The organism is Streptomyces sp. NPDC016851, from assembly GCF_055562795.1.
In genome coordinates this window covers 239,449-295,089 of the sequence record NZ_JBVHEP010000003.1, presented here as the reverse complement: position 1 = coordinate 295,089, position 55,641 = coordinate 239,449, and the positions used below count along the sequence as shown (strand labels likewise).

General features: G+C 69.5%; 56 protein-coding genes and 4 tRNA genes (1 of these 60 only partly in view). 44 read left to right on the top strand and 16 right to left on the bottom strand.

What is annotated here, in order from left to right; genetic code table 11:
• From ACZ3I3_RS06735 to ACZ3I3_RS06700, 8 genes are all read left to right on the top strand, one after another.
• On the top strand, positions 1–317 hold the end of the coding sequence (locus ACZ3I3_RS06735; RefSeq protein ID WP_467363081.1) for a NuoI/complex I 23 kDa subunit family protein. Its footprint begins 397 nt before the window's first position; only the last 317 of its 714 coding nucleotides appear in the window; the start codon falls outside the window, past its left edge; it ends in the stop codon at positions 315–317.
• Entirely contained in the window at positions 314–1,000 is a 687-nt protein-coding gene (locus ACZ3I3_RS06730) for an NADH-quinone oxidoreductase subunit J family protein (protein WP_467363079.1), read from the top strand. The genes ACZ3I3_RS06735 and ACZ3I3_RS06730 overlap by 4 nt, the downstream gene beginning before the upstream one ends.
• Positions 1,000–1,398, top strand: coding sequence for an NADH-quinone oxidoreductase subunit NuoK (gene nuoK / locus ACZ3I3_RS06725; protein ID WP_020275039.1), 399 nt, complete (start codon positions 1,000–1,002; stop codon positions 1,396–1,398). Before ACZ3I3_RS06730 ends, nuoK begins: the two co-directional genes overlap by 1 nt.
• Positions 1,395–3,389, top strand: coding sequence for an NADH-quinone oxidoreductase subunit 5 family protein (locus tag ACZ3I3_RS06720; protein WP_467363077.1), 1,995 nt, complete (start codon positions 1,395–1,397; stop codon positions 3,387–3,389). The genes nuoK and ACZ3I3_RS06720 overlap by 4 nt, the downstream gene beginning before the upstream one ends.
• Before the next feature lie 6 nt (positions 3,390–3,395).
• Positions 3,396–4,970, top strand: a complete 1,575-nt coding sequence (locus tag ACZ3I3_RS06715; protein ID WP_467363076.1) for a complex I subunit 4 family protein — start codon at positions 3,396–3,398, stop codon at positions 4,968–4,970.
• Positions 4,967–6,490 (top strand): NADH-quinone oxidoreductase subunit N, encoded by a 1,524-nt coding sequence (locus ACZ3I3_RS06710; RefSeq protein WP_467363075.1) that lies wholly within the window; start codon positions 4,967–4,969, stop codon positions 6,488–6,490. Before ACZ3I3_RS06715 ends, ACZ3I3_RS06710 begins: the two co-directional genes overlap by 4 nt.
• 238 nt (positions 6,491–6,728) lie before the next feature.
• A complete protein-coding gene (gene htpX, locus ACZ3I3_RS06705) occupies positions 6,729–7,592 on the top strand; it encodes a zinc metalloprotease HtpX (RefSeq protein ID WP_356929590.1) in 864 nt (287 codons plus the stop codon).
• Positions 7,589–7,981 carry a YccF domain-containing protein gene (locus tag ACZ3I3_RS06700; RefSeq protein ID WP_467363073.1) on the top strand — a complete coding sequence of 131 codons (393 nt, stop codon included), beginning with the start codon at positions 7,589–7,591 and terminating at the stop codon, positions 7,979–7,981. Before htpX ends, ACZ3I3_RS06700 begins: the two co-directional genes overlap by 4 nt.
• Positions 7,982–8,204: 223 nt before the next feature.
• Here the strand turns inward: ACZ3I3_RS06700 and ACZ3I3_RS06695 are convergent, their stop codons facing one another.
• Positions 8,205–9,461 (bottom strand): APC family permease, encoded by a 1,257-nt coding sequence (locus tag ACZ3I3_RS06695; protein ID WP_467363071.1) that lies wholly within the window; start codon positions 9,459–9,461, stop codon positions 8,205–8,207.
• 193 nt (positions 9,462–9,654) lie between these two features.
• Between ACZ3I3_RS06695 and ACZ3I3_RS06690 the strand changes: the two genes are divergently transcribed.
• On the top strand, positions 9,655–9,921 hold the full coding sequence (locus ACZ3I3_RS06690) for a GlsB/YeaQ/YmgE family stress response membrane protein (protein ID WP_356929587.1): 267 nt from the start codon (positions 9,655–9,657) through the stop codon (positions 9,919–9,921).
• A gap of 195 nt (positions 9,922–10,116) precedes the next feature.
• Here ACZ3I3_RS06690 and ACZ3I3_RS06685 read toward each other — a convergent pair whose 3' ends face one another.
• Positions 10,117–10,605 (bottom strand): YajQ family cyclic di-GMP-binding protein, encoded by a 489-nt coding sequence (locus ACZ3I3_RS06685; protein ID WP_020275031.1) that lies wholly within the window; start codon positions 10,603–10,605, stop codon positions 10,117–10,119.
• A 222-nt stretch (positions 10,606–10,827) separates the two neighbouring features.
• Between ACZ3I3_RS06685 and ACZ3I3_RS06680 the strand changes: the two genes are divergently transcribed.
• Both ACZ3I3_RS06680 and ACZ3I3_RS06675 read left to right on the top strand, forming a co-directional pair.
• A tRNA-Tyr gene (locus tag ACZ3I3_RS06680) sits at positions 10,828–10,909 on the top strand.
• Between the two features lie 128 nt (positions 10,910–11,037).
• Positions 11,038–11,385 (top strand): DUF6233 domain-containing protein, encoded by a 348-nt coding sequence (locus ACZ3I3_RS06675; RefSeq protein ID WP_467363069.1) that lies wholly within the window; start codon positions 11,038–11,040, stop codon positions 11,383–11,385.
• Here the strand turns inward: ACZ3I3_RS06675 and ACZ3I3_RS06670 are convergent.
• Positions 11,382–11,570 (bottom strand): hypothetical protein, encoded by a 189-nt coding sequence (locus tag ACZ3I3_RS06670; protein WP_467363068.1) that lies wholly within the window; start codon positions 11,568–11,570, stop codon positions 11,382–11,384. The two genes, ACZ3I3_RS06675 and ACZ3I3_RS06670, sit on opposite strands and share 4 nt — an antisense overlap.
• 177 nt (positions 11,571–11,747) lie before the next feature.
• A complete protein-coding gene (locus tag ACZ3I3_RS06665; protein ID WP_467363067.1) occupies positions 11,748–12,416 on the bottom strand; it encodes an HNH endonuclease family protein in 669 nt (222 codons plus the stop codon).
• A 387-nt stretch (positions 12,417–12,803) separates the two neighbouring features.
• Between ACZ3I3_RS06665 and ACZ3I3_RS06660 the strand changes: the two genes are divergently transcribed.
• From ACZ3I3_RS06660 to ACZ3I3_RS06650, 3 genes are all read left to right on the top strand, one after another.
• A complete protein-coding gene (locus ACZ3I3_RS06660) occupies positions 12,804–13,847 on the top strand; it encodes a polyprenyl synthetase family protein (RefSeq protein WP_467363066.1) in 1,044 nt (347 codons plus the stop codon).
• A gap of 170 nt (positions 13,848–14,017) precedes the next feature.
• Positions 14,018–14,902: an ABC transporter ATP-binding protein gene (locus tag ACZ3I3_RS06655; RefSeq protein ID WP_467363065.1), complete on the top strand. Its 885-nt coding sequence runs from the start codon at positions 14,018–14,020 to the stop codon at positions 14,900–14,902.
• A complete protein-coding gene (locus tag ACZ3I3_RS06650) occupies positions 14,899–15,660 on the top strand; it encodes an ABC transporter permease (RefSeq protein ID WP_467363064.1) in 762 nt (253 codons plus the stop codon). Before ACZ3I3_RS06655 ends, ACZ3I3_RS06650 begins: the two co-directional genes overlap by 4 nt.
• Before the next feature lie 134 nt (positions 15,661–15,794).
• On the opposite strand, the gene ACZ3I3_RS06645 is transcribed toward ACZ3I3_RS06650, so the two are convergent.
• A complete protein-coding gene (locus tag ACZ3I3_RS06645) occupies positions 15,795–16,046 on the bottom strand; it encodes a hypothetical protein (protein WP_467363062.1) in 252 nt (83 codons plus the stop codon).
• A 206-nt stretch (positions 16,047–16,252) separates the two neighbouring features.
• Here ACZ3I3_RS06645 and ACZ3I3_RS06640 point away from each other — a divergent pair, with 206 nt between their 5' ends.
• Complete coding sequence (locus tag ACZ3I3_RS06640) at positions 16,253–16,807, top strand: CAP domain-containing protein (protein WP_467363060.1); 555 nt, start codon at positions 16,253–16,255, stop codon at positions 16,805–16,807.
• A gap of 15 nt (positions 16,808–16,822) precedes the next feature.
• On the opposite strand, the gene ACZ3I3_RS06635 is transcribed toward ACZ3I3_RS06640, so the two are convergent.
• A complete protein-coding gene (locus ACZ3I3_RS06635) occupies positions 16,823–17,800 on the bottom strand; it encodes a terpene synthase family protein (RefSeq protein WP_467363059.1) in 978 nt (325 codons plus the stop codon).
• 323 nt (positions 17,801–18,123) lie between these two features.
• Between ACZ3I3_RS06635 and ACZ3I3_RS06630 the strand changes: the two genes are divergently transcribed.
• Positions 18,124–18,336 (top strand): hypothetical protein, encoded by a 213-nt coding sequence (locus ACZ3I3_RS06630; RefSeq protein WP_467363058.1) that lies wholly within the window; start codon positions 18,124–18,126, stop codon positions 18,334–18,336.
• 19 nt (positions 18,337–18,355) lie between these two features.
• On the opposite strand, the gene ACZ3I3_RS06625 is transcribed toward ACZ3I3_RS06630, so the two are convergent.
• Positions 18,356–19,012, bottom strand: coding sequence for an NAD(P)H-binding protein (locus ACZ3I3_RS06625; protein WP_467363057.1), 657 nt, complete (start codon positions 19,010–19,012; stop codon positions 18,356–18,358).
• An 84-nt stretch (positions 19,013–19,096) separates the two neighbouring features.
• Complete coding sequence (locus tag ACZ3I3_RS06620) at positions 19,097–20,353, bottom strand: amidohydrolase family protein (protein WP_467363056.1); 1,257 nt, start codon at positions 20,351–20,353, stop codon at positions 19,097–19,099.
• Positions 20,354–20,589: 236 nt separating this feature from the next.
• Here ACZ3I3_RS06620 and ACZ3I3_RS06615 point away from each other — a divergent pair.
• From ACZ3I3_RS06615 to ACZ3I3_RS06575, 9 genes are all read left to right on the top strand, one after another.
• Positions 20,590–20,662: transfer RNA gene (locus ACZ3I3_RS06615), tRNA-Thr, on the top strand.
• 47 nt (positions 20,663–20,709) lie between these two features.
• Positions 20,710–20,782: transfer RNA gene (locus ACZ3I3_RS06610), tRNA-Met, on the top strand.
• Positions 20,783–20,870: 88 nt separating this feature from the next.
• A complete protein-coding gene (gene rpmG, locus ACZ3I3_RS06605; protein ID WP_003948671.1) occupies positions 20,871–21,035 on the top strand; it encodes a 50S ribosomal protein L33 in 165 nt (54 codons plus the stop codon).
• A gap of 101 nt (positions 21,036–21,136) precedes the next feature.
• A complete protein-coding gene (locus tag ACZ3I3_RS06600; protein ID WP_356929879.1) occupies positions 21,137–21,589 on the top strand; it encodes a MaoC family dehydratase N-terminal domain-containing protein in 453 nt (150 codons plus the stop codon).
• An 8-nt stretch (positions 21,590–21,597) separates the two neighbouring features.
• A complete protein-coding gene (locus tag ACZ3I3_RS06595; RefSeq protein ID WP_467363374.1) occupies positions 21,598–22,026 on the top strand; it encodes a MaoC family dehydratase in 429 nt (142 codons plus the stop codon).
• A gap of 111 nt (positions 22,027–22,137) precedes the next feature.
• On the top strand, positions 22,138–22,707 hold the full coding sequence (locus tag ACZ3I3_RS06590; protein WP_467363055.1) for a TetR/AcrR family transcriptional regulator: 570 nt from the start codon (positions 22,138–22,140) through the stop codon (positions 22,705–22,707).
• Positions 22,708–22,800: 93 nt separating this feature from the next.
• Positions 22,801–24,237 (top strand): MFS transporter, encoded by a 1,437-nt coding sequence (locus ACZ3I3_RS06585; RefSeq protein ID WP_467363053.1) that lies wholly within the window; start codon positions 22,801–22,803, stop codon positions 24,235–24,237.
• A gap of 27 nt (positions 24,238–24,264) precedes the next feature.
• A complete protein-coding gene (locus ACZ3I3_RS06580; RefSeq protein WP_467363052.1) occupies positions 24,265–24,645 on the top strand; it encodes a DUF3291 domain-containing protein in 381 nt (126 codons plus the stop codon).
• Between the two features lie 95 nt (positions 24,646–24,740).
• Positions 24,741–25,796 (top strand): UDP-N-acetylmuramate dehydrogenase, encoded by a 1,056-nt coding sequence (locus tag ACZ3I3_RS06575; RefSeq protein WP_467363051.1) that lies wholly within the window; start codon positions 24,741–24,743, stop codon positions 25,794–25,796.
• Between the two features lie 305 nt (positions 25,797–26,101).
• Here the strand turns inward: ACZ3I3_RS06575 and ACZ3I3_RS06570 are convergent, their stop codons facing one another.
• Both ACZ3I3_RS06570 and ACZ3I3_RS06565 read right to left on the bottom strand, forming a co-directional pair.
• Positions 26,102–27,133, bottom strand: coding sequence for an adenosine deaminase (locus tag ACZ3I3_RS06570; protein ID WP_467363050.1), 1,032 nt, complete (start codon positions 27,131–27,133; stop codon positions 26,102–26,104).
• Positions 27,134–27,267: 134 nt separating this feature from the next.
• Positions 27,268–28,494: a pyridoxal phosphate-dependent aminotransferase gene (locus ACZ3I3_RS06565; protein WP_467363049.1), complete on the bottom strand. Its 1,227-nt coding sequence runs from the start codon at positions 28,492–28,494 to the stop codon at positions 27,268–27,270.
• Positions 28,495–28,800: 306 nt separating this feature from the next.
• On the opposite strand from ACZ3I3_RS06565, the gene ACZ3I3_RS06560 reads away from it, so the two are divergent.
• The 16 genes from ACZ3I3_RS06560 (at position 28,801) to tuf (ending at position 48,254) form a co-directional block, all read left to right on the top strand.
• Positions 28,801–28,873 (top strand) — tRNA-Trp (locus ACZ3I3_RS06560).
• Between the two features lie 108 nt (positions 28,874–28,981).
• The gene (secE, locus tag ACZ3I3_RS06555) at positions 28,982–29,266 is read left to right on the top strand and encodes a preprotein translocase subunit SecE (RefSeq protein WP_467363047.1); all 285 of its coding nucleotides are present in this window, start codon (positions 28,982–28,984) and stop codon (positions 29,264–29,266) included.
• A gap of 80 nt (positions 29,267–29,346) precedes the next feature.
• Complete coding sequence (gene nusG, locus ACZ3I3_RS06550; RefSeq protein ID WP_467363046.1) at positions 29,347–30,183, top strand: transcription termination/antitermination protein NusG; 837 nt, start codon at positions 29,347–29,349, stop codon at positions 30,181–30,183.
• A 162-nt stretch (positions 30,184–30,345) separates the two neighbouring features.
• Positions 30,346–30,780, top strand: coding sequence for a 50S ribosomal protein L11 (rplK, locus tag ACZ3I3_RS06545; RefSeq protein WP_010036796.1), 435 nt, complete (start codon positions 30,346–30,348; stop codon positions 30,778–30,780).
• A gap of 74 nt (positions 30,781–30,854) precedes the next feature.
• Complete coding sequence (gene rplA, locus ACZ3I3_RS06540) at positions 30,855–31,580, top strand: 50S ribosomal protein L1 (RefSeq protein WP_010036794.1); 726 nt, start codon at positions 30,855–30,857, stop codon at positions 31,578–31,580.
• A gap of 128 nt (positions 31,581–31,708) precedes the next feature.
• On the top strand, positions 31,709–32,566 hold the full coding sequence (locus tag ACZ3I3_RS06535; protein WP_467363044.1) for an SCO4651 family lipoprotein: 858 nt from the start codon (positions 31,709–31,711) through the stop codon (positions 32,564–32,566).
• A 93-nt stretch (positions 32,567–32,659) separates the two neighbouring features.
• Entirely contained in the window at positions 32,660–33,487 is an 828-nt protein-coding gene (locus ACZ3I3_RS06530; protein ID WP_467363043.1) for an SCO4651 family lipoprotein, read from the top strand.
• A 295-nt stretch (positions 33,488–33,782) separates the two neighbouring features.
• Positions 33,783–34,313, top strand: coding sequence for a 50S ribosomal protein L10 (gene rplJ / locus ACZ3I3_RS06525; RefSeq protein ID WP_306964769.1), 531 nt, complete (start codon positions 33,783–33,785; stop codon positions 34,311–34,313).
• A gap of 115 nt (positions 34,314–34,428) precedes the next feature.
• Positions 34,429–34,818: a 50S ribosomal protein L7/L12 gene (rplL, locus tag ACZ3I3_RS06520; protein ID WP_359187321.1), complete on the top strand. Its 390-nt coding sequence runs from the start codon at positions 34,429–34,431 to the stop codon at positions 34,816–34,818.
• A 574-nt stretch (positions 34,819–35,392) separates the two neighbouring features.
• Complete coding sequence (rpoB, locus tag ACZ3I3_RS06515; protein WP_467363040.1) at positions 35,393–38,878, top strand: DNA-directed RNA polymerase subunit beta; 3,486 nt, start codon at positions 35,393–35,395, stop codon at positions 38,876–38,878.
• A gap of 94 nt (positions 38,879–38,972) precedes the next feature.
• Entirely contained in the window at positions 38,973–42,872 is a 3,900-nt protein-coding gene (locus ACZ3I3_RS06510; protein ID WP_351405582.1) for a DNA-directed RNA polymerase subunit beta', read from the top strand.
• Between the two features lie 142 nt (positions 42,873–43,014).
• Positions 43,015–43,536 carry a DUF1707 and DUF4190 domain-containing protein gene (locus ACZ3I3_RS06505; RefSeq protein WP_467363039.1) on the top strand — a complete coding sequence of 174 codons (522 nt, stop codon included), beginning with the start codon at positions 43,015–43,017 and terminating at the stop codon, positions 43,534–43,536.
• Positions 43,537–43,893: 357 nt separating this feature from the next.
• The gene (rpsL, locus tag ACZ3I3_RS06500) at positions 43,894–44,265 is read left to right on the top strand and encodes a 30S ribosomal protein S12 (protein ID WP_003948652.1); all 372 of its coding nucleotides are present in this window, start codon (positions 43,894–43,896) and stop codon (positions 44,263–44,265) included.
• Positions 44,266–44,267: 2 nt separating this feature from the next.
• Complete coding sequence (gene rpsG, locus ACZ3I3_RS06495) at positions 44,268–44,738, top strand: 30S ribosomal protein S7 (protein ID WP_003998848.1); 471 nt, start codon at positions 44,268–44,270, stop codon at positions 44,736–44,738.
• Between the two features lie 39 nt (positions 44,739–44,777).
• Positions 44,778–46,904 (top strand): elongation factor G, encoded by a 2,127-nt coding sequence (gene fusA, locus ACZ3I3_RS06490; protein ID WP_467363037.1) that lies wholly within the window; start codon positions 44,778–44,780, stop codon positions 46,902–46,904.
• Positions 46,905–47,060: 156 nt separating this feature from the next.
• Positions 47,061–48,254 (top strand): elongation factor Tu, encoded by a 1,194-nt coding sequence (gene tuf / locus ACZ3I3_RS06485; protein WP_020274921.1) that lies wholly within the window; start codon positions 47,061–47,063, stop codon positions 48,252–48,254.
• Between the two features lie 87 nt (positions 48,255–48,341).
• Here the strand turns inward: tuf and ACZ3I3_RS06480 are convergent, their stop codons facing one another.
• The 4 genes from ACZ3I3_RS06480 to ACZ3I3_RS06465 all read right to left on the bottom strand — a co-directional run bounded on the left by ACZ3I3_RS06480 (position 48,342) and on the right by ACZ3I3_RS06465 (position 51,574).
• The gene (locus ACZ3I3_RS06480) at positions 48,342–49,337 is read right to left on the bottom strand and encodes a hypothetical protein (protein ID WP_467363035.1); all 996 of its coding nucleotides are present in this window, start codon (positions 49,335–49,337) and stop codon (positions 48,342–48,344) included.
• A 32-nt stretch (positions 49,338–49,369) separates the two neighbouring features.
• Complete coding sequence (locus ACZ3I3_RS06475) at positions 49,370–49,981, bottom strand: Uma2 family endonuclease (protein WP_467363034.1); 612 nt, start codon at positions 49,979–49,981, stop codon at positions 49,370–49,372.
• A 49-nt stretch (positions 49,982–50,030) separates the two neighbouring features.
• Positions 50,031–50,894, bottom strand: a complete 864-nt coding sequence (locus ACZ3I3_RS06470) for a helix-turn-helix domain-containing protein (protein WP_467363032.1) — start codon at positions 50,892–50,894, stop codon at positions 50,031–50,033.
• A gap of 269 nt (positions 50,895–51,163) precedes the next feature.
• Entirely contained in the window at positions 51,164–51,574 is a 411-nt protein-coding gene (locus ACZ3I3_RS06465; RefSeq protein WP_467363030.1) for an ATP-binding protein, read from the bottom strand.
• 156 nt (positions 51,575–51,730) lie between these two features.
• On the opposite strand from ACZ3I3_RS06465, the gene ACZ3I3_RS06460 reads away from it, so the two are divergent.
• From ACZ3I3_RS06460 to ACZ3I3_RS06450, 3 genes are all read left to right on the top strand, one after another.
• The gene (locus tag ACZ3I3_RS06460) at positions 51,731–52,609 is read left to right on the top strand and encodes a helix-turn-helix domain-containing protein (RefSeq protein ID WP_467363029.1); all 879 of its coding nucleotides are present in this window, start codon (positions 51,731–51,733) and stop codon (positions 52,607–52,609) included.
• The gene (locus tag ACZ3I3_RS06455) at positions 52,606–52,806 is read left to right on the top strand and encodes a DUF397 domain-containing protein (protein WP_467363028.1); all 201 of its coding nucleotides are present in this window, start codon (positions 52,606–52,608) and stop codon (positions 52,804–52,806) included. The genes ACZ3I3_RS06460 and ACZ3I3_RS06455 overlap by 4 nt, the downstream gene beginning before the upstream one ends.
• Positions 52,807–52,870: 64 nt before the next feature.
• Positions 52,871–53,518 (top strand): hypothetical protein, encoded by a 648-nt coding sequence (locus ACZ3I3_RS06450; protein ID WP_467363026.1) that lies wholly within the window; start codon positions 52,871–52,873, stop codon positions 53,516–53,518.
• A gap of 6 nt (positions 53,519–53,524) precedes the next feature.
• Here the strand turns inward: ACZ3I3_RS06450 and ACZ3I3_RS06445 are convergent, their stop codons facing one another.
• Both ACZ3I3_RS06445 and ACZ3I3_RS06440 read right to left on the bottom strand, forming a co-directional pair.
• A complete protein-coding gene (locus ACZ3I3_RS06445; RefSeq protein ID WP_467363025.1) occupies positions 53,525–54,682 on the bottom strand; it encodes an HTTM domain-containing protein in 1,158 nt (385 codons plus the stop codon).
• Between the two features lie 10 nt (positions 54,683–54,692).
• Positions 54,693–55,448: a DUF5819 family protein gene (locus ACZ3I3_RS06440; RefSeq protein ID WP_467363024.1), complete on the bottom strand. Its 756-nt coding sequence runs from the start codon at positions 55,446–55,448 to the stop codon at positions 54,693–54,695.
• Positions 55,449–55,641 lie beyond the last annotated feature (193 nt).

Genomic DNA, 55,641 nt, shown 5'->3' with positions numbered 1-55,641 from the left:
ACGAGCGCGACAAGCTCCGCGAGTGGATGTGGACCGTCCCGGCCCCGCCGGCCCTGGACCCCGGCGCGGAGGATCCGAAGGAACTCGTCACCGCCCGCAAGACCGCCGACAAACTGGCCGCCCAGCAGGCCCCGCCCGCCACCGAACCGCACGCCGACGAGCAGGCCCGGGCAGCCGAGCGCCCGACCCGCCCCCAGGGCGACTCCAAGCAGCAGACGGACCAGCCGAGCCCGCAGACGGACCAGCCGAGCCCGCAGACGGACCAGCCGAAGCCGCAGACGGATCAGCCGAAGCCGGGGCAGGAGGGCCGGGAATGACCGCGTTCACCACGGCCGCCGAGACCCATGGCTTCCTCTCCCCGACCGGCGTCGAGATCGCCTTCCTCCTCGTCGGCCTGGTCACCTTCGGCGCCGCGCTCGTCACCGTCACCACCCGGCAGCTGGTGCACGCCGCCCTGTGGCTGGTGGTCACCCTCGGCGGCCTGGCCGTCGAGTACCTCCTGCTCACCGCCGAGTTCATCGCCTGGGTGCAGGTCCTCATCTACGTCGGTTCCGTCGTCGTCCTCCTCCTGTTCGGTCTGATGCTCACCAGGGCCCCCATCGGCCGCTCCCCGGACGCCGATTCCGGCAACCGCTGGGCCGCCCTCACCGTGGCGGTCGCCGCGGCCGCGGCCCTGGTCTGGGTCGTCGTCGACGCCTTCCGCACCACCTGGATCGACCTGGACGGCCCCGCCGCCGGCTCCACCGAGGCCACCGGCGCGAGCCTCTTCCAGAACTGGGTCCTCCCCTTCGAGGCCCTCTCCGTCCTCCTCCTCGCCGCCCTGGTTGGCGCGATCGTCCTGTCCCGCAAGGCGAAGGCCACGTCCGTGACCGCGACCGAGAACACCCCGGCCGCCCGGAGCGAGGAGCACCGCCGCGAGCCCTCAGGCACGCGGGCTGCGGACCGCAGCGAGCAGGACCGCAGCGGGCAGGACCGCGGCGAGAAGGAAGGGACCAGCTGATGCACCTCGCCTATCCCGCCGTCCTCTCCGCCCTCCTCTTCTGCACCGGCCTGTACGGCGTCCTCGCCCGCCGCAACGCGATCCTGGTCCTGATGTCGGTCGAGCTGATGCTCAACGCCGTCAACCTCAACCTGGTCGCCTTCGACGTCTGGCTCAGCAGGACCGCCGAGGAGACCCTGCACTCCGGCCAGGCCCTCACCCTGTTCACCATCGCCATCGCCGCCGCCGAGATCGGCATCGGCCTGGCGATCGTCCTCGCCGTCCACCGCAACCGCGGCACCGCGGACATCGACAAGCTCCGCGACACCGCCGAACGGCACGACCCCGACGGCACCGACCACGACGCCCTTACGGCCGAGCAGTCCGGCGAGGCCCAGAAGGCTGAGGCCACCGCGTGACCACGACCACCCTCGCCGTCCTCGTCCCCCTCCTTCCGTTCCTCGGCGCCGTCGCCGGCCTGCTCCTGGGCCGCACAGCACCCGGCTTCGTCCGCCCGCTCGCCGTCCTGCCGACGCTCACCTCCCTGGTGCTCGCCACGCTGGTCGCCGTGCGGCAGGGCGGTGACGCGGCCGTCAACGCGGCCACGGAACTCACCCCCACCGGCTCCGTCCCGATCGAACTCGCCCTGCACATCGACGGTTTCGCCGCCCTCGTCGCCGTCCTGGTCGGCCTGGTCGCCTCCTGCGTGCAGATCTACTCGACGGGCTACCTGCGCGACGACCCGCGCTACCCCTCGTATGCCGCCCTTGTCTCCCTGTTCACCTCCGCGATGTTCCTGGTCGTCTACTCCGGCGACCTGATCGTGCTGCTGGTCGGCTGGGAAATCATGGGCATCTGCTCCTACTTCCTGGTCGGCCACTACTGGGAGACCCCGGAGGCCCGCGCCGCCTCCCTCAAGGCCTTCCTGGTCACCAAGCTCGGCGACGTCCCCTTCCTCATCGGCCTGTTCGCCCTGGCCGCCGACGCCGGCTCCTTCCGCATCACCCGGGTCCTGAGCACCGTCGCGAGCGGCGGACTCGACCACCCGACGCTGATCGCCCTGCTGCTCCTGGCGGGCGTGGCGGGCAAGTCCGCGCAGTTCCCGCTGCACACCTGGCTTCCCGACGCGATGGCGGGCCCGACCCCCGTCTCCGCGCTGATCCACGCCGCGACGATGGTCGCCGCCGGTGTCTACTTCATCGCCCGTCTCCTCCCGGTCTTCGAGGCCTCCCAGGCCGCGATGGTGGTCCTCGCCGTCATGGCCGCCGTCACGATGACCGGCTCGGCGCTCGCCGCGCTCGCCCAGGACGACATCAAGCGCGTCCTCGCCTACTCGACGATCGGCCAGCTCGGCTACATGACCGGCGCCCTCGCCGTCGGCGACCGTGGTGCCGCCGTCTTCCACCTCCTGTCCCACGGCGCCTTCAAGGCGCTGCTGTTCCTCGCGGCCGGCGTGATCATCCACGCCGCCGGCACCAACTCGCTCGCCGCCATGTCCCGTATGCGGAACCTGCGCGACCGCGTCCCCGACGCCTACTGGACGATGACCGTGGCGCTGCTCGCGCTCGCCGCGATCCCGCCGTTCAGCGGCTTCTTCTCCAAGGAGGCCGTCCTCGGCGTCGCCGAACACGTCGTCACCGGGCACACCGAGCACGCCCCCGCCGCCGCGGGCTGGATCGTCCTCGTCGCCGGCCTGCTCACGGCCGTGCTCACCGCCGCCTACGCGATGCGCCTGTGGCTGCTGGCCTTCCGCGGCCGGGGCGCCGAAGCCCCCGACCACGGTAGGCAGCCGCTGACGATGACCGTCGTGCTGTGGGTGCTCGCCGCCCCGTCCCTGGCCCTCGGCGGATTCGCGTTCCGCCTGCTGCCCGACTGGTTCGACGGCCGCGACCTCAGCCTCACCCTCACCACCTCCGTGCTCGGCACGGGCGTGGCCCTGGTCGGCGGCATCGTCACCTACGGCGCCTGGCGGCACACCACCGCGCTGACCGCACGCGTCCCGCTGGGCGCGGTCGCGGCCCACCCCGAGGGCGACGCAGCCCAGGTCGAGGCGGAGGCCATCGCCACCCACGAGCCGGCCTACGGCGACATCGCCTACGCGCCCGACCCCGCCGACCCCGGACGGCTCCTGCTCGGACCGCTGCACCGCCACGCGGCCGCCGGCTTCCACCTGGACGCCCTGTACAGCGCCCTCTTCGTCCGACCGGTCCAGGCCGGGGCGAGCCTCGTCCGGTTCCTCGACCGCGAGGTCGTCGAGACCTACGTACGCGGAGCGGGTGCGCTGCCCCGCTGGCTCGGCGCCGCCGTACGGCGCGCCCAGACCGGCAACGTCCAGACCTATGTGAGCGCGCTGCTCGCCGGCACCGTCGTCCTCGCGGTCGCCGTCGTCCTCGTCGCCACGGGAGCGTGAGCAGGCGTGATCGATATCAACGAGTCCGTGATGCAGTTCCTTCTGGCGTTCATCGTCGTCGGGCCGCTCCTCGGCGCCGCCGCGGCTCTCCTACCGGCCCCGCCCGGGCTGAAGGGGAAGTCACCCGAGCAGGCCGTGCTCCGGCACGGCGTCACCGTCACCGGCGCGGTTCTCATCGCGGCGATCGTCCTCGCGCTCGGCTTCGACCACGACCAGCCGTCGAAGATGCAGGCCAGCACGGACATCAGCTGGATCCCCGCACTCGACGTACGCATCCACCTCGGCATCGACGGCATCTCCCTCCCCCTTCTGGTCCTGACCGCGCTGCTGACCTTCCTCTGCGCGCTCTACTCGTACTTCAAGATGCCCGCGGGTCCGACCCCGAAGGCCTTCGTCGCGCTGCTGCTCGTCCTCGAGTCCGGCACGCTCGCGACCTTCGCCGTCCTCGACCTGCTGCTGTTCTTCCTCGCCTTCGAGATGGTCCTCATCCCGATGTACTTCCTCATCGCCCGCTGGGGCGGCGAGGGCCGGAGCCAGGCCGCGTGGCGGTTCATCCTCTACACGCTGCTCGGCTCCGTGGTCATGCTGCTCGGCCTGCTCCTGATCGGGATCAAGGCGGGCACGTTCGACATGATGGCACTCGCCACTGACAATGGCCGGTCGCTGACCACATCCGTGCAGGTCATCGCCGTTTTGTCGATCGGGATCGGGCTCGCGGTCAAGACGCCGATGTGGCCGCTGCACAGCTGGCTGCCCGATGCCCACACCGCCGCGCCGACCGTCGGCTCGGTCCTGCTGGCCGGTGTCCTGCTGAAGATGGGTACGTACGGATTCGTCCGGATCCTCCTCCCCATCGCCCCGGACGGCTTCCGCACCTTCGCGCCCTATCTCGCGGCGCTCGCCGTCGTCGGCATCATCTACGGATCCCTGGCCTGCCTGGCCCTCGCCAAGCAGGGCGCGAAGGGCGACCTCAAGCGACTCATCGCCTACTCCTCCGTCGGCCACATGGGCTTCGTCCTGCTCGGCATCTCGACCATGACGCCGACCGGCGTGAACGGCGCCCTGTTCGCCAACATCGCCCACGGCCTCATCACCGGCCTGCTCTTCTTCCTGGTCGGCGCCCTGAAGGACCGCACCGGCACCACCGACCTCGACACCCTCGCCGAGGAGACCGGAGCCGCGCTCTACGGCAAGGCCCCGCGCCTCGGCGGCCTGCTCGCCTTCGCGGCGGTCGCCTCGCTCGGCCTGCCGGGCCTGGCCGGGTTCTGGGGCGAGATGCTGGCCCTGTTCGGCGCGTTCCAGCCGGCAGCGGGCCTCAGCCGTCCCGCCTTCCTCACCTTCATGGCGATCGGCGCGTTCGGCACGCTGCTGACGGCCGCGTACCTGCTGGTCGTGGTCCGGCGCGTGTGCATGGGTGCCCTGCCACAGGACGCCCCCAAGCTCACCGACGTCCGCGGTTACGAGTTCGCGGCCTGGACCCCGCTCGTCGTCCTGACCGTCGTCGCGGGCCTGTGGCCCAAGGCCCTCCTCGGCCTGAGCGACCCGGCCGTCCAGCAGCTCCTCGCAGGAGGCACCCGATGAGCTCCCCGGCCCAGCCCCTGGCCGCGTCGCTGGTCCAGTCCGTCGACTGGCTCGCCATCGCGCCGCCCATCATCGCGGCGGTCGTCGGCCTCGTCGTCCTGGTCGCCGACCTGTTCGTCGCCGAGCACCGCAAGACGCTCCTCGGCTGGACGTCCGTGGCCGGTCTGGCCGCCGCCACGCTGATGCTGCTGCCCCTCCTGGACGGCGACCGCAGCACCTTCTGCCTCACCGGTGACACCGCCGTGTGCAGCTACACGGCCGACCGCTTCACACTGATCATCCAGTTCCTGGTCCTCGGCGGCGCCCTCCTCGCCGCCCTCCTGTCGGTCACCGCCCTGAAGGACGCCCGCAAGGAGCTGCCCGAAGGGGAGTACTGGTTCCTGCTGCTGTCCTCCGCGGCCGGCGCCGCCCTCCTGCCCGCCTCCCGCGACTTCGCGACCCTGATCGTCGCCCTGGAGGTCGCCTCCCTGCCCGCCTTCGCGCTGGTCGGCCTCAGGTACGGCGACCGCAAGTCCTCCGAGGCGGCCCTGAAGTTCTTCCTGTCCTCGGTCACCGCTACCGCGGTCAGCCTCATGGGCATCAGCTTCGTGTACGCCTCCACGGGCACCCTCTACCTGACCCAGGTCGCCGACCGCATCCAGAACGTCGACGGGCAGCTCCACACGCTCGCCCAGACCGGCGTCGTCCTCACCCTCGTCGGCTTCGCCTTCAAGACGGCCGCCGTGCCCTTCCACTTCTGGGTGCCCGACACCTACGTGGGGGCGCCCCTGCCCATCGCCGCCTACCTGTCGGTCATCGGCAAGGCGGTCGGCTTCAGCGGCCTGATCCTCGTCACGGTCGTCGCCCTTCCCTCGTACGCCGACGTCTGGGGCCCGGCCCTGGCCGTCCTGGCCGCGCTCACCATGACCGTGGGCAACGTCGGCGCCCTGCGCCAGCAGGCCACGCGCGCGTACAGCGCGGTACGCCTGCTCGCCTGGTCGTCCGTCGGCCAGGCCGGCTACCTCCTGGTGCCGATCGCGGCCGCCGCGTACTCCGGGGACGCCGAGAAGTCGATCGGCTCCACCGTCGCCTACGCCCTGATGTACGGCGCCGTGAACCTCGGCGCCTTCGCCGTGGCCGCGCTCGTCGGCCGGACGAAGTCGCTCAACCGCGTCTCCGACTACCGCGGCCTGTACGCGTCGAGCCCGCTGTCCGCGCTGCTCCTGGCGTTCTTCCTGCTCTGCCTCGCCGGGCTGCCGCCGGGCATCATCGGCCTCTTCGCCAAGGTCACCGTCTTCTCGGCGGCCGTCGACGCCGGCCTCGGCTGGCTGGCCGTGATCATGGCCGTCAACGTCGTCATCGCGTTGTTCTACTACCTCCAGTGGACGGCCCTGCTCTTCCGTGCCCCCGAGGGCGAACCCGACAAGCACCGCGTCCCCGCCCCGCTCACGGCCGCGATCGCGCTGACCGGAGTCCTCGGCATCGCCCTGTCCGGCGCACCCCAGTTGGTCCTGCGCTTCACCGACACGGCCCTCTTCTGACCAACAGGCGCATTCGCCACGCGCGCGTGGGGCACCCGGCCCTCCACGCGCGCGTGCCGCGTCCACGAGCCGTTCACCCGGACGGTCCACACCCGCCGCCGCGCGCACAAGGGAACTAGTGCCTCCCGCCTGGCGTTGACCTGTACGGGAGGGTCCACTGGACGTGACATCACGGCACCAGTGGCACCGCAGATCAGCAAGCAAGGGTCCCCCTGCCGCACCACTTGGAGGGCGCACCGTGCACCGCCGGCACAACGGGCTCAGGACAGCAGTCCTCCTCGGGGGACTGTCCGCACTCATCATCGTCATCGGCAGCTTCTTCGGCCGCATGGGGCTCGTCATCGCCGTCCTGGTAGCGCTGGCCACCAACGCGTACGCGTACTGGAACAGCGACAAGCTGGCCCTCCGCGCGATGCGTGCCCGCCCGGTGAGCGAGTTCGAGGCCCCGGGGCTCTACCGCATGGTCCGTGAGCTCTCCACGCAGGCCCGCCAGCCCATGCCGCGCCTGTACATCTCCCCGACGGAAGCGCCCAACGCGTTCGCCACGGGCCGCAACCCGCGCAACGCCGCAGTGTGCTGCACCGACGGCATCCTGCGCCTGCTGGACGAGCGTGAGCTGCGCGGCGTCATCGGCCACGAGCTCAGCCATGTCTACAACCGCGACATCCTCATCTCGTCGGTCGCCGGCGCCCTGGCCTCCGTGATCATGTTCCTGGTCAACTTCGCCTGGCTGATCCCGATCGGGCGCTCGGACGACGACGACGGTCCAGGCCTGCTCGGCATGCTGCTGATCATGATCCTGGGTCCGTTGGCCGCCTCTCTCATCCAACTGGCCGTCAGCCGCTCCCGGGAGTACCAGGCGGACGCCTCGGGCGCCCAGCTCACCGGCGACCCGCTCGCCCTGGCCAGCGCCCTGCGCAAGCTCGAACTGGGCACGAAGCAGCTCCCGCTGCCGCCCGAGCCGCGCATCGAGACCGCCAGCCACATGATGATCGCGAACCCGTTCCGGCCCGGCCAGGGCCTGTCGAAGATGTTCTCCACGCACCCGCCGATGGCGGACCGCATCGCCCGGCTCGAGAAGATGGCAGGTGGGAACCCGTGAGGACCGTCCTCAACGTCATATGGCTCGTCTTGAGCGGCTTCTGGCTGTTCCTCGGTTACATGGCCGCGGGCCTGCTCCTCTGTATCACCGTCATCGGCTTCCCGTTCGGCGTCGCGGCCTTCCGCATCGGCGTCTACGCCCTGTGGCCCTTCGGGTACACGACGGTCGAGCGCCGCGACGCGGGCGCGCCGTCCTGCGTCGGCAACGTGCTCTGGCTGGTCCTGGCGGGCTGGTGGCTGGCCCTCGGCCACATCGTCACCGGCATCGCGCTGTGCGTCACGATCATCGGCATCCCGCTCGCCGTCGCCAACTTCAAGCTCATCCCGGTCTCGCTGCTCCCGCTGGGCCGCGACATCGTGCGGACGAACGAGCCGTTCGCGACGCGCTGACGGCGGGGCAACGCGGCCCGGTGTCCACAGGCCCGGGGTTATCCACAGGCCGGCCCGGCTGTCAGCGGCGGCCTGCATCATGAACCCATGACCGCGATCGAGCACATGCCGACACGAGCGACGGCCCAGGCCCACAACACCAGCCGAGCCGGTAGGACTTCACATCCCGAGCCGGCGGACGACCCGGTGAGATGCCCCTGACGGATCCAAGAGGGAAGCCGCCCTACCCCCTCCCGGCCCTCGCCCGCACCACCCGCCGCACCCCGTACGCCACCGCCCCCACCACCAGCACACCCGCGCCCACGACCACCGAAATCCCCGGCAGCGAGAACGCCAGCACCGCGCACCCGAGCAGCCCGACCACCGGCACCAGCCGTGCCGTCGGCGCCGAATCCAGCGTCCAGGCAGAGGCGTTGGCCACGGCGTAGTACGCCAGCACCCCGAAGGAGGAGAACCCGATCGCGCCCCGGACGTCCACCGTGGCGGCCAGGACCGCGACCACCGCACCCACGGCCAGCTCCGCCCGGTGCGGCACCTGGAAGCGCGGATGCACGGCCGCCAGCGCGCCCGGCAGATGCCGGTCCCGGGCCATGGCCAGCGTCGTCCGTGAGACGCCCAGGATCAGGGCGAGCAGCGACCCCAGCGCGGCAACGGCCGCACCGACCCGCACCACCGGCCCGAGCCAGGGCATCCCGGCCGCCCGCACCGCGTCGGCCAGCGGCGCCGTCGCGTCCCCGAGACCGTCCGACCCCAGCACCGAAAGGACAGCCACCGCCACACCCGCGTACACCACGAGCGCGATGCCCAGCGCCAGCGGGATCGCCCGCGGAATGGTGCGTGCCGGGTCCCGTACCTCCTCACCGAGGGTCGCGATCCGGGCGTACCCGGCGAACGCGAAGAACAGCAGACCGGCCGCCTGAAGCACACCGTCCACACCGCCCGAGGCCCCGATGTCCAGCCGCCCGGCATCGGCCTCGCCCGACACCAGACACCCGACCACCACGGCAGCGAGAACAGCCAGGACCACCGCCACGATCACCCGCGTCAGCCACGCGGACTTCTGGACACCGCCGTAGTTCACCGCGGTCAGCGCCACCACGGCCGCGACCGCCACCGCGTGCGCCTGCCCCGGCCAGACGTACGTGCCCACGGTGAGCGCCATCGCCGCACAGGAGGCCGTCTTCCCGACCACGAACGACCAGCCCGCGAGATACCCCCAGAACTCCCCGAGCCGCTCACGCCCGTACACGTACGTCCCGCCCGAGGCCGGGTACAGGGCGGCGAGGCGCGCCGACGACATGGCGTTGCAGTACGCGACGACGGCGGCGACGGCGAGCCCGAGGAGCAGTCCCGACCCGGCCGCGTGCGCCGCGGGTGCGAGGGCGGCGAAGATCCCGGCTCCCACCATCGAGCCGAGTCCGACGACGACGGCGTCCCCGACGCCGAGCGTGCGGCGCAGACCGGAAGTGGAGGCTGTCATGCGTCGCACCCTACTGATCAGTGCAACCGGCGGGCGCCGCCAGGGCGTCCTCCCCACCAAGACGGCGTGAACGCGCGCGGCAAGGACGTCGTACGCGGAACGCCCGGCGTACGACGCACGAGCACGGCCTGCCGGGAGCAAGATCACATGGCCGGGACCGTGCGGGCACAGCGTGAAAGGGCAGGTTCACGGCATGACCATCATCAGCTGGATCATCCTGGGACTGTTGGCCGGAGCCATCGCGAAGTTCCTGCTGCCGGGGCGCGACCCGGGCGGCCTCATCGGCACGACCCTGATCGGCGTCGCGGGCGCGTTCATCGGTGGCTGGATATCGGCCCGCTGGATGGACCACCCGATCAGCAAGGACTTCTACGACGGTGCGACCTGGGCTGCGGCGATCGGCGGATCGCTCGTCCTCCTGATCGCCTACCGCCTCCTGTTCGGCAACTCCCGAAACTGATCGCGCCCACGGCCTGCGGCGGGCCCGCGCCCACCGCCCACGGCCGCATACGCCACACCGCCCCCTCGGGGCGCCCATCGACCGCAGCCAGCAGGCGAGAAGGGTGGGTACCCAGCAGGTGCCCACCCTTCCTCGTCCCCGTGCAGACCGGGAGCCCGCCGGCGCAGGCCGGGAGCCCCGCGGACCCGGCCGGGCCTACCGGTAGTTCACGAACTGCATGGCGAAGTCGAAGTCCTTGCCCTTCAGCAGGGTGATGACGGCCTGAAGGTCGTCACGGCTCTTGGAACTGACCCGCAGCTCCTCACCCTGCACCTGCGCCTTCACGCCCTTGGGGCCCTCGTCGCGGATGGTCTTCGCCACCTTCTTCGCGTTCTCCTGGGAGATGCCCTCCTTGATCGACGCGAAGATCTTGTACTCCTTGCCGGAGAGCTGGGGCTCGCCCGCGTCCAGAGCCTTCAGCGAGATGCCACGCTTGATCAGCTTGGACTGGAAGACGTCGAGGATCGCCTTGACCCGGTCCTCCGAGTTCGCCTCCATGAGGATGTTCTCGCCGGACCACGAGATCGAGGCACCCACGCCCTTGAAGTCGTAGCGCTGCGAGATCTCCTTGGCGGCCTGGTTGAGTGCGTTGTCGACCTCCTGCCGCTCGACCTTCGAGACGATGTCGAAACTGGAGTCGGCCATGTCCTGTGGCTCCTTGTATCGGGGTGCGAATCGTGCGTACCGGCGTACGTGGGCGGCCGCCGGGCCTGTTCAGATCCCGGGCCGCATCCGGACAAGCCTAGCCACCCCCCGCCCTGCGGGCGCCGATCAATCGGGTGGCGAAGCACCCCTCGGCATCAGGTATTGTTTACGTCGTTGCCACGGAGCACCGCCGAAAAAGGCGGTTCGACGGGCAGCGACCCCGGCGGTGTGCCCGAGCGGCCAAAGGGAGCAGACTGTAAATCTGCCGGCTCAGCCTTCCCAGGTTCGAATCCTGGCGCCGCCACACGGGAAAACAAAGGGCCCGTGACCTGCGAACACAGCAGGTCACGGGCCCTTTGTCATGCGGTCGGATGCTCGGTCATCGGACGGGGCGGTGGTGACGGTGCATGCCTCGTCCATAGAATCGAACACGTGAACGATGAACCGCCTTCCCGGCTTGATCTGCTGCGCTTCGCACGTCGCGTGGTCGTTCAGCAGGCGAAGGCGGCCATCGCCCAGATCGACCGGTGGATCGCGGTGGAGGAGCGCCGCGAGGCCGAACAGCGGCGGGGGATGGAAGCCCGGCCGCCCGCCCCCGCGTGGTTGCTCGAGCAGGGCCTGTCCGGGCGGGACGCGGTGTACGTGCACGTCGGTGATTGCTGGAACGCGGGGAAGCGCTCGAAGGGGATGGAGCGGGATGAGGCGCGGCGGGCTCTCGCCGACGGAGTGAAGCCCTGTCCCCAGTGCCGGCCGGACAGCGTGCTGGGATTCCTCGACTAGTCGTCCGCGCCGCTCCGCTGTGAGCGGGAGTTGCGGCTTGCGCTGCCGGCCAGTTCGCTGCCGAGCAGCGTCACCTTGGCCACACCACGTGCCCAGCGCGGAGCGTCGCCCCGGGCCGCCCAGAAGACGCAGACGCAGCCGCCGATGACGAGCAGGACGACGACCGACAGTACGAGCACGAGCATGCTCGCCCCCCATTTCGTGTGATGAACCACGTCATCTTGGCAGGCGGGCCTCACGGGTCAGGACGACGTCCGACCCGTGTGCCCCGACATCAGCGCCAGGGCACACCGGTCGCACCATCCCGGCAACGGCAACGGCAACGGCAACGGCAACGGCAGTGGCAGACGCAACAGCTACGGCTAAGGCGCCGGCGTGTAAGTGACGTCCGTGTCCGGGCAGGCCTCGGCGAGGCGGGTCAGGGACTCGCGTTCCTCCGTGTCCGCGGTGAGGCTCCAGCGCAGTTTCACGGCCGTCCATTCGACGATGTAGCGGCACGTGGCCTTGGTGTTGGGCGGCAGCCACTGGGCGGGATCCTGGTCGGCCTTGCTGCGGTGCGCCGCGGCGGACACGGCCACCAGGGAGCGCGGGTCGGCCAGGTCGTTGGCGTAGGCCTCGCGGCGGGCGGCCGTCCACTGGGAGGCGCCGGAGTCCCAGGCCTCGGGCAGCGGCACCATGTGGTCGACGTCCATGGCCGCGGCGGAGGTGATCCTGCGGTCGTCGTAGTAGGACGACCAGGTGCCGCCCTTCAGCTTGCAGTCCGGGCCGGTGGCCGGTGGTTCGACCGCCTCGGCGATCAGCACTTCGGCGCGGGTGTCGCAGCCGTCGTCGGGATGGGCGCCGGCGTTCCAGTACGTGAAGCTGGTGCGCTCGTAGCCGTCCCGGGACTCGGCGGCCTGGGGCAGGGCGGCGACGGCTTGGTCCAGCGGCAGGGATTTCGCTTTCGCGGCGTGGGCGGGGCAGGACAGGGCGAAGGTGCAGGCGGTGCCGAGCAGGGCGGCAGCACAGGCTCGTGCCAGGGAAACGATCACGCCCAGCAGGATGAGCGAACGACTGTCGACCGGGCCGGTAGGACGCGACGGACGACGCGGGGATCACCCGGCGGCCGTATGCAGAAACGATGCCGCTCATGCCGGGCGTCAGCCGGAGGTTGACGGCGGGGAGAAGAAGAGCCGGTTCCCGCCGCGCCCTGCAGCCGTCTGACCTCCGCTGTCGCGCGCCGCTCCCCAACTCGTCGGTGCCATGGCCCGATTGTCAGCTAGGTGCACCGTAGTAGGGCTGGTCCGGCCAAGTGATCTTTCCGTGCGCGGTGCGCTGCGGCTTCTCCAGGGTATGGGGCCACCGCTTGACTGAGGCGGGTACGTGACCAGGCAGTCATGCCGGACGCGGTCCCCGTTCGCAGTCATGAGGAGCAGTACATGTCGCAGACCACCGACCCTGCCCCGGTCGGCACGTTTCCTCGTCTGGGCTGGGTCGACGACCTGCTGAGTCCCGCCCTCCGGTCGGCCGTCGCCGCACTGCCGGCGGCCGAGAGCCGGGTGGCCGGGTACCACCGCGGCTGGTGCGAGGCCGACGGCACGCCGACGGAGACGGTGTCCCGGACGGGCAAGTCGGTCCGCCCGGCCCTGGTGCTGCTGTCCGCGGCGGCGGTCGGGGGCAGTGCGGAAAACGCCGTACCGGGCGCGGTCGCGGTGGAGTTGGTGCACGACTTCACCCTGCTGCACGACGACGTCATCGACGGTGACGCCCTGCGCCGGCACCGCCCGGCAGCCTGGTCGGTGTTCGGCACGCCGGCGGCGGTGCTGACGGGCGACGCCCTGCTGGTGTCGGCGCTGCGGGCCCTCGCCGACGTCCCCCGGAAGCGGGCCGCCGAAGCGGTGAAGGAACTGGTCGCGGCCCTGCTGGAGCTCGTCGAGGGACAGAGCAGCGACGTGGCGTTCGAGAAGGCGCCTCAGGTGTCGGTGGCCCAGTACCTCGCCATGGCGGAGGGCAAGACGGGGTCGCTGATGGGGTGTTCGTGCGCCCTGGGCGGAGTACTGGCCGGGGCGGACAGCGAACGGGTCAGCGGACTGCGGGAGTTCGGCAGGCGACTGGGCGTGGCCTTCCAGTGCGCTGACGACGTCCTCGGCATCTGGGGCCGTACCGCACGCAGCGGCAAGCCGGTGGGGGCCGACCTCGCGGCGCGGAAGAAGTCGCTGCCCGTCGTGGCGGCTCTCAGTGGTGAGGGCGCCGCGGCCGAGCGGCTCCGCGCGCTGTACGCCGCCACGCACCCCCTGGACGAGCAGGAGGTCGACCTGGCGCGCGAACTCGTCGAGGAGGCCGGTGGCCGCCGGGTCGCCGAGCAGGAGGCCCGCCGTCAGGTGTCGGCCGCGCTGCGGGCCCTGTCGTGGGCGCAGCCCACCCCCGACGCCTACCGGCAGCTCCATGACATCGCCTGGGCGATGACCCACCGCGAGTCCTGACCTCCGGTACGGAGGGGACCCGCGCAGATGGGGGAGGGGGACGCGCCGCGGCGTGACTTCGGTCGGGGTGGGCCGTTGTCTCTGCGGCGTCCCAGAGCCCTCACCCGTAGCCCAGGCCGCACCCCCGGCCGCTCGGAGCGGAACCGATCGTGACGAAACACAGTGGAGTCGTGCAGCAGACCGAGACGAGCCCAGCGCTGCCGGGTGACCTTCCCGCCGTGGCCGCCTACGGGCTGCGGGTGGTCCGCGGCCGCCACACGGTCCTTCAGGACGTCAGCTTCACCGTCCCCCGCGGCTGCATCGTGGGCCTGCTCGGGCCGAGCGGCTGCGGGAAGACGACGCTGCTGCGGTCCGTGGTCGGCGTGCAGCAGACCACGGCGGGCCACGTCCAGGTCCTCGGATACGCGGCCGGTGCCCCGCAGTTGAGGACCCGCGTCGGCTACGTCACCCAGGCGCCGTCGGTCTACGCGGACCTGACGGTGCTGGAGAACCTGCGCTACTTCGCCGCCGCCCTCGGCATGCGGGGTTGGCATCGGGAGGACGCGGTGGTCCGGGTGGTGAAAGAGGTCGACCTGGCCTCCTACGCCGACAAACTGGTCGCCCGGCTGTCGGGCGGCCAGTACTCGCGGGTGTCGCTGGCCGTCGCGCTGCTGAACAAGCCCGACCTGCTCGTGATGGACGAGCCGACCGTCGGCCTGGATCCCATGGTGCGCCGGGAGTTGTGGCTGGTGTTCCAGCGGCTGGCCGACGAGGGCACCACGCTGCTCGTGTCCAGCCATGTGATGGACGAGGCCGACCGCTGTGACCGGCTGCTGCTGATGCGGGCCGGGCGGCTGCTGGCCGGAGCCGACCGGGAGACGCTGCTGGAGCACACCGGCTGCGACGACGTGGAAGAGGCGTTCATGCATCTGGTGCAGGCCGCGTCCGACGCCGAGGAACGCGCGCGGCGGCGGGCCGCGGAGCAGAGCCTGCTGCCGGCCCTGCCGGGCCTCCTCGACCAGGCCGGTGCCCCCGAGGCGGAACGGGCCTACTTCGCCGCGGACACGGTGCGGTGAGCGGCGTCCGCGTGGCCGAGCGGCTGCCGTTCTCGCCCACCATCACGGGAGCGACCGCGGTCCGGGTGCTCCAGCAGATCTCCCGCGACAAGGGCAGCACCGCCCTGCTGCTGGCCATCCCGTGCATGCTCATGGTGCTGCTGAAGCTGATGTTCCATGACTCCGAAGCCACCTTCGAGCGGGTCGGGCCCCAGGTCTTCGGCATCTTCCCGGTCATCGTGATGTACCTGGTGGCGTCCGTGTCGACGCTGCGGGAACGCACCACCGGCACCGCCGAGAGGCTGCTGACGATGCCCGTGCAGCGGCTGGACATCGTGCTCGGTTACAGCCTCGCCTTCGCCTTCCTGGCGCTGTTGCAGGCGGTGCTCTCCACCCTGCTGTCCATCGGCCCGCTCGGCCTGGACATCAAGGGCCCCGCGTATCTGCTGATGGTCATCGCCATGCTCGGCGCGCTGCTGGGGCTGGCGCTGGGACTGCTGGTGAGCGCCTTCGCGCGCAACGAGTTCCAGGCGGTGCAGTTCCTGCCCGCCGGGGTACTGCCCCAGTTCCTGGTGTGCGGCCTGTTCGTGCCGCGCGACGAGATGCACGGCGCCCTGTCGGCCGTCGCCAAGGCCATGCCGATGACGTACGCCGTCCAGGCCGCCGGCGAGGCCGCCACGCACACCGGCGTCACCGGACTGTTCGTCCGCGACGCGCTGCTCATCCTGGCGTGCGTGGTCCTGGTCCTCGTCGTCAGCGCGACCACGCTCAAGCGCTGAACAGCCGGCCGGCCCCGCAGATGACAGAGGACCGGCACAGGGCTGAGGACCGGCACAGGGCTGAGGACCGGCACCGGCACATCACTGAGGGCCGCCCCCGACCCGGGGACGGCCCTCAGCGCGATCACCTGCCGTCAGTCCCGCACACCCCAGGAGAAGCCGCCCGAGACGGAGCCGTAGCGGGGGAACTCGAACGGCCCGAAGTGCAGCGGCCTGTCGTGGTGGCCACCGTGGCCGCCGTGGCCGCCGCCGAACCCGTCGGGGCCGGGGTTGACGACGGTGGCGGCGGCCGGCTGTGCCGAGGCGGCGGCCACCACGGTCCCGCCCGCGGTGAGAGCCAGCGCGGCGAGCGACACGACGGCGATGCGGCGAACCCGCAGCGACATGAGAAACCTCCGGAGAGAAAGGAAAGGAAGGGCAGGAAAGAGTGAACGAGCGCATCCCAGCCTAATCACCAAGGCGATCCGAAGTGGCTCGGGAAATGCCGTGTTCCCCCGAACGAACGGCTGAGCACAACAGCGGAAATAAATATCGGTACGGTGTGCACGGAAATTCACGGGCCGCAGAGAATGCAGAGGAAAAGATGACCGGGATGCGCAGGGCCGCTCTTGCCCTGGGAATCGCCCTCATCGCCGGGGGCGGACCGCCCGTACCGGCACCGCCGCCGCACTACGCCCCTCCCTTGTGGCCGGTACCGGCTCCCGGGCCCTCCCAGGCGCCCGAGGGCGGCGGCACCACGCACTCCCGCCCGGGCCCGTCCCGCGGCGACGTGGCGGTCGAGGTGGTCGCCGCGGTGAACCGGCACCGCGCCCAGGCCGGCTGCGGCCCCCTGCGGTTGCGGCCGGCCCTCACCAGGGCGGCCCAGCGGCACAGCGCCGACATGGCCCGCGGGCAGCGCCTCAGCCACACCGGAACCGACGGCAGCGGCCCGGCCGCCCGGATGCGGGACGCCGGCTACGACCCCCGCCACAGCGCCGAGGTGATCGCCGCCGGCGCCCGCACCCCCGAGGGCGCCGTCCGTACGTGGATGGACAGCGCCCCACACCGGACCATCGTCCTCACCTGCCGTTACATCCACGCCGGGGTCGGTGTGGCCGGCGGTTCCGGGGGACCCTGGTGGACGCTGGACCTGGCCACGGGCCACTGACCCGCAGAGCGGGGCTCAGCCCAGCTCCGTGTCCCACCACCAGGCGATGCCGGGAGCGCCCTCCAGCGGGCCCGGCCGGGTGTCGGACGGCTCCTCGGCCCAGGTCAGCGCCGTGTCCTCCATCGCGTCGGGCCAGTGGCCGAGGCTGAGGTAACGGGGTACGCGCATCCCCCACTCGTTGTTGCCGCGGATGCCGTACCGCAGCCCCTGGAGGTAGGTGGCGAGTTCCAGGCCGGCCGCCGGGCGGACGCGGTCGTGCAGCTGCAGGAACCGCAGCAGTACGCGGTCCCGCAGCCCGTTGGCGACCTCCACCGCCTGGTCCAGCGGGAGGTCCCGCTCCTGCATGAGGACCGTGTAGATGTTCTGGTCGGCATGGTCCCGGGACAGTTCCTTGCGCAGCGAGTGCCGGTCGTTGTCGAGGGAGGCCACCAGCATGGCCATCTCCGTCAGCGCGCGGACGGCCGGCCGGTGCAGGTCGGCCGCGGGCACCTCGGCGCCGGTGGCGATCTCCAGCATCGCGAGCGTCGGCTCCCCGCCCGCCGACAGCAGCCGCATCGTCAGGAAGTCGTCCAGGCCGGGCATCCGGCCCAGCGCCTGGTTGCCGATCTGCCAGGCCACCCCGGACAGCCAGGCGCGGTGCGCGTGGGTGAACCGGCTGACCTGCGTGGGCGTGGCGAGTGACCGGAAGCGGCACAGGATGTCCTGCAGAGCACCGATGTAGCGGTCCTCCCCGACCGCCGTATCGGTCTCGCACGCCCGCTGCACCTGACAGGCCAGGGCGTTGAACTGCGCCGGACGGGTGCTGAGCGGCCCGTGGTCGCAGCGTGCGTCGTCGAATCCGAAGCCCCAGTACACCCACAGGGCCGTCGCCAGCAGCCGGTCGTCGTCGGCGTCCGGGGCGAACCGGCCGTAGAAATCGGTGCTGTGCGTGGCGACGACCCAGGCCTTTTCCTCTTCGGAGGCGCACATACCGCTGCTGCCGATCCACTCCACGGCGCGTTTTTCGACCTGCCGTACGCGCGGGTGAATGGCGGATTCCAGAGGGCAGAAAAGAGGTGGAAGTGACACCTCTGACACACGAGATCCCATGGGGACGATCATCTGGGACCTGGTGCACCGACGCGATGGGAACACCCCCTCCCGCGAAAAGACAGACAGGTCGCAGAACATAAGAAAGGAGAAGGAGTAAGAAACGAGAAGAAATAAGAAAAGGCAAGACAGGGCTGGGGCCCGAACGGGCGCGGACTACTCCTCGGCGTGGGCGAGTTCGATGTGGCACAGGCATGCGCGAGTCGCTCGCGCGGCACACTGGCCCCATGTCCTCCCGTCGCAGAACCTGCCCCGAGTGCCGTCGCGAGATCGCCGTCGTCGCCGGGCGGTACGCGCGCCACGACCCGCCCGGCGCCCGGGAACACGGCGAACTCACCTCGTGTCCGGGCTCCCGCCGCCAGGCGAGGCCCGGCCCGGAACAGCCCGCCCTGGACGGCTACGTGGTACCCGACTTCCCCGGCCAACTGCCCCTGTTCTAAGGCGGAGTTCCCGGAGTCGTCAGTTCCCCGCCACCGACTTCACCGCAACGGACACCGGAGCCGGCCCGCTGATCAGCTCCAGCGTGAGGCCTGCCGTAGCGGGCGTGTCCACCAGCTCCGCCAGCACGGCGGCCACGTCGTCACGCGGAATCGGTCCGCGGCCCGTGTGCGCCTCCAGGCGTACGAGGCCGGTGCCGGCGTCGTCGGTGAGCTGACCGGGGCGCAGAATCGTCCAGTCCAGGGCTTCCAGGCCGCTGACGTACGCGTCCGCCTCGCCCTTGGCGCGCAGGTACACGTCGAAGATCTCGTCGCCCTCGTGCCGCGGGTCGGCGCCCATGGACGACACGATCACGAAGCGCCGTACGCCCGCCTTCACCGCCGCGTCCGCGAAGAGGACCGCCGCGGCCTTGTCCACGGTGTCCTTGCGGGCCGCCCCGCTGCCCGGGCCCGCGCCCGCCGCGAACACCGCCGCGTCGGCACCCCGCAGCCGCTGCGCGACCTCGTCCACGGACGCCGACTCCAGGTCGAGCACGACCGGTTCGGCACCGGCCGCCCGCAGATCGTCGGCCTGCCCGGCCTTGCGGATGATCCCCGCTACCTCGTCCCCGCGCGCGGCGAGCAGCCGCTCCAGCCGCAACGCGATCTGACCATGACCACCAGCGATGACAGTACGCATGCCTTCGACCGTACGCCCGGACAGCACCGTCCGCCGCACGACTCGAGCCACGCACCCCGGCCCACGCCCCGCTCTCCACGGGCCCTACGACAACTGCCCCCGCCCCTGCCGCGGCAGCCCCAGCTCCACCGAAGCCGCCGAACTGCAGTACTCCCGCACCGCGCTGGTCCGCGCCACCACACGCCCCCGGTGCACCACCACCCGGCTGTACGCCAGCGACAGCGCCCCCGAGAGTCCGTCCCCGCGCACGGCGAGCAACTCGGCCGGGAATCCCGCCTCCACCCGCACCTCCGGCAGCCCCAGCACCGCCCGCGCCGACCCGCTCACCGCGTCGTACGCCTCCCCGGGCGCCAGCCCGTAGCGCGAGGCCAGCAGGAACGCCGCCTCCAGCGGGTCGCCGCGCCCCACGGGGTTCGACACGTCCCGCAGCGCCCCGCTCCCGGCGGCCACCCGCACCCCGGCCGCGCGCAACAGCCGTACCGGAGCCGCACCCCGCCGGTCCACGCCACCGCAGCCGCCCTGCGGCAGGCACACCACCGTCACCCCCGCGGCCGCCAGTTGGTCCGCGGTCCGCGAGGCCACCTCGGAGGGCAGCCGGCCGAGATCGCCGCACGGGCCGAGGGTCACCCCCGGACGCAGCCCGCCCGCCATCGCCGCGAGCCGGGCCAGCCGCGCCGGATCCCCGGCGTCCGTGTGCAGGTCGACGGGACAGCCGTGCTCGGAGGCCACCTCCAGGACCGCCTCCACGTACCCCGTCGGATCCGGGTCGAGATCCGGCCGGCCACCCACCACCGAGGCGCCCATCTTCACCGCGTCCCGCAGCACCGCCAGACCGTCCGCCCCGGCCACCCCGGTCAGCACCCGGGGCATCGCCACCGTCGTCAGCTCGGCCAGCCCCCGCAGCGCCCGCCGCGCCTGCAACACGGCCGCCAGCGCGCCCAGCCCCTGCACGTCCCCCACGCGCACGTGGGCCCGCACCGCCGTCGCCCCGTGCCCGAGCTGGAGCAGCGCGGCCTCGGTCGCCCGGCGCTGGACGTCCTGGGGCTCGTACGAGACCGGGCCCTGGGCGTCGGCCGACAACGCCGTGTCGGCGTGAGCGTGCGGCTCGGCCGGGGCCGGCAGCAGCAGATAGCCGCCGAGATCCACTCGCGCCCCGCACGCGCGCGTGCCGCCCGCCGCCAGGCTGCCGGCCGTGCCGACCGCCTCGATGCGCCCGCCGACCAGCCGTACGTCCACGGTCCGGCCGTCGGTGAGCCGCGCCCCGCACAGCAGCAGCGACGACGGGTCGGCCGGCCCCGGCGACGACGACGAGGGCGGTGGCTTCGGCTGGCTGTCGGGCATCGCGCTCCTGGGGCTCGGCTGCGCACGCGAGGACGCATGATCACTCAGAGTGAGTCGAGCCTAGGGCGGCCTCCCGTCCGTCGCGGGGAGGAGCGCAATAGTCGTACCGGCGTGGTCCGCCGTGCGGAACGAGAGGCACGCGCGAGGCTGCTGTGCGGACGGTGGTGCGGCCCGGACGGGTACCCCGAAACGGATTTGGGCGAACGGCCGCGGAGCGTGTAATGTCTTCATCGCTCGCCCCAATAGCTCAGTCGGCAGAGCGTCTCCATGGTAAGGAGAAGGTCAACGGTTCGATTCCGTTTTGGGGCTCTGGTGTGACTGGTTCCCGTCGCGAGGCGGGGGCTCGATCACATCAAAGCGGTGTAGCTCAGTCGGTAGAGCAAGCGGCTCATAATCGCTGTGTCACCGGTTCAAGTCCGGTCACCGCTACTGACAGTAGCCGATTGCGGGGTCGGTCCTTCGATCGGCTACTCTTCTTGCGTTAAACAGTCCATCCGTTCGTCTTAGGAGCACTCACGTGGCTGCCACCGACGTCCGCCCGAAGATCACGCTGGCCTGCGTGGAGTGCAAGGAGCGGAACTACATCACCAAGAAGAACCGGCGTAACAACCCGGACCGTCTTGAGATGAAGAAGCACTGCCCGCGTTGCAACGCGCACACCGCGCACCGCGAAACGCGATAAAACAGGCTCGTACACGAGGCCGTTCCCGAGTGATCGGGGGCGGCCTCGCGTCGTTGAATGACCCGTACCGTTCAGTAGCGGAAGCCAGGAGGTGCCGGGCCATGGCGCTCGACCAGTCCTTCGTGGGGCGGACGTACCCGCCCACCGAGCCCTACGAGGTGGGCCGGGAGAAGATCCGTGAGTTCGCCGAGGCGGTCGGGGACGCCAACCCGGCGTACACGGACGCGGAGGCCGCCAAGGCGCTCGGCCACCCCGATGTGATCGCGCCGCCGACCTTCGTCTTCTCGATCACGTTCAAGGCCGCCGGGCAGGTCGTCCAGGACCCCCAGCTCGGCCTGGACTACAGCCGGGTGGTGCACGGCGACCAGAAGTTCGCCTACCGCCGCCCGGTCCGCGCCGGCGACCGGCTCACGGTCACCTCCACCATCGAGGCGATCAAGTCCCTGGCGGGCAACGACATCGTGGACATCCGCGGCGAGGTCCACGACGAGGCCGGCGAGCACGTCGTGACCGCCTGGACCAAGCTCGTGGCCCGCGCGGCCGAGGAGGCGTGAGCGAACCCATGACGGCGAAGATCTCCTACTCCGACGTCGAGGTCGGCACGGAACTGCCCGCGCAGACCTTCCCCGTGACCCGAGCGACCCTCGTCCAGTACGCGGGCGCCTCCGGCGACTTCAACCCGATCCACTGGAACGAGAAGTTCGCCAAGGAGGTCGGCCTGCCGGACGTCATCGCGCACGGCATGTTCACCATGGCCGAGGCGATCCGCGTGGTCACCGACTGGACCGGCGACCCGGGCGCGGTCGTTGAGTACGGCGTCCGCTTCACCAAGCCCGTCGTCGTCCCGAACGACGACCAGGGCGCCCTGATCGAGGTCGCCGGCAAGGTCGCGGCCAAGCTCGACGACAACACCGTCCGTGTGGACCTCACGGCGACGAGCGCGGGGCAGAAGGTGCTCGGCATGTCGCGTGCGGTCGTGCGGCTGGCCTGAGACGGCAGACGACCGTGTAAGGGGCGCTCTCCATGGCGAGGCGCCCCTTACGCGCACCCGGTCATCGATACCCGCTTGACGTAGTTAGTGATTGAGTACTAACTTACTCGCATGGCCAGGATGAGTGCGGAGGAGAGGCGCGAGAGCGTCATCCGTGCGGCGACGATCGAGTTCGCCCGCGGCGGCTACCACGGCACGTCCACCGAGGCGATCGCCCGGCGGGTCGGCGTCTCGCAGCCGTATCTCTTCAGGCTCTTCCCCGGCAAGAAGGCGATCTTCCTGGCGGCGGCCGAGCGGTGCGTGGAGGACACGATCCGCACCTTCGCGGAGGCCTCCGAGGGGCTGGAGAGCGAAGAGGCCCTGCACGCCATGGGGAACGCGTACACCAAGGTCATCGCGGAGCGGCCCGAGCGGCTCATGATGCAGATGCAGATGTACGTCGCGGTGAAGGCCGCCGAGGAAGAGGGCGACCACGAGTTCGGCGAGTCGGTGCGCGCCGGCTGGATGCGGCTGTGGGACACGGTTCACCTGCCGCTGGGTGCCGACGTCAGCGAGACGACGACCTTCATGGCCTACGGGATGCTCATCAACTGCCTGGCGGCCATGGGCTTCCCTCCCGAACACCGCGTCTGGGAGGGGCTGTACCCGTCGGCGCGGCTCAAGGGCCGGCTGGAGATCTGACAGGGAAGGCGAGAGTGCTGCGCTTTTTCAGGATCTCAAAAGTTAGTGATCAATAACTAACGCGACCGAGCGAATCACCTCTCTGGGGGAGAGATGTCACAGCAGACCGCACGCCGCGGGGGAGCCGCCTGGGCCCTCGTCATCACCAGCGTCGCCGGATTCATGGCGGCTCTCGACAACCTCGTCGTCACCACCGCCCTGCCCTCCATCCGGGAGGACCTCGGCGGGGGACTGCACGACCTGGAATGGACCGTGAGCGCCTACACGCTCACCTTCGCCGTCCTGCTGATGTTCGGCGCGGCCCTCGGCGACCGGTTCGGCCGCCGCCGGCTCTTCATCGCCGGGCTCGCCGTCTTCACCGGCGCCTCCGCCGCAGCGGCCCTCGCACCCGGCATCGACTCCCTCATCGCCGCCCGCGCGATCCAGGGCGCCGGTGCGGCGGTGATGATGCCGCTGACGCTCACCCTGCTCACCGCGGCCGTGCCCGCCGCCAAGCGGGGCATGGCGTACGGCATCTGGGGAGCCGTCAACGGACTCGCCGTCGCCTCCGGGCCGCTGGTCGGCGGCACCCTCACCGAGCACATCTCCTGGCAGTGGATCTTCTGGCTGAACGTCCCGCTCGGTCTGGCCCTGCTGCCCCTCGCCCGCCTCCGCCTCGCCGAGTCCCACGGCACCGGCGCCCCGCTCGACATACCCGGCACCCTGCTCGCCAGCAGCGGCCTCTTCGGCATCGTCTACGGCCTGGTCCGCGGCCCCGTCGACGGCTGGACCGGCTCGGTGGTCCTGACGGGGCTGTTCGCGGGCTCCGCGCTCCTCACCGGCTTCGTCCTCTACAGCGCGCGTGCCGCCAACCCCATGCTCCCGATGCGGCTCTTCCGCTCCCGGGCCTTCGCCGGCATCAACGCGGCGAGCCTGCTGATGTTCCTCGGCATGTTCGGCTCGATCTTCCTGCTCAGCCAGTACATGCAGGGGGTCCTCGGCTACTCGCCCACCGAGGCGGGCCTCAGGATGCTGCCCTGGACCGGCATGCCGATGCTGGTCGCCCCGATCGCCGGCATCCTCGCCGACCGCATCGGCGGCCGCCCGGTCGTCGCCGCGGGCCTGTTCCTCCAGGCCCTGGGCCTCGGCTACATGTCGGTCGTGGCCACGGCGGACGCCTCCTACGCCGCCCAGCTGCCCGCCCTGATCGTCAGCGGCATCGGCATGGCCCTGTTCTTCGCCCCCGCCTCGCACCTGGTGATGTCCAGCGTCCGGCCCTCGGAGCAGGGCATCGCCTCCGGTGCGAACAACGCCCTGCGCGAGGTGGGCGGAGCGCTCGGCATCGCCGTCATGGCGTCGATCTTCGCGGCGCAGGGCGGTTACGAGACCGGCCAGACCTTCGTCGACGGCATGCGCCCCGCACTGGTGACGGGCTCCGCGGTGGTCGCCCTCGCGGGCGTCGCGGCCCTGCTGATCCCGACCCGGCGACGCGCCGAGCCGCAGACCGCCCCCTCAGAACCGGCACCCGTGCTGGAAACCGCCTCCCGCTGACCCCGACGACCCGAAGGAGGAACGGGCATGCCGACCCTTCCCTGGACCGTCCCCAACACCCCGCCCCGCGACACCGAGGTGCACGTCTTCGCCTCCCGCTTCGAGACGCGCACCCTGTGGGGAGCACTGAAGTTCCTCGCCGGGACGCCCGCCGTCTGGCGCCAGGTGCGCCGCAGCCCCGGCGTCTACGGGGCGACCCTGAAGGCGAAGCCGCTCCAGCGGACCTTCTGGACGCTGTCCGCCTGGGAGTCCAAGGCCGCACTCCAGGACTTCGTCCGTGCGGGCGCCCACGGACCCGCTGCCCGGGGCCTCGCCCCGCAGATGAAGGACGCGAGCTTCACCACATGGCAGGCCGGCAGCGACGACCTGCCGCTGTCCTGGCCGGAGGCGATGCGCCGCCTGCCCTGACCGACACCACGCGCGCGTGCGGCCCTCGTCTCCCGGACGGGAGCCGCACACACGCGTGCCGGAGCCTGTCGGTGCCGTCTCGTACTCTTGAGCCCGTGCTGGAACTCCACGACGCCCCCCTCGCCCCGCTGACCACCTTCCGGCTGGGCGGCCCCGCGACCCGGCTGGTCACCGCGACGACGGACGACGAGGTGATCGCCGTCGTACGCGAAGCCGACGAGACGGGCACCCCGCTGCTCCTCATCGGCGGCGGCTCGAACCTGGTCATCGGCGACAAGGGCTTCGAGGGCACCGCCCTCGTCATCGCCACCAAGGGCTACTCCCTCGACGGCACGAGACTGGAACTGGCCGCCGGCGAGGTGTGGACCGACGCCGTCGCCCGCACGGTGGAAGCGGGCCTGGCCGGCATCGAGTGCCTGGCCGGCATCCCCGGCTCGGCCGGCGCGACCCCCATCCAGAACGTCGGGGCGTACGGCCAGGAAGTCTCCTCGACGATCACGGAGGTCGTCGCCTACGACCGCCTGACCGGCGAGACGGTCACCCTGGCCAACGAGGACTGCGCCTTCTCCTACCGCCACAGCCGCTTCAAGTCCGACCCCGAGCGCTACGTGGTCCTGCGCGTCCGTTTCGCTCTGGAGGACGCCGAGGGCCTGTCCGCTCCCCTCAGGTACGCCGAGACGGCCCGCGCCCTCGGAGTCGAGGCCGGCGACCGCGTCCCGCTCGCCTCGGCCCGCGACACCGTGCTCAAGCTGCGCGCCGGTAAGGGCATGGTCCTGGATCCCGAGGACCACGACACGTGGTCGGCGGGCTCCTTCTTCACCAACCCGATCCTCACGGACGCCGATTTCGCGAGGTTCCGCGCGCGGGTGCGGGAGCGCCTCGGTGAGGGGGTGGAGCCGCCCGCGTATCCCGCGGGGGAGGGCCGCACCAAGACCTCCGCGGCCTGGCTGATCGACAAGGCGGGCTTCACGAAGGGGTACGGCGACGGGCCGGCCCGCATCTCCACGAAGCACACCCTGGCGCTTACGAACCGGGGTACGGCGGCCACGGAGGATCTGCTCGCCCTGGCCCGCGAGGTCGTGGCCGGAGTCCGGGAGGCCTTCGGGATCACGCTGGTGAACGAGCCGGTGACGGTGGGAGTGAGCCTGTAGGCACCCGGCGTCGGTGCCAGAGCCGGGTGGGTGCGCAGCCCGGCGGAGCGGGGTGCCGCTGCGCCCACCCGTGCCGCCCCTAGCGGCACGACTGCCCGCAGCTAAGGCGGCCACACGGCGGTCTGCCCGCAGCTAAGGCGAGACGCGCCCGCAGCCGCGTACGCACGGAAGGGGACGTGTCGGGGGGTGTCCGCCCGCAGCGGTTGGCGCGTCAACGGACAGTCAGTCGGTGTCCGAGCCCATCGCGCCGTTCCGAGGACGGACACCCCCCGGCGCGGCCCCGACCCACCGCACCCCCGTAGGCGCTACGACCGCAACCAGTCGTCCACCCCGGCCAGCAGCTTCGCCTTCACATCCTCCGGTGCCGCCGACCCCCGGACCGACTGCCGCGCCACCTCCGCCAGTTCCTCGTCCGTGAACCCGTGATGCCGCCGCGCGATCTCGTACTGCGCGGCAAGACGCGACCCGAACAGCAACGGGTCGTCCGCGCCCAGCGCCATCGGGACCCCCGCCTCGAACAACGTCCGCAGCGGCACGTCCTCCGGCTTCTCGTACACCCCCAGCGCCACGTTCGACGCCGGGCACACCTCACACGTCACACCCCGCTCGGCCAGCCGCCGCAGCAGCCCGGGATGCTCCGCCGCCCGCACCCCGTGCCCCACCCGGTCCGCCCCCAGGTCGTCCAGACAGTCCCGCACCGACGACGCCCCCGCCAGCTCGCCCCCGTGCGGCGCGGACAGCAGCCCGGCCTCCCGGGCGATCGCGAACGCCCGGTCGAAGTCCCGCGCCATGCCCCGACGCTCGTCGTTCGACAGCCCGAACCCGACGACCCCCCGGTCCGCGTACCGCACCGCCAGCCGCGCCAGGGTGCGCGCGTCCAGCGGATGCTTCATCCGGTTCGCCGCGACCAGCACCCGCATCCCGAGCCCGGTCTCCCGCGACGTCGTCTCCACCGCGTCCAGGATGATCTCCAGCGCCGGGATCAACCCGCCCAGCCGCGGCGCGTACGACGTCGGATCGACCTGGATCTCCAGCCATCCCGACCCGTCCCGAACATCCTCCTCCGCGGCCTCCCGCACCAGCCGCTGGATGTCCTCCGGCTCCCGCAGACACGAGCGCGCCGCGTCGTACAGCCGCTGAAAGCGGAACCAGCCCCGCTCGTCCGTCGCCCGCAGTCTCGGCGGCTCGCCGCCGCTCAGGGCATCGGTCAGCGCGTCAGGAAGACGCACCCCGTGCTTGTCGGCCAGTTCCAGCACGGTCGTGGGCCGCATCGACCCGGTGAAGTGCAGGTGCAGATGGGCTTTCGGCAGCTCAGAGACATCACGTACACGCTCCATTCCAGGATCCTGCCGTACGCCTCGACCGTCCCGGTAGCGGTTTCCCCGAACGTGGCCTTGCTCGCACTCCCACACGAGAAAGCGGACCGCTCCCCGAAAAGGGAACGGCCCGCTCCGACCACTCACGTGAGGAGTCAGTCCTTGGCCTCCGCCAAGAGCTTCTGCAGCCGGCTCACGCCCTCGACGAGATCCTCGTCACCCAGCGCGTACGACAGCCGCAGATACCCGGGCGTACCGAACGCCTCACCCGGCACCACCGCGACCTCGGCCTCCTCCAGGATGAGCGCGGCCAGCTCCACCGTGTCCTTGGGCCGCCGGCCCCGGATCTCCTTGCCGACCAGCGCCTTCACCGACGGGTACGCGTAGAACGCGCCCTCCGGCTCCGGGCACACCACGCCGTCGATCTCGTTCAGCATCCGCACGATGGTCTTGCGGCGCCGGTCGAAGGCCTCCCGCATCTTCTCCACGGCGACCAGGTCACCGGAGACGGCGGCCAGCGCGGCGGCCTGGGCGACGTTGGAGACGTTCGACGTGGCGTGCGACTGGAGGTTCGTCGCGGCCTTGATCACGTCCTTCGGGCCGATGATCCACCCGACCCGCCAGCCGGTCATCGCGTACGTCTTCGCGACACCGTTCACCACGACGCACTTGTCGCGCAGCTCGGGCAGCACCGCCGGCAGCGACACGGCCGAGGCGTCGCCGTAGACCAAGTGCTCGTAGATCTCGTCGGTCATCACCCACAGGCCGTGCTCGACGGCCCAGCGGCCGATCGCCTCGGTCTCCTGCTCGCTGTAGACCGCGCCGGTCGGGTTCGACGGCGAGACGAACAGGACGACCTTCGTCTTCTCCGTCCGGGCCGCCTCCAGCTGCTCGACGGTCACCCGGTAGCCGGTCGTCTCGTCGGCGACGACCTCCACCGGGACACCCCCGGCCAGCCGGATCGACTCCGGGTACGTCGTCCAGTAAGGCGCGGGCACGATGACCTCGTCGCCCGGGTCGAGGATCGCGGCGAAGGCCTCGTAGATGGCCTGCTTGCCGCCGTTGGTGACGAGGATCTGCGAGGCGTCGACCTCGAGGCCCGAGTCGCGCAGCGTCTTCGCGGCGATCGCGGCCTTCAGCTCGGGCAGGCCGCCGGCCGGCGTGTAGCGGTGGAACTTCGGGTTCTTGCAGGCCTCGATCGCGGCCTCGACGATGTAGTCCGGAGTCGGGAAGTCGGGCTCACCGGCGCCGAAGCCGATCACCGGCCGCCCGGCGGCCTTGAGTGCCTTGGCCTTGGCGTCCACGGCGAGGGTGGCGGACTCGGAGATCGCGCCGACTCGGGCGGAGACCCGGCGCTCGGTGGGAGGGGTTGCAGGGCTCATGCGCCCCATCGTTTCAGACTGGAAACGTGCGCGGCACGGGGGTTTCACAGACTGAACAACGCCGGGCAAATCCCTGAACAACAGTGCGGATCGGCCGCACGGCCTGGGCGATCTTCACCCGGAGCCCCGTCGTCCGCTCCCCGCTCCACAGGCGATCTTCCGCCAACGAGGCCTTGCCGGAGCCCTTTCTGTTCGACGACCGGCCGCAGACCACGTACACTCTCACCTCGTTGGCCTCTCGCAGGCCGCGCCCGTTCGGTGCACACCAAGCATCCGGACGGATGCGGTACGTTGGGGGACACACAAAGGGTCGTAGCTCAATTGGTAGAGCACTGGTCTCCAAAACCAGCGGTTGGGGGTTCAAGTCCCTCCGGCCCTGCTACACACACCTTCGCCAGGATGTGTGCGCATGTACGTACAGCAATGCACCGCCGTGCGGCTCAGACCGGGCGCGGCACGGCCACGACCCGGAATCAGGTGAGGACGAGTGACGGACGCCGTGGGCTCCATCGACATGCCTGATGCCCAGGACGAGGCGCCGGAGTCCAAGAAGACCCGCAAGGGCGGCAAGCGCGCCAAGAAGGGCCCGCTGAAGCGGCTCGCCCTCTTCTACCGCCAGATCGTCGCGGAGCTGCGCAAGGTCGTCTGGCCGACCCGCAACCAGCTGACGACGTACACGACCGTGGTGATCATCTTCGTGGTCGTCATGATCGGCCTCGTCACCGTGATTGACTATGGACTCAGCAACGCCGCCAAGTACGTGTTCGGCTGAGCCGCCCGCGAAGAGCGCCGAGGTACCCGGCGCTCCTTTCGCATGTTCCACCCCTATGTATCCAGGAAGAAGCAGCCACCGTGTCTGACCCGAACGTGAACGACGCCATCGAGCCTGTCGAGTCCGTCGAGGACGAGCTCGACACCGTCGAGGGCGCGGACAGCGAGGACACCGAGGCCTCCGCCGAGGTCGAGGCTGCCGACGCCGTCGCGGACGACGCCGCCGAGGCGGAGGCCGAAGACGCCGAAACAGACGCCGAAGAGGCCGCGGAAGAACTCGAGGAAGAGCCCGAGGACGACCGCGACCCGATCGAGAAGCTCCGCGAGGAACTGCGGGTCCTGCCCGGCGAGTGGTACGTCATCCACACCTACGCCGGCTACGAGAACCGCGTGAAGACCAACCTGGAGCAGCGCGCCGTCTCGCTGAACGTCGAGGACTACATCTTCCAGGCCGAGGTGCCGCAGGAAGAGGTCGTCCAGATCAAGAACGGCGACCGCAAGACGATCAAGCAGAACAAGCTCCCGGGCTACGTCCTGGTCCGCATGGACCTGACGAACGAGTCCTGGGGCGTCGTCCGCAACACCCCGGGTGTCACCGGCTTCGTGGGCAACGCCTACGACCCGTACCCGCTGACGCTGGACGAGATCGTCAAGATGCTCGCCCCGGAGGCCGAGGAGAAGGCCGCCCGCGAGGCCGCCGAGGCCGAGGGCAAGCCTGCTCCGCAGCGCAAGGTCGAGGTCCAGGTGCTGGACTTCGAGGTGGGCGACTCGGTCACCGTCACCGATGGCCCGTTCGCCACGCTCCAGGCGACCATCAACGAGATCAACCCGGACTCGAAGAAGGTCAAGGGCCTCGTGGAGATCTTCGGCCGCGAGACGCCGGTCGAGCTCTCCTTCGACCAGATCCAGAAGAACTAGCACCACCCCGGCTTCCGAGCAGGTCAGACGGGCTCCTGGAGCCCGCCTGACCTGCTCGGTTTTTGGCCGCACATGGATACCCGTTATCGTTGTGCGGTATGCCTCCATCCGGCTGATCCGGATCGGAGGCTGGAAAACTCTCACTAGGACCCGGAGAGAGCAATGCCTCCCAAGAAGAAGAAGGTCACGGGGCTCATCAAGCTCCAGATCCAGGCCGGTGCCGCCAACCCGGCCCCGCCGGTCGGCCCCGCGCTGGGCCAGCACGGCGTCAACATCATGGAGTTCTGCAAGGCCTACAACGCCGCGACCGAGTCGCAGCGTGGCTGGGTCGTGCCGGTGGAGATCACGGTCTACGAGGACCGCTCCTTCACCTTCATCACCAAGACCCCGCCGGCCGCGAAGATGATCCTCAAGGCCGCGGGCGTGGCGAAGGGCTCGAGCGAGCCGCACAAGACCAAGGTCGCGAAGATCACGCGTGACCAGGTCCGCGAGATCGCCACCACCAAGATGCCCGACCTCAACGTCAACGACCTGGACGCCGCCGAGAAGATCATCGCCGGCACCGCCCGTTCCATGGGCGTCACGGTCGAGGGCTGAGCCCCAACCCCATCCGCAGAAGTGGCAGGGCCTGCTCGGCCCGGACCACGACTCCTAAGAATCCAGGAGCAGTAGTGAGCAAGCGCAGCAAGTCCCTTCGCGCTGCGGACGCCAAGATCGACCGGGAGAAGCTCTACGCCCCGCTCGAGGCCGTCCGTCTCGCCAAGGAGACCTCCACGACCAAGTTCGACGGCACCGTCGAGGTCGCCTTCCGTCTGGGTGTCGACCCGCGCAAGGCCGACCAGATGGTCCGTGGCACCGTGAACCTCCCGCACGGCACCGGTAAGACCGCCCGGGTCCTGGTCTTCGCGACCGGCGACCGTGCCGAGGCCGCGCGTGCCGCGGGCGCCGACATCGTCGGCGCCGACGAGCTGATCGACGAGGTGTCGAAGGGCCGTCTGGACTTCGACGCCGTCGTCGCCACCCCGGACCTCATGGGCAAGGTCGGCCGCCTCGGCCGTGTGCTCGGTCCGCGTGGTCTGATGCCGAACCCGAAGACCGGCACCGTGACCCCGGACGTGGCCAAGGCCGTGACCGAGATCAAGGGCGGCAAGATCGAGTTCCGTGTGGACAAGCACGCGAACCTGCACTTCATCATCGGCAAGTCGTCCTTCGACGACACCAAGCTGGTGGAGAACTACGGCGCCGCGCTGGAGGAGATCCTCCGTCTGAAGCCGTCCGCCGCCAAGGGCCGGTACATCAAGAAGGCCGCCATCACCACCACGATGGGCCCCGGCATCCCGGTCGACCCGAACCGCACCCGCAACCTCCTCGTCGAGGAGGACCCGGCCGCGGTCTGAGCCTGACGGCTCACGCAACCGGTCACGGGCCCCGCACCTCTCACAGGTGCGGGGCCCGTTCCCTTTTCCGGTACGTACGCCGGTGGCCTGGGTTAACGTGCGGGAACCGGAGGCGAACGGGGGAACGTATGCAGGGCACGACCGTGCGCAGCGTGGGCCTGGTGCTCGCGATGGCGAGCGCGCTGACGGGGGTGGCCGCCTGCACCTCCGCGGACTCCTCCGACGGCCCCGGCAAGGAGGACCGCGCCGCCCACGGCCGGTCCGTCGCGGCCCTGCGCGCCGCCGAGCGCGCCACCCAGCGGGCCGGCTCCGCCCGGGTCGAGTCCACGACGACCATGGGCTCGCTGATGTCCATGCGCGCCGACGGCACCCTCGGCTGGGCCGACGGCATCACCGGCACCCTCAGCATCACGTACACCGGCGGCACCATGGCCGACACCATGCGCAGGCTCGGCAGCACATCCATGGAGGCCCGCTACCTGCCCGACGCCTACTACGCGCGCATGGGCGATAAGTTCGCAGAGCAGGCCGGCGGCAAGCACTGGATCCGGTACGCCTACGAGGACCTGAAAGCCCTCGCCGGGGGCTCCGGAGCCCATCTCGGCGAGCAGATGCGCAGCACCACACCGAACCAGTCCGTGAAGCTCCTGCTGGCCTCCGGCGACGTCAGAAAGGCCGGCGAGGAGTCCGTGCGCGGCCGGCCCGCCACGCACTACTCCGGCACCGTGGCCGCCGCGGACGTCACCGACGCCGCCCTGAGGAAACAGCTCACCGAGGCCGGTGTCACCACCGAGACCGTCGACATCTGGATCGACGAGCGGAACCTGCTGGTCAAGAAGGTGGAGAAGGCGCGGATGAGCACGGGCCTGATGACCCAGACCGCGCATTACGGCGATTACGGCGTGCGGGTCCGGACCCAGCGGCCCCCCGTGTCCGACACCGGGGACTTCGAGGACCTGATGCGGAAGAAGTCCGGTACGCCCTGAGGTCCCCGTGAATTCTCATAGATCACTTCTGCCCCTCTGGGATAGGCTCACGGCCTTGCTGTGAAGCAATCGCGTATTCCTTGGGGGGAATCAATGAAGGCATCCATACCTGTCGCCGGGCTGGGCGCCCTGCTGCTCGCCGCCGGTGCGGTCGGCTGCGGTGCGGAACAGTCGCCGGAGATGACGCCCGCGGCCGCCGTCGCCACGGCGGCGAAGAACACCGACGGCATCACGTCCGTCCGGTACCGCCTGAGCGGTATGTCGCCGGAGTCCGGCAAGGTCAAGGGCGAGGCGTCGATGCGCCTGAAGCCCACGATCGCCATGAGCATGAAGATGACGGGGACCGTCGACGGAGCCGCCGAGACCGTGGAGATCCGCCTCGTCGACAAGGCCATGTACCTCGGTGGGGGAGCCGAGATGGCCAAGGAGATGGACGGCAAGACCTGGATGAAGTTCGACCTGTCCGGCTCCGACGCCGGCAAGGAGCGGGACCGGTCGGGGCCCACGAGCCAGGCCGAGCAGAACCCGGCGGCGGAGTCCACCTTCCTCACGAGCGCCAAAGACGTGAAGAAGGTCGGTACCGAGAAGGTCGAGGGCGTCGAGACGACCCACTACACGGGCACGTTCACCCTCGCCGAGCTCCGCGCCTCCCTGAAGGGCAAGGACGCGAGCATCCGCGAGAACCGCGAGAAGAGCATCAAGCAGTACGAGGAAATGGGCGTCGAGAAGTTCACGATGGACACGTGGATCGACGGCGACGACCACACCAAGCAGTTCCGGATGAAGGGCGCGGCCGACAAGGGCCCGCTCGACATGACCATCACCTTCCTCGACTACAACAAGCCGGTGGACGTCACGGCCCCGCCGGCCAAGGACGTCGCCGACCTCGCCGACCTGTTCAAGGAACTCGACGCGAGCTGATCCGTCGTACGGGCGGATTTGCTTGACAGCTATTCGTTCCCGTACCCTCCTACAGAAGCCAAAGACCGCTGGTCGTTTACCGCGCGCTCGGACGAGGGCGCGGTGGCCGAAGGATCCGCTGAACGGCGGACGGCCCGCGCAGGTGACACTTGGAGAAGCTCCCGTAGCCCGCCGCCCCGTGCGTGCGTGCAAACGGTCGAGCTGCGCCCCGTGCCCCTGCGCCGGGGCGTTTCGTTTTCCCCAGTCCTCCTTCGGGTCCGCGCGGTCCGAATCACCCGGAAGGAGGCCGAGGCTCATGGCGAGGCCTGACAAGGTCGATGCCGTCGAGGAGATGCGGGACAGGTTCCGCGACTCCAACGGCGCTGTCGTTACTGCGTACACCGGTCTCACCGTGGCGCAGCTGCAGCAGCTGCGTCGTTCACTCGGTGGGAACGCTCATTACCGTGTGGCGAAGAACACGCTGACCAAGATTGCGGCCAACGAGGCCGGGATCACCGCGATCGACGACCTCTTCACGGGTTCGTCGGCCGTCGCCTTCGTGACCGGTGACCCGGTCGAGGCGGCGAAGGGTCTCCGTGACTTCGCCAAGGACAACCCCAACCTGGTCATCAAGGGCGGCGTCCTTGACGGCAAGGCGTTGTCCGCCGACGAGATCAAGAAGCTTGCGGACCTCGAGTCCCGCGAGGTTCTGCTCTCCAAGCTGGCCGGTGCCATGAAGGGCAAGCAGTCCCAGGCTGCCTCTGTCTTCCAGGCGCTGCCGTCGAAGCTCGTCCGCACCGTGGACGCGCTCCGTGCCAAGCAGGACGAGCAGGGCGGTGCCGAGTAACTCGGCTCGCATCCCGGCCCCCGCTGCCTGAACGCGGAGGCCGTCGCGGGCCAGTAGTACGCCCGCCTCACATGTACATCCGGCACCTGCCGATTTAGTGGAAGGACCGCCAATCATGGCGAAGCTCAGCCAGGAAGACCTGCTCGCGCAGTTCGAGGAGATGACCCTCATCGAGCTCTCCGAGTTCGTGAAGGCGTTCGAGGACAAGTTCGACGTCACCGCCGCCGCGGCCGCCCCGGTCGTCATGGCCGGTGGCGCCGGTGGCGCCGCCGCCGCCGAGGCCGAGCCCGAGAAGGACGAGTTCGACGTCGTCCTCACCGGCGCCGGTGACAAGAAGATCCAGGTCATCAAGGTCGTGCGTGAGCTGACCTCCCTGGGCCTGAAGGAGGCCAAGGACCTGGTCGACGGTGCGCCGAAGCCGGTTCTGGAGAAGGTCAACAAGGAGGCCGCCGACAAGGCCAAGGAGTCCCTCGAGGGCGCCGGTGCCTCCGTCGAGGTCAAGTAAGACCTCTCGGATCCGCCAGGATCCACAACACGTCCCGCTGGACGTGTAACGCGTAAGCGCGGAAGAGCGATCATCCATCCGGGTGGTCGCTCTTCGGCGTTTCCGGGGTCCGGCCACGGTTGCCTTGCAGCCTCTGTGGCGGGGGGTATGGTGATCTTCGTCGTGTCTCTGGGCCGGCCCCGGTTCGGGCAGGGGGGCCTTGACGAACCGCACGCAGCGCGCAATTCTCAGGACGCGTCGCCACAAGGATCCGAATCCGAGGTATGGATCGGCGACGAAGAGGGCAGTATCAACGTGCGTTGAGGGCAGCGCCTTGTCGCAGGAGTGGAACAACGAGGGTAAACACGGGTTTCACAACCCGCACTGGACATCAGTGTGCCGTATGGCTACACTGACCCTTTGCGCTGCCTGTTAGCTGTCCCCTGCCCGTCACCAGGGGTCTGCCCTCGCCCGAGCATCGACGACAAGACCTGTCTGACCTGGCTTTTCGGCCGGACCGACATAGCTTGTCTCTGTGTACGGGAGAGGGGCCGGTACGCGCGTAGTGAGTCCGAGCCCTCGGAAGGACCCCCTCTTGGCCGCCTCGCGCAACGCCTCGACCGCGAATACGAACAACGCCGCCAGCACTGCCCCGCTGCGCATCTCTTTTGCAAAGATCAAGGAGCCTCTCGAGGTTCCGAACCTGCTCGCGCTGCAGACCGAGAGCTTCGACTGGCTGCTCGGCAACACCGCCTGGCAGAGTCGGGTCGAGGAGGCTCTCGAGAACGGTCAGGACGTCCCCACCAAGTCCGGGCTCGAGGAGATCTTCGAGGAGATCTCCCCGATCGAGGACTTCAGCGGGTCGATGTCGCTGACCTTCCGCGACCACCGCTTCGAGCCGCCGAAGAACTCGATCGACGAGTGCAAGGAGCGCGACTTCACGTACGCGGCCCCGCTCTTCGTCACGGCCGAGTTCACCAACAACGAGACCGGTGAGATCAAGTCCCAGACGGTCTTCATGGGCGACTTCCCGCTCATGACGAACAAGGGCACCTTCGTCATCAACGGCACCGAGCGTGTCGTGGTGTCGCAGCTCGTCCGTTCGCCCGGTGTCTACTTCGACTCCTCCATCGACAAGACGTCCGACAAGGACATCTTCTCCGCGAAGATCATCCCGTCCCGGGGTGCCTGGCTGGAGATGGAGATCGACAAGCGCGACATGGTCGGTGTCCGCATCGACCGCAAGCGCAAGCAGTCCGTCACCGTCCTGCTCAAGGCGCTCGGCTGGACCACCGAGCAGATCCTCGAGGAGTTCGGCGAGTACGAGTCCATGCGCGCCACCCTGGAGAAGGACCACACCCAGGGCCAGGACGACGCGCTGCTCGACATCTACCGCAAGCTGCGCCCGGGCGAGCCCCCCACGCGTGAGGCCGCGCAGACGCTGCTCGAGAACCTCTACTTCAACCCCAAGCGCTACGACCTGGCCAAGGTCGGCCGCTACAAGGTCAACAAGAAGCTGGGTACCGACACCCCGCTGGACGCCGGGATCCTGACCGTCGAGGACATCATCGCGACGATCAAGTACCTGGTGAAGCTGCACGCCGGCGAGACCGAGACGGTCGGTGACAACGGCACCTCCGTGGTCGTCGAGACCGACGACATCGACCACTTCGGCAACCGCCGCCTGCGCAGCGTCGGCGAGCTCATCCAGAACCAGGTCCGTACGGGTCTGGCGCGTATGGAGCGTGTCGTCCGCGAGCGGATGACGACCCAGGACGTCGAGGCGATCACGCCGCAGACCCTGATCAACATCCGGCCGGTCGTCGCCTCCATCAAGGAGTTCTTCGGCACCAGCCAGCTGTCCCAGTTCATGGACCAGAACAACCCGCTGTCGGGTCTGACGCACAAGCGGCGTCTGTCCGCGCTCGGCCCGGGTGGTCTGTCCCGTGAGCGGGCCGGCTTCGAGGTCCGTGACGTGCACCCCTCGCACTACGGCCGCATGTGCCCGATCGAGACCCCTGAAGGCCCGAACATCGGTCTGATCGGCTCGCTCGCCTCCTACGGCCGGGTCAACGCGTTCGGTTTTGTCGAGACCCCGTACCGCAAGGTGTTCGAGGGCCAGGTCACCGACGAGGTCGACTACCTGACCGCCGACGAGGAGGACCGCTTCGTCATCGCGCAGGCCAACGCGCCGCTGACGGACGACCTCCGCTTCGCCGAGGCCCGCGTCCTGGTCCGCCGTAAGGGCGGCGAGGTCGACTACGTCACCGGCGAGGACGTGGACTACATGGACGTCTCGCCGCGCCAGATGGTGTCGGTCGCGACCGCCATGATCCCCTTCCTGGAGCACGACGACGCCAACCGTGCCCTCATGGGCGCGAACATGATGCGCCAGGCCGTTCCGCTGATCCAGGCGGAGGCCCCGCTCGTCGGCACCGGCATGGAGTACCGCTCCGCGGTCGACGCCGGCGACGTGGTCAAGGCCGAGAAGGCCGGTGTGGTCCAGGAGGTCTCCGCCGACTACATCACCACCGCCAACGACGACGGCACGTACATCACGTACCGCCTGGCCAAGTTCGCCCGCTCCAACCAGGGCACCTCGGTCAACCAGAAGGTCATCGTGGCCGAGGGCGACCGGATCATCGAGGGCCAGGTCCTCGCCGACGGTCCGGCCACCCAGCAGGGCGAGATGGCGCTGGGCAAGAACCTGCTCGTGGCGTTCATGCCGTGGGAGGGTCACAACTACGAGGACGCGATCATCCTGTCGCAGCGCCTCGTGCAGGACGACGTCCTCTCCTCGATCCACATCGAGGAGCACGAGGTCGACGCCCGTGACACCAAGCTCGGCCCCGAGGAGATCACCCGGGACATCCCGAACGTCTCCGAGGAGGTCCTCGCCGACCTCGACGAGCGCGGCATCATCCGCATCGGTGCCGAGGTCATCGCCGGTGACATCCTCGTCGGCAAGGTCACGCCCAAGGGTGAGACCGAGCTGACGCCCGAGGAGCGCCTGCTGCGCGCGATCTTCGGTGAGAAGGCCCGTGAGGTCCGTGACACCTCGCTGAAGGTGCCGCACGGCGAGACCGGCAAGGTCATCGGTGTGCGCGTCTTCGACCGCGAGGAGGGCGACGAGCTTCCCCCCGGTGTGAACCAGCTGGTGCGCGTCTACGTCGCGCAGAAGCGAAAGATCACCGACGGTGACAAGCTCGCCGGCCGTCATGGCAACAAGGGCGTCATCTCGAAGATCCTTCCGATCGAGGACATGCCGTTCCTGGAGGACGGCACCCCGGTCGACATCATCCTCAACCCGCTCGGTGTGCCGTCCCGAATGAACCCGGGTCAGGTCCTGGAGATCCACCTCGGCTGGCTCGCCAGCCAGGGCTGGGACGTCTCCGGTCTCGCCGAGGAGTGGGCGCAGCGTCTGCAGGCCATCGACGCCGACCAGGTCCCGCCGCGGACCAACGTCGCGACGCCGGTCTTCGACGGTGCCCGCGAGGACGAGCTGGCCGGCCTGCTGGAGCACACCATCCCGAACCGCGACGGCGAGCGCATGGTGCTCCCGTCCGGCAAGGCGCGGCTGTTCGACGGCCGCTCCGGTGAGCCGTTCCCGGAGCCGATCTCGGTCGGCTACATGTACATCCTCAAGCTGCACCACCTGGTCGACGACAAGCTGCACGCCCGGTCGACCGGTCCGTACTCGATGATCACCCAGCAGCCGCTGGGTGGTAAGGCCCAGTTCGGTGGCCAGCGCTTCGGTGAGATGGAGGTGTGGGCGCTGGAGGCTTACGGCGCCGCGTACGCCCTCCAGGAGCTGCTGACCATCAAGTCCGATGACGTGACCGGCCGCGTGAAGGTCTACGAGGCCATCGTCAAGGGCGAGAACATTCCCGAGCCCGGCATCCCCGAGTCCTTCAAGGTGCTCATCAAGGAGATGCAGTCCCTGTGCCTCAACGTGGAGGTGCTGTCCTCGGACGGCATGTCCATCGAGATGCGCGACACCGACGAGGACGTCTTCCGCGCTGCGGAGGAGCTTGGCATCGACCTGTCCCGGCGTGAGCCGAGCAGCGTCGAAGAGGTCTGACGGGAGTTCGGCGGCCTTCGTCATGAAGGCCGCCGGCCCCAGGACCCCCGTATCAGACCCCATGACTTACAACCCTGAGAGGGATTGACGCATAGTGCTCGACGTCAACTTCTTCGACGAGCTCCGGATCGGTCTGGCTACCGCTGACGACATCCGTCAGTGGAGCCACGGCGAGGTCAAGAAGCCCGAGACGATCAACTACCGCACGCTCAAGCCCGAAAAGGACGGACTCTTCTGCGAGAAGATCTTCGGTCCGACCCGGGACTGGGAGTGCTACTGCGGCAAGTACAAGCGTGTCCGCTTCAAGGGCATCATCTGTGAGCGCTGTGGCGTCGAGGTCACGCGCGCCAAGGTGCGCCGTGAGCGGATGGGCCACATCGAGCTCGCCGCGCCCGTCACGCACATCTGGTACTTCAAGGGCGTTCCGTCGCGGCTGGGCTACCTGCTCGACCTCGCCCCGAAGGACCTGGAGAAGGTCATCTACTTCGCGGCGTACATGATCACGTACGTCGACGAGGAGCGCCGTACGCGCGACCTGCCCTCGCTGGAGGCCCACGTCTCCGTCGAGCGCCAGCAGATCGAGCAGCGCCGCGACGCCGACCTGGAGGCCCGGGCCAAGAAGCTCGAGACCGACCTGGCCGAGCTGGAGGCCGAGGGCGCCAAGGCCGACGTGCGCCGCAAGGTGCGCGAGGGTGCCGAGCGCGAGATGAAGCAGCTGCGTGACCGTGCGCAGCGCGAGATCGACCGTCTCGACGAGGTGTGGAACCGCTTCAAGAACCTCAAGGTCCAGGACCTCGAGGGCGACGAGCTGCTCTACCGCGAGCTGCGTGACCGCTTCGGCACGTACTTCGACGGTTCGATGGGTGCCGCGGCGCTGCAGAAGCGCCTGGAGTCCTTCGACCTCGACGAGGAGGCCGAGCGCCTCCGCGAGATCATCCGCACCGGCAAGGGCCAGAAGAAGACCCGTGCGCTCAAGCGCCTGAAGGTCGTCTCCGCGTTCCTGCAGACCAGCAACAGCCCCAAGGGCATGGTGCTGGACTGCGTGCCGGTCATCCCGCCGGACCTTCGCCCGATGGTGCAGCTGGACGGTGGCCGCTTCGCGACCTCCGACCTGAACGACCTGTACCGCCGTGTGATCAACCGGAACAACCGACTGAAGCGCCTTCTCGACCTCGGTGCGCCCGAGATCATCGTGAACAACGAGAAGCGCATGCTTCAGGAGGCCGTCGACGCGCTGTTCGACAACGGCCGTCGCGGTCGCCCGGTCACCGGTCCCGGTAACCGCCCGCTGAAGTCCCTCAGCGACATGCTGAAGGGTAAGCAGGGTCGCTTCCGTCAGAACCTGCTCGGTAAGCGTGTGGACTACTCCGCGCGTTCCGTGATCGTCGTCGGTCCGCAGCTGAAGCTGCACCAGTGCGGTCTGCCGAAGGCGATGGCGCTGGAGCTCTTCAAGCCGTTCGTGATGAAGCGCCTGGTCGACCTGAACCACGCGCAGAACATCAAGAGCGCCAAGCGCATGGTCGAGCGCGGCCGCACGGTCGTGTACGACGTGCTGGAAGAGGTCATCGCGGAGCACCCGGTTCTGCTGAACCGTGCGCCCACGCTGCACCGCCTCGGCATCCAGGCCTTCGAGCCGCAGCTGGTCGAGGGCAAGGCCATCCAGATCCACCCGCTCGTCTGCACCGCGTTCAACGCGGACTTCGACGGTGACCAGATGGCCGTGCACCTGCCGCTGTCCGCGGAGGCGCAGGCCGAGGCCCGCATCCTGATGCTGTCCTCGAACAACATCCTCAAGCCCGCCGACGGCCGTCCGGTGACGATGCCGACCCAGGACATGGTCCTCGGTCTGTTCTTCCTCACCACCGACGGCGAGATGCGCGAGCTCAAGGGCGAGGGCCGTTCCTTCGCCTCGGTCGCCGAGGCGATCATGGCCTTCGACGCGGGCGAGCTGTCGCTCCAGTCGAGGATCGACGTCCGCTTCCCGGTCGGCACCATCCCGCCGCGCGGCTGGACCCCGCCGGCGCGCGAGGAGGGTGAGCCCGAGTGGCAGCAGGGTGACAGCTTCCGGCTGAACACCACGCTGGGCCGTGCGCTCTTCAACGAGCTGCTGCCCGAGGACTACCCGTTCGTCGACTACGAGGTCGGCAAGAAGCAGCTCTCCGAGATCGTCAACGACCTCGCCGAGCGCTACCCGAAGGTCATCGTGGCGGCGACGCTCGACAACCTGAAGGCGGCCGGCTTCTTCTGGGCGACCCGTTCCGGTGTCACCGTGGCCATCTCCGACGTCGTCGTTCCCGAGGCGAAGAAGGAGATCGTCAAGGGTTACGAGGCGCAGGACGAGAAGGTCCAGAAGCAGTACGAGCGCGGTCTGATCACCAAGGACGAGCGCACGCAGGAGCTCATCGCGATCTGGACCAAGGCGACCAACGAGGTCGCCGAGGCGATGAACGACAACTTCCCGAAGACCAACCCGATCTTCATGATGGTGAACTCGGGTGCACGAGGCAACATGATGCAGATGCGTCAGATTGCCGGTATGCGTGGTCTGGTGTCGAACGCGAAGAACGAGACGATCCCGCGTCCGATCAAGGCCTCCTTCCGTGAGGGCCTGTCCGTGCTGGAGTACTTCATCTCCACGCACGGTGCCCGTAAGGGTCTGGCGGACACCGCTCTGCGTACCGCCGACTCGGGTTACCTCACCCGTCGTCTGGTCGACGTCTCCCAGGACGTCATCATTCGCGAGGAGGACTGCGGCACCGAGCGCGGTCTGCGTCTGAAGATCGCGAGCCGGAACGCCGAGGGCACGCTGCTCAAGGCGGAGGACGTCGAGACGTCCGTGTACGCGCGCTGCCTCGCCGAGGACATCGTGGTCGACGGCAAGGTGCTGGCCCCGGCCGGTACCGACCTCGGCGACGTGCTCATCGACGAGCTGGTCCGCCACGGCGTCGAGGAGGTCAAGACCCGCTCGGTCCTGACCTGCGAGTCCGCCGTCGGCACCTGCGCGATGTGCTACGGCCGTTCGCTGGCCACCGGCAAGCTGGTCGACATCGGTGAGGCGGTCGGCATCATCGCCGCCCAGTCCATCGGTGAGCCCGGTACCCAGCTGACGATGCGTACCTTCCACACCGGTGGTGTGGCCGGTGACGACATCACCCAGGGTCTGCCGCGTGTCGTCGAGCTCTTCGAGGCCCGTACCCCGAAGGGTGTCGCCCCGATCTCCGAGGCCTCCGGCCGCGTCCGGATCGAGGAGACCGAGAAGACCAAGAAGATCGTCGTCACCCCGGACGACGGCAGCGACGAGATGGCCTACCCGATCTCGAAGCGTGCCCGTCTGATGGTCAGCGAGGGCGAGCACGTCGAGGTGGGCCAGAAGCTCACCGTGGGTGCCACCAACCCGCACGACGTGCTGCGCATCCTGGGCCAGCGTGCCGTCCAGGTCCACCTGGTCGGCGAGGTCCAGAAGGTCTACAACTCGCAGGGTGTGTCGATCCACGACAAGCACATCGAGATCATCATCCGGCAGATGCTCCGCCGCGTGACGATCATCGAGTCCGGTGACGCCGAGCTGCTGCCCGGCGAGCTGGTCGAGCGCTCGAAGTTCGAGACCGAGAACCGTCGTGTGGTCCAGGAGGGCGGTCACCCGGCCTCCGGTCGTCCGCAGCTCATGGGTATCACCAAGGCCTCGCTGGCCACGGAGTCCTGGCTGTCGGCGGCGTCCTTCCAGGAGACGACCAGGGTCCTCACGGACGCGGCGATCAACGCCAAGTCCGACTCCCTGATCGGCCTCAAGGAGAACGTCATCATCGGTAAGCTCATCCCGGCCGGTACGGGTCTGTCCCGCTACCGCAACATCCGGGTGGAGCCGACCGAGGAGGCCAAGGCCGCGATGTACTCGGCCGTCGGCTACGACGACATCGACTACTCGCCGTTCGGCACGGGCTCCGGCCAGGCCGTGCCGCTGGAGGACTACGACTACGGTCCGTACAACCAGTAAGCGAGTCGCTTGAGCCGAGGGCGGTCATCCTTTGGGGTGACCGCCCTTTGGCGTGTCTGTGACGCCCGAAGAGGACGCACCGGTGCCGAATGCGGCGCTTCGGCGCATCATGGAAGGACTCCGGCTCCAGGGGAGGTGCTCCGTGTCGCAGCCGCACTACCCGTCCTGGCAACCCTGGCAGGGTCCCAGCGCCCCGTCGATGCTCGCCTCGCACGCCGATCGGGAGCGGGCCGTGGACGTGCTCAGAGCCGGATACGGCGAGGGGCGGATGGAGCACGACGAGTTCGAGAAGCGGGTGGCGCGGGCGTACGCGGCGCGGACCGTGGGGGAGCTGGCTGTGCTCGTCGCAGACCTGCCGCAGGGGCCCCTGCCGCAGCCTGCCGGGGTCCTGCCCGTACCGCGGACGTTCGTGCCCGTGCCGCGGCCGCAGACGAACGGGAAGGCGGTGGCGGCCGGCGTGTGCGGGCTGCTGTGCGTGCCGACGATGGGGCTGACCGGGATTCCGGCCGTGGTGCTGGGGCATGTGGCGCGGGCCGAGATCCGCAGCCGGGGAGAGCTGGGGGACGGACTCGCCCTGACCGGTCTCGTACTCGGATGGTTGTCCACGGCCGGCTGGGCACTCGTCCTGGTGTTGCTGACGGTGGTGTCCATCGCGGTCGGGTGACGCGCCGAATGCAGTGGCGCGGTCGGCGGCAAGAAAGTTGGGTAAATCGGACAGCCCGTCATCGAAATGAAGATCGGGAACGGCCGAGGGGCTTGACATGTCCCACAGGGTGATGTGGTCGGCACCCATTTGTTTTGACCGCAGCGAATGCGGTAGGTACGCTCAGACCTTGTGCCTGGGGTGTGCCCTGGCTCTCGTGCGTGCCATCACCCGCACTGCGAGCTGACACCGGCCACCGCAATCTGCGCTTAATTCTGCCTGGCGGCGGGAGTCCGCGGGATTCGACACACCCGACCGCGTGGGTCGGCGACGTTCCAGGTTAGCTTCACCAATCGGCACACAGAAACCGGAGAAGTAGTGCCTACGATCCAGCAGCTGGTCCGTAAGGGCCGGCAGGACAAGGTCGAGAAGAACAAGACGCCCGCACTCGAGGGTTCGCCCCAGCGTCGTGGCGTCTGCACGCGTGTGTTCACGACCACCCCGAAGAAGCCGAACTCGGCCCTGCGTAAGGTCGCGCGTGTGCGTCTGACCAGCGGGATCGAGGTCACCGCTTACATTCCGGGTGAGGGACACAACCTGCAGGAGCACTCCATCGTGCTCGTGCGCGGCGGCCGTGTGAAGGACCTGCCGGGTGTTCGCTACAAGATCATCCGCGGCTCGCTCGACACCCAGGGTGTCAAGAACCGCAAGCAGGCCCGCAGCCGCTACGGCGCCAAGAAGGAGAAGTAAGAATGCCTCGTAAGGGCCCCGCCCCGAAGCGCCCGGTCATCATCGACCCGGTCTACGGCTCTCCTCTGGTGACCTCCCTGATCAACAAGGTGCTGCTGAACGGCAAGCGCTCCACCGCCGAGCGCATCGTTTACGGCGCCATGGAGGGCCTGCGCGAGAAGACCGGCAACGACCCGGTCATCACGCTGAAGCGCGCTCTCGAGAACATCAAGCCGACCCTCGAGGTCAAGTCCCGCCGTGTCGGTGGTGCCACCTACCAGGTCCCGGTCGAGGTCAAGCCCGGCCGTGCCAACACCCTGGCGCTGCGCTGGCTCGTCGGTTACTCCCGCGCCCGTCGCGAGAAGACCATGACCGAGCGTCTGCTCAACGAGCTCCTCGATGCCAGCAACGGCCTGGGTGCCGCTGTGAAGAAGCGCGAGGACACGCACAAGATGGCCGAGTCCAACAAGGCCTTCGCGCACTACCGCTGGTAGTCGCAGACCCCATCGAGACCGAGAGAAGACTGAAGCCTTATGGCTACCACTTCGCTTGACCTGGCCAGGGTCCGCAACATCGGGATCATGGCCCACATCGACGCGGGCAAGACGACCACCACCGAGCGGATCCTGTTCTACACCGGCGTTTCGTACAAGATCGGTGAGGTCCACGACGGCGCCGCCACCATGGACTGGATGGAGCAGGAGCAGGAGCGTGGCATCACGATCACCTCTGCTGCCACCACCTGTCACTGGCCGCTCGAGGGCGACGACTACACGATCAACATCATCGACACCCCGGGTCACGTCGACTTCACCGTCGAGGTGGAGCGCTCGCTGCGCGTGCTCGACGGTGCCGTGACGGTGTTCGACGGTGTCGCCGGCGTTGAGCCCCAGTCCGAGACCGTGTGGCGTCAGGCGGACCGCTACGGCGTTCCGCGTATCTGCTTCGTCAACAAGCTCGACCGCACCGGCGCGGAGTTCCACCGCTGCGTCGACATGATCAGCGACCGCCTGGGCGCGCAGCCGCTGGTCATGCAGCTGCCGATCGGTGCCGAGGCGGACTTCAAGGGCGTCATCGACCTCGTGACGATGAAGGCCCTGGTCTGGTCGGCCGAGGCGACCAAGGGCGAGATGTACGACACCGTCGACATCCCGGACACCCACGCCGAGGCTGCCGAGGAGTACCGCGGCAAGCTGCTCGAGGCCGTCGCCGAGAACGACGACGAGCTGATGGAGCTGTACCTGGAGGGCACCGAGCCCACCGTGGAGCAGCTCTACGCCGCGATCCGTCGCATCACCATCGCGTCCGGCAAGGGCGGCGGCACCACCGTCACCCCCGTGTTCTGCGGCACCGCGTTCAAGAACAAGGGTGTTCAGCCCCTGCTCGACGCGGTCGTGCGCTACCTGCCCACCCCGCTCGACGTCGAGGCCATCGAGGGCCACGACGTCAAGGACGCGGAGCAGGTCATCGTGCGCAAGCCGTCGGACGAGGAGCCGCTCGCCGCGCTGGCGTTCAAGATCATGAGCGACCCGCACCTCGGCAAGCTCACCTTCGTCCGCGTGTACTCCGGCCGCCTGCACTCCGGCACCGCCGTGCTGAACTCGGTGAAGGGCCGCAAGGAGCGCATCGGCAAGATCTACCGCATGCACGCCAACAAGCGTGAGGAGATCGAGTCGGTGGGCGCCGGCGACATCGTCGCCGTCATGGGCCTGAAGCAGACCACCACCGGTGAGACGCTGGCGGACGAGAAGAACCCGGTGATCCTGGAGTCCATGGACTTCCCGGCGCCGGTCATCGAGGTCGCCATCGAGCCCAAGTCGAAGGGCGACCAGGAGAAGCTCGGCGTCGCGATCCAGCGCCTGGCCGAGGAGGACCCCTCCTTCCAGGTGCACACCAACGAGGAGACCGGCCAGACCGTCATCGGCGGTATGGGCGAGCTTCACCTCGAGGTGCTCGTCGACCGCATGAAGCGCGAGTTCAAGGTCGAGGCCAACGTCGGCAAGCCGCAGGTCGCGTACCGTGAGACGATCCGCAAGGCCGTCGAGAAGGTCGAGTTCACCCACAAGAAGCAGACGGGTGGTACCGGCCAGTTCGCTCGCGTGATCATCGCGGTCGAGCCGATCGAGGGCGGCGACGCCTCCTACGAGTTCATCAACAAGGTGACCGGTGGCCGTGTGCCGAAGGAGTACATCCCTTCGGTGGACGCCGGTGCGCAGGAGGCCATGCAGTTCGGCATCCTCGCCGGTTACGAGATGACCGGTGTGCGCGTGACGCTGCTCGACGGTGCCTACCACGAGGTCGACTCCTCCGAGCTCGCGTTCAAGATCGCCGGTTCGCAGGCCTTCAAGGAGGCCGCGCGCAAGGCCAGCCCCGTACTGCTCGAGCCGATGATGGCCGTCGAGGTCACCACGCCCGAGGACTACATGGGTGAGGTCGTCGGTGACATCAACTCCCGCCGTGGCCAGATCCAGGCCATGGAGGAGCGGGCCGGTGCCCGCGTCGTGAAGGGCCTCGTGCCCCTTTCGGAGATGTTCGGCTACGTCGGCGACCTGCGCAGCAAGACGTCCGGCCGTGCCAGCTACTCCATGCAGTTCGACTCCTACGCCGAGGTTCCCCGGAACGTCGCCGAGGAGATCATCGCGAAGGCCAAGGGCGAGTAACGCACAGCGTCTGCACGCCGTAGGCTTGACTCCGGAGCCTTGAGGGGCATTCCGCCGCAATCATGGTGAGAGTGCCCCGGGGCCCGGGCTTTCCAGCAAAGATCACCTGGCGCCGATGAGTAAGGCGTACCAGAACCACTCCACAGGAGGACCCCAGTGGCGAAGGCGAAGTTCGAGCGGACTAAGCCGCACGTCAACATCGGCACCATCGGTCACATCGACCACGGTAAGACGACCCTCACGGCCGCCATTACCAAGGTGCTGCACGACGCGTACCCGGACCTGAACGAGGCCTCGGCCTTCGACCAGATCGACAAGGCTCCTGAGGAGCGCCAGCGCGGTATCACCATCTCCATCGCGCACGTCGAGTACCAGACCGAGACGCGTCACTACGCCCACGTCGACTGCCCCGGTCACGCGGACTACATCAAGAACATGATCACGGGTGCGGCGCAGATGGACGGCGCCATCCTCGTGGTCGCCGCCACCGACGGCCCGATGCCGCAGACCAAGGAGCACGTGCTCCTGGCCCGCCAGGTCGGCGTTCCGTACATCGTCGTCGCGCTGAACAAGGCCGACATGGTGGACGACGAGGAGATCCTGGAGCTCGTCGAGCTCGAGGTCCGTGAGCTCCTCACCGAGTACGAGTTCCCGGGCGACGACGTTCCCGTCGTCAAGGTCTCCGCTCTGAAGGCCCTCGAGGGCGACAAGGAGTGGGGCAACTCCGTCCTCGAGCTCATGAACGCCGTCGACACCGCCATTCCGGAGCCGGAGCGCGACGTCGACAAGCCGTTCCTCATGCCGATCGAGGACGTCTTCACGATCACCGGTCGCGGTACGGTCGTCACCGGCCGTATCGAGCGTGGTGTCCTGAAGGTCAACGAGACCGTTGACATCATCGGCATCAAGCAGGAGAAGACCACCACCACGGTCACCGGCATCGAGATGTTCCGGAAGCTCCTCGACGAGGGCCAGGCCGGTGAGAACGTCGGTCTGCTCCTCCGTGGCATCAAGCGCGAGGACGTCGAGCGCGGCCAGGTCATCATCAAGCCGGGCTCGGTCACCCCGCACACCGAGTTCGAGGCGCAGGCCTACATCCTGTCCAAGGACGAGGGTGGCCGCCACACGCCGTTCTTCAACAACTACCGCCCGCAGTTCTACTTCCGTACGACGGACGTGACCGGCGTGGTGACCCTCCCCGAGGGCACCGAGATGGTCATGCCGGGTGACAACACCGAGATGAAGGTGGAGCTCATCCAGCCCGTCGCCATGGAGGAGGGCCTGAAGTTCGCCATCCGTGAGGGTGGCCGGACCGTGGGCGCCGGCCAGGTCACCAAGATCAACAAGTGAGTCTTCGGACTGGCTTGAGGGTCTGCTGACCTGAGTGGCTCGGAGGGGCCCGTACGACTTCGGTCGTGCGGGCCCCTTTGCCGTTGGTCATTGCAGGTTCTGCAGGTGGGGGTGGTCGTACGAGGCCGTGCAGAAGTAGATCTGCATGCCGTAGCCGCGGCCGATGGTGAGCTGAGTGGCGTTGCCCGGGCCGCGCAGCCCCGGACCGGTGCGGTCCACGTCCTCGACGGGTCGCCAACTCAGGCTGCCGCCGTCCCACTCGCTGCCTTCGACGTAGAGCAGCGGCATGACGTCCGATCCGCACTCCGCGCAGGCCATGGAGAAAGGGTCGGTGAAGCTCCACGGGGCGTGGCCGCCGACCTTGCAGCCGGGCGCCACCGCCAGGTCGTACTGGTAGACCACCTGCCGGCTGTCCTCCCAGGCCTCTATCCGGTCGGCCAGTGCTTCGGACAGTTCATGCGGGGCCGGGTACTCGGTGACCTGTTCCGGGTGCAGGACGCAGGGCTCGGGCAGGAAGCCTGCCTTGCCGATGACCGACGGCTGCGGGGTGGCCGCGAGCCGGTCGGTCACGTCGGCGGCGGTGCGCCAGCGCAGTACGGTGCGTGGCAGGTAGTCCCCGGCATGGTCGGCCGCGCACCACAGCACCTGCAGCACGTCGCGGCCGTCCGGGCGGGGCAGGCCGGGGACGTCCCGGGCGTAGAGCTGGGCGACGGGGACCATCAGGGCCTCGTCGTTCTCCTGCGGTACGCGCCGGCGTTTTTCCGCGCGGTCGACGATCACACGTTCCTCGGCCGTCAGCAGGTCCGCACCAGCGGCCCGGGGCCTGCTCCACGCCTCGTCCAGGATGCGCCGGCGGAGCCGTACGTCGTCGGGGACGACGCCGCGCTGCCAGGGGCCGGAGTGGTCCGGGCAGGTCGGCCACGGTTCGTCGGCCGGCCACAGCAGCGGGCCACCGATCGAACTGTCGCCGGTGGTGGGCGCACCGGCGCGGGGGTGCAGCCGCACGGTGGTCCGGGCGAGTGGTGTCAGTTCGGGGAAGTGGGCTGTGACGTCGACAGGGCGCGGTGGGGTGGTGCGTGCCATGGGCAGGGAGCCTAAAGGGCGCCGCTGTCGGCTCACTCCTGCGGGGCGCCGCTGTCCCGGTACAGGGGCAGGCCGTCCGTCGCGATCGTCCAGTCGGCGATGGTCACGTCCTCGCCGTAGACGAAGTCCTTGCGGGTCGCGTAGCGCGGGCCGTCCGGTGTGGGGTGGATGTCGGTGAGGACGGCGCCCGTGCCGGTGCGGGGATCGAAGACGGCGTAGACGGGGATGCCGATGAGGGGGTAGTCGCGCATCTTGGTGACCCAGTCGTTGTCCGGGTTGGAGCGGGAGACGACTTCGACGGCGGCGAGCAGTGTGCGGGGGTCGAAGGAACCCGGGACGTCCATGTCCTCCAGGGCGATCACCATCACGTCGGGGCGGCGCATGATGCCCTCGGACTCGTCCTCCACATCGGGTTCGCCCGTGTGGGCCACGATCTCCTCCGGCATCACCTTTTCGAGGCGTCTCCGCAGGTGCAGTGTGGTCAGCTCGTGCGGACCCACGGGCGCCATCATGTCGTGGACGATTCCTTCCTTGGTGACCTCGAACTTGCCGGGCAGGGAGTCGTCCGTGGTCTGGACGAAGTCCCGCATGGCCCGATACCGGTGGGAGGCGCCCTGCTGCTCGTTCTCCGAGGCGGTGGTCATGGCGCTCGCTCCTCGTCTGTGCCCAGGGGCAAGGATCGTCGCTCTCATGCTAAGCGGCCTCCAGGACACTTGATCGGCAATCGCGGCAGTCGCGGCAGTGGCCGGGGGCCGGTGCGCGGAAGGCGCGGTCGCAGCCGTCGCAGGTCTGAAGTGGGTGACGGATGGCCGGCGGTGGTGTGGGCGCCCGGAACGGAGGCGGTGGGGGCAGCTGGGTCGTGAGGCGGTGGGCCAGGAGGGCGGCCGGGCGGTGGAGGCGCTCGGGTGGGAGGTCAGTCGTCAGGGTGTGGCGTACGGCGGTGGGGGAGACGTCGCGTTCCAGCCAGGCGGCGACACCTGGGGCGAGGTGGGCGACGTCGCGGGTGGAGAGCAGGAGGCGGGTGTCCTCGCGGTGGAGGCCTGCGAGGAGGTCCGTGGCCCGTTGGAGGAGGGCGGGTGCGGGGTACCCCGGGTGCGGCACGGCCGGGAGGGGCTTGCTGCCGGGCGTCATCGTCCGCCTTCTCGGGGCTGGGCGAGGGGCGTCCGTACCGCTGTGACCTGGCTGGTTGCAGGAGATCGTGCGGGTGATGATCCGGCCGCCGGGGACGCGTTCGCGGACGCGGCGCAGGTAGCCGTGAGCCTCCAGCTCGCGCAGGGCGGCGGCGATACGGGTCGTGCCTTCCGGGAAGCGGGCGGCGATGGACTTGATGTCGACTCGGGCGCCCGCTCGGAGCGACTGAATGTGCACGGCCAGCCCGATCGCGAGGAGCGACAGCTCCGGGTGCTGGGCGAGGTGGTTGCCGATCACCGTGAAGCGGGTGGTGTGGCGGGTGTTGTCGTGAACCAGGCCGGCTTGGGGATGCCGCCGGTTCGGGTGCTTCTTCCCGGTTACGGGGGTGTGGGCGTGCGAGGGCACGTTAGGGTGCTGCGTATCCATCAGGAAGGGCTCTTCTTCCTCGGTGGTCAGGCCCTCGCACTGGGATTGCCGTCCCGGCGGGGGCCGTCGCATGTCTGCGGTTGTTGCGCTGAGCGTAGGGCAGGCAAGGGCTCCCGAATCCAGCTGAGTTGGCGATGTTCACTCGCGTGAGTGAGGCGGCGGGCTGGGCGGGAGGGGTGGGGTTTGGTGGGGTTCTTTCATCATCGTGGTCCTTGAGGGAGACCGCCTGCGGCACCGGAGCGCGAGGTGTTGGGACCCGGTGCTTCAGGTCAGAGGGTCAGCTCTGCCCAGACGGTCTTGCGTGGTGGCAGGTCCGCGGTGACGCCCCAGCGGTCGGCGAGTGCGTCGACGAGGAGCAGGCCGCGGCCCGATTCGGAGTCCGGGCTGGGCAGTTGGGGTGTCGGCAGTCGGTCGTCGCGGGTGTCCGTGACCTCGATGCGGAGGGTGTCGGCCACGACGTAGAGGAGCAGGCGGAAGTCACGGCCGGGGATGCGGCCGTGTTCCGCCGCGTTGGCCGACAGTTCTGCGATGACCTGCCGTGCCGGGTCCAACGGCAGGCCCCAGGAGCGCAGTTGCTCGGTGGCCAGGAGACGGGCCAGGCGGGCGCCGCGTGCGGTGGGGGACAGCTGGATGCTGAAGTTGCGGATGGTGGTGGTGAGTTCAGGGGGTTGCTGCGTCACGTCACTCAGCGTGGCCGCCCGCGCTTACTGTGAACAGTGACTCAGCGGGTGCGTACGGTAACTGTCCGGAGCTTGTCCGGTCGTGTCCGGGCTGTCAGGGCCGGGCGTACGGGTAGGGCGCTGGGCACGGTCGTAGGACGGACGGAAGGGTGCGGGATGACGGCGGTCGAGACGGACGCGGGTCGGCTCAAGGGCGAGGCGGACGAGCCGGGTTGGGAGGTGGATCCGGACGACGAGTGGGGTGTCGCCGTGATCGCGACCGTCGGGCGGCAGCTGAAGCTGCGGCGGGAGGCGGTGGGGATGCGGGCCGCCGAGTTCGGGACGGCGGTGGGGTACGGCGAGGACATGGTCTACAAGATCGAGGGTGGGAAGCGGATTCCTCGGCAGGACTATCTCGTCAGGGCGGATGAGGTGCTGGGGGCGGGTGGGCTGATTGCGGCGACGTGGGAGGACGTGAAGAGGGTTCGGTATCCCAAGAAGGTGCGGGAGCTGGCCAAGTTGGAGGGGCAGGCGGTTGAGATCGGGGTGTACGAGTGCAACAGCGTCCACGGGCTGTTGCAGACGCCGGAGCACGCGCGTGCCTTGTTCGAGGCGGCGCAGCCCCCGTATTCGCCGGACGATGTGGAACGGATGGTGGCTGCCCGGATGGCCCGGCAGGCGGTCTTCGAACGTGATCCGGCCCCGTCTGTGCACTACGTCCTCGAGGAGGCGGTGCTGCGCCGACGGGTCGGGGGCACAATGGTGTGGCGACAACAGCTCGAACACCTACTGGAGGTGGGGCGGTTGCGTAGCGTCACCCTTCAGATCATGCCAACGAACACCGATGCCCACCCAGGGGTGGACGGCAAGATCGAGCTGCTGAAGTTCCCGGACGGTTCGGCCGTGGGGCGTTCCGACGGTGCGTTCAACGGGCGGCCGACCACCGATCCGAAGCAGCTCCGCATCCTTGAGCTGCGGTATGGCACCATCCGAGCGCAGGCGCTCCCACCGCGGGAGTCGCTGGCCTTCATCGAGCAAGTGCTGGGAGAAACATGATCCGCAACGCTTCTGCCGGGGACACCTCCGAACTGACTTGGTTCAAGAGCAGCTACAGCAGCGGCACGGACGGCAACTCCTGCGTCGAAATCGCGATAGCACCCCGCACTGTGCACGTCCGCGACTCCAAGCACACCGCAGGCCCCCGACTCGCACTCGCGCCGGAGGCCTGGTCGGACTTCGTGGCGTCCGTCTAGGCCGTGTTCCGGGGAGTGGCACGATGTGCGCACGAGTGATCGAGCGAACGGGGAGGCCGGCGTCATGGCCCGCTACATGGAGGCACTGACCGTCGAGAGGGGCGGGTTCCGGATCAAGGTGCCGGAGTCGTGGTGGGAGTTCGACGTACGGCCGGAGTCGCGGGACGACTCGATCCGGCGGATGGTGAACGAGCGGGTGCGGCAGCGGCCGGAGTTGGAGCAGTACCGGGACACGTACGTCGACTTCCTCCGGAAGGCGGCCGCGGACGCGTGGAAGTCGGGCGCGCTGTACTGCGGCTGCATGGCGGAGAGCTTCGGCGGGGACACGCCGATCACGGGCTCGGTGACCGTATCCCTGGTGGGCGGGCGTAACGAGCGCGGTGAGCCGCTGTCGAACGACCCGGCCGTCATCGCGAGCCAGCTCGCCGTGAAGGAGGCCAAGCGGGAAGGGGACTCCTGGCGGAAGGTGACGACCGTCGACATCCCCGGAGTCGGCCCGGCCGCGCGGACCTTCGGCATCGAGGACATTCCCGTACCCGGCGATGAGCTCAACCGCACGATCCGGGCCGTGCTGGTGCAGACGTACATTCCCGTGCCGGGCCAGGAGGGCAAGGTGGCCCTGGTCGCCGGCAGCAGCCAGGTCCTCGACCTCGCGGACTCCTTCTTCGACATCTTCGACGCGATCACGTCGACGTTCCGCTTCACGAGCTGACTCCGGTCAGACCGCCACCGTCTTGGGCGCGGCCGGCGGCCCCGTCACTTCCGTAACCTCGGGCGACTCCGGGTCCGTCGGCCTGTGGGCCCGCCGAGAGGTGCGGGCCTGGAGCCAGAGCAGGAAGGCCGTGGGCAGGAACACCGCGTCGCAGGCGATCATGGCCAGGGAGAAGAACGGGAGGCCGAGCAGCACCGCGATGCCCGCGTGTTCGAGGATCATGACGGCCAGCAGGACGTTCTTGATCCTCCGGTTGGCCAGGGTGAAGGGGAAGGCCACCTGGAGCACGACCGTGCCGTAGCTCAGCAGCAGGACCAGCACGGTGTTGGCCGCCAGGATCCCGGACAGCCAGGGCCACGGGGCGAAGTACTCCAGGTGGAACACGTAGTGCAGGGCGCTGCCCTCCTGCCACCGGGAGCCCTGCACCTTGTACCAGCCGGACGTGGCGTAGATCAGGCAGACCTGGACGGCGATCGTCAGCATGGCGGTGTTGTGGAGCATGGCAGCGCCCGCGTCCAGCACCGCGCGGACCTCGGTTTCGGGGTACCGGCGGCGCACGGCGTACCACAGCCCCTGGACACCCCACAGGGTCCACAGCACGAGGGGCCAGCCCGTGTCCCAGCCGAATCCCAGCAGCAGGAACAGTCCGGTGGCTGCCCAGAGGACCACTCCCGTGCGGTCGGCGGTGTCCTTCCCGCGCTGCCCGGACCGGGCGCGCCGCGCGTCCAGTGACCACACCTGGGCGCAGCGGGTGAAGACCAGGTAGATCACCATGATGCGCAGGACGTTGTCGCCGCCGTCTCCCACGAGGGGGTTGCGGTTCTCCAGCGAGAGCAGGCCCACCATGAGCAGCACGCTCGTGGTCCGGGTGCGCCATCCCACCAGGACCGCGAAGGCGGCGGCGATGGTCAGGACGTACACGATCTCGAACCAGGCCCGTCCCCCGGACCAGTGCAGAACGCTGAACGTCCCGTCCTGGCGGCCCAGTTCGAGCGCCAGCTCGTACGACATGGGGCTGCGGTCGCCATAGAGCACCCGGCGGTTGGGCCACTCGCGGAGCAGGAAGGCCGCGATGACCAGGGCCAGACCGATGCGGAAGACGGCGGCCTGGTAGGGGGCGCGGGTGGTGCAGACTGCCCTGAGAAGGGCCGGCAGGCTCGTCATGGTGCTCAGCTCACAGTCCCTTGTAGTCCTGGTCGGTGACCGGCCACCACGGGAGGATGCGGTAGGTGGTGGTGTCACTGGCCTTCTCGGCACTCCACGGCGGAGGCGACACCATCTCGTAGCGGCCGCCGATCTGGATTTGTGTGATCCGCTCGCCCTTCCACTGCCGTCCGACCCGCTGCAGGGCCACACGCTTCAGGTAGGCGGCGGCGACGGCTCCGCGGATGCCTCTGGGACGGTTGTTCGGGCCCTGCCAGGACTCGGAGATTTCCCAGGCGTTGCGGAGCATGTTCTGGTGGACGTGGCTCGGGGCCGGATTGCCCTGGATCGCGGCGACGTCGCGGGCCGTGAGGTTGATCCACTCCGAGAGCCGGAGGCGGCCGTCGTCTCCCGTGGTTCGCAGCCGGACACCGATGGCGTCGTTGCGCTGCTTGGGGTTGGGGGCGAACAGCTTCCAGTCCTGACCGAACTCCGGCTGCACGTAGGAGGTGATCAGGTGTTGGTGACGCACCCTGAGCGCGTTGGTCGGGGCCAGGGAGAGGAAGAGCAGGGCCCCATGCACCAGCAAGGCGGCGGCCAGTACGAAGGCGGTCACGACCAGGGCCGCGACCGCCGCACGCGACCAGTCACGCCGGGGCGGGGCGCCGGCGGCGGCCGGGGTGGGGTGGCAGCTGGGGGCCGGGGCCGGGGCTGGGGCCGGGGCTGCTGGGGCCGGGGCCGTCGGCTGGGGCTCGGCCGCGTCGGTGCCCGGGCGCGGGAGGGGCACGTGCTGCGGTGCCGGAACCGCACCCGCTGGAGGCCGATGCCCGGGGGCCGATTGGCTGGATGGTTCCATCACGTTCCTTCAGCTCGGCGGGCCGGGGGGGGGGGGGGGGGGCCCCCCCCCCCGGGCCCCGCCCGGCCCGCCGGCCCTGTCGGGGGGCGGGGGCGGGGGGGTGGCCGGACCGCCGGCGGGGGGT

Excerpts from the sequence above, each read along its gene's own strand:
- ACZ3I3_RS06730 (WP_467363079.1), top strand. The coding sequence starts at position 314 with ATGACCGCGTTCACCACGGCCGCCGAGACCCATGGCTTCCTCTCCCCG.
- nuoK (WP_020275039.1), top strand. The coding sequence starts at position 1,000 with ATGCACCTCGCCTATCCCGCCGTCCTCTCCGCCCTCCTCTTCTGCACC.
- ACZ3I3_RS06710 (WP_467363075.1), top strand. The coding sequence starts at position 4,967 with ATGAGCTCCCCGGCCCAGCCCCTGGCCGCGTCGCTGGTCCAGTCCGTC.
- ACZ3I3_RS06695 (WP_467363071.1), bottom strand. The coding sequence starts at position 9,461 with ATGACAGCCTCCACTTCCGGTCTGCGCCGCACGCTCGGCGTCGGGGAC.
- ACZ3I3_RS06690 (WP_356929587.1), top strand. The coding sequence starts at position 9,655 with ATGACCATCATCAGCTGGATCATCCTGGGACTGTTGGCCGGAGCCATC.
- ACZ3I3_RS06685 (WP_020275031.1), bottom strand. The coding sequence starts at position 10,605 with ATGGCCGACTCCAGTTTCGACATCGTCTCGAAGGTCGAGCGGCAGGAG.
- ACZ3I3_RS06670 (WP_467363068.1), bottom strand. The coding sequence starts at position 11,570 with ATGCTCGTGCTCGTACTGTCGGTCGTCGTCCTGCTCGTCATCGGCGGC.
- ACZ3I3_RS06660 (WP_467363066.1), top strand. The coding sequence starts at position 12,804 with ATGTCGCAGACCACCGACCCTGCCCCGGTCGGCACGTTTCCTCGTCTG.
- ACZ3I3_RS06645 (WP_467363062.1), bottom strand. The coding sequence starts at position 16,046 with ATGTCGCTGCGGGTTCGCCGCATCGCCGTCGTGTCGCTCGCCGCGCTG.
- ACZ3I3_RS06640 (WP_467363060.1), top strand. The coding sequence starts at position 16,253 with ATGCGCAGGGCCGCTCTTGCCCTGGGAATCGCCCTCATCGCCGGGGGC.
- ACZ3I3_RS06630 (WP_467363058.1), top strand. The coding sequence starts at position 18,124 with ATGTCCTCCCGTCGCAGAACCTGCCCCGAGTGCCGTCGCGAGATCGCC.
- ACZ3I3_RS06625 (WP_467363057.1), bottom strand. The coding sequence starts at position 19,012 with ATGCGTACTGTCATCGCTGGTGGTCATGGTCAGATCGCGTTGCGGCTG.
- ACZ3I3_RS06620 (WP_467363056.1), bottom strand. The coding sequence starts at position 20,353 with ATGCCCGACAGCCAGCCGAAGCCACCGCCCTCGTCGTCGTCGCCGGGG.
- ACZ3I3_RS06600 (WP_356929879.1), top strand. The coding sequence starts at position 21,137 with ATGGCGCTCGACCAGTCCTTCGTGGGGCGGACGTACCCGCCCACCGAG.
- ACZ3I3_RS06595 (WP_467363374.1), top strand. The coding sequence starts at position 21,598 with ATGACGGCGAAGATCTCCTACTCCGACGTCGAGGTCGGCACGGAACTG.
- ACZ3I3_RS06590 (WP_467363055.1), top strand. The coding sequence starts at position 22,138 with ATGGCCAGGATGAGTGCGGAGGAGAGGCGCGAGAGCGTCATCCGTGCG.
- ACZ3I3_RS06585 (WP_467363053.1), top strand. The coding sequence starts at position 22,801 with ATGTCACAGCAGACCGCACGCCGCGGGGGAGCCGCCTGGGCCCTCGTC.
- ACZ3I3_RS06580 (WP_467363052.1), top strand. The coding sequence starts at position 24,265 with ATGCCGACCCTTCCCTGGACCGTCCCCAACACCCCGCCCCGCGACACC.
- ACZ3I3_RS06570 (WP_467363050.1), bottom strand. The coding sequence starts at position 27,133 with ATGGAGCGTGTACGTGATGTCTCTGAGCTGCCGAAAGCCCATCTGCAC.
- ACZ3I3_RS06565 (WP_467363049.1), bottom strand. The coding sequence starts at position 28,494 with ATGAGCCCTGCAACCCCTCCCACCGAGCGCCGGGTCTCCGCCCGAGTC.
- rplK (WP_010036796.1), top strand. The coding sequence starts at position 30,346 with ATGCCTCCCAAGAAGAAGAAGGTCACGGGGCTCATCAAGCTCCAGATC.
- ACZ3I3_RS06535 (WP_467363044.1), top strand. The coding sequence starts at position 31,709 with ATGCAGGGCACGACCGTGCGCAGCGTGGGCCTGGTGCTCGCGATGGCG.
- ACZ3I3_RS06530 (WP_467363043.1), top strand. The coding sequence starts at position 32,660 with ATGAAGGCATCCATACCTGTCGCCGGGCTGGGCGCCCTGCTGCTCGCC.
- rplJ (WP_306964769.1), top strand. The coding sequence starts at position 33,783 with ATGGCGAGGCCTGACAAGGTCGATGCCGTCGAGGAGATGCGGGACAGG.
- rplL (WP_359187321.1), top strand. The coding sequence starts at position 34,429 with ATGGCGAAGCTCAGCCAGGAAGACCTGCTCGCGCAGTTCGAGGAGATG.
- rpsG (WP_003998848.1), top strand. The coding sequence starts at position 44,268 with ATGCCTCGTAAGGGCCCCGCCCCGAAGCGCCCGGTCATCATCGACCCG.
- fusA (WP_467363037.1), top strand. The coding sequence starts at position 44,778 with ATGGCTACCACTTCGCTTGACCTGGCCAGGGTCCGCAACATCGGGATC.
- ACZ3I3_RS06480 (WP_467363035.1), bottom strand. The coding sequence starts at position 49,337 with ATGGCACGCACCACCCCACCGCGCCCTGTCGACGTCACAGCCCACTTC.
- ACZ3I3_RS06475 (WP_467363034.1), bottom strand. The coding sequence starts at position 49,981 with ATGACCACCGCCTCGGAGAACGAGCAGCAGGGCGCCTCCCACCGGTAT.
- ACZ3I3_RS06470 (WP_467363032.1), bottom strand. The coding sequence starts at position 50,894 with ATGGATACGCAGCACCCTAACGTGCCCTCGCACGCCCACACCCCCGTA.
- ACZ3I3_RS06460 (WP_467363029.1), top strand. The coding sequence starts at position 51,731 with ATGACGGCGGTCGAGACGGACGCGGGTCGGCTCAAGGGCGAGGCGGAC.
- ACZ3I3_RS06455 (WP_467363028.1), top strand. The coding sequence starts at position 52,606 with ATGATCCGCAACGCTTCTGCCGGGGACACCTCCGAACTGACTTGGTTC.
- ACZ3I3_RS06450 (WP_467363026.1), top strand. The coding sequence starts at position 52,871 with ATGGCCCGCTACATGGAGGCACTGACCGTCGAGAGGGGCGGGTTCCGG.
- ACZ3I3_RS06445 (WP_467363025.1), bottom strand. The coding sequence starts at position 54,682 with ATGACGAGCCTGCCGGCCCTTCTCAGGGCAGTCTGCACCACCCGCGCC.